General features: G+C 68.3%; 54 protein-coding genes, 3 tRNA genes and 1 other RNA gene (2 of these 58 only partly in view). 21 read left to right on the top strand and 37 right to left on the bottom strand.

What is annotated here, in order from left to right; all coding sequences use genetic code 11:
• The 14 genes from fabZ to H4O13_03155 form a co-directional block, all read right to left on the bottom strand.
• On the bottom strand, positions 1-48 hold the beginning of the coding sequence (gene fabZ, locus H4O13_03090) for a 3-hydroxyacyl-ACP dehydratase FabZ (protein MBE5314369.1). It extends 420 nt beyond the left edge of the window; 48 of the gene's 468 nt are visible here — the first part of the coding sequence; it begins with the start codon at positions 46-48; its stop codon lies beyond the left edge, outside the window.
• Positions 45-1,094 (bottom strand): UDP-3-O-(3-hydroxymyristoyl)glucosamine N-acyltransferase, encoded by a 1,050-nt coding sequence (gene lpxD, locus H4O13_03095; protein ID MBE5314370.1) that lies wholly within the window; start codon positions 1,092-1,094, stop codon positions 45-47. The genes fabZ and lpxD overlap by 4 nt, the downstream gene beginning before the upstream one ends.
• The gene (locus tag H4O13_03100; protein MBE5314371.1) at positions 1,091-1,663 is read right to left on the bottom strand and encodes an OmpH family outer membrane protein; all 573 of its coding nucleotides are present in this window, start codon (positions 1,661-1,663) and stop codon (positions 1,091-1,093) included. Before H4O13_03100 ends, lpxD begins: the two co-directional genes overlap by 4 nt.
• Before the next feature lie 33 nt (positions 1,664-1,696).
• Complete coding sequence (gene bamA, locus H4O13_03105) at positions 1,697-4,072, bottom strand: outer membrane protein assembly factor BamA (GenBank protein ID MBE5314372.1); 2,376 nt, start codon at positions 4,070-4,072, stop codon at positions 1,697-1,699.
• Positions 4,073-4,229: 157 nt separating this feature from the next.
• Positions 4,230-5,588: an RIP metalloprotease RseP gene (rseP, locus tag H4O13_03110; GenBank protein MBE5314373.1), complete on the bottom strand. Its 1,359-nt coding sequence runs from the start codon at positions 5,586-5,588 to the stop codon at positions 4,230-4,232.
• 30 nt (positions 5,589-5,618) lie between these two features.
• On the bottom strand, positions 5,619-6,800 hold the full coding sequence (locus H4O13_03115; protein MBE5314374.1) for a 1-deoxy-D-xylulose-5-phosphate reductoisomerase: 1,182 nt from the start codon (positions 6,798-6,800) through the stop codon (positions 5,619-5,621).
• Complete coding sequence (locus H4O13_03120; GenBank protein MBE5314375.1) at positions 6,785-7,606, bottom strand: CDP-archaeol synthase; 822 nt, start codon at positions 7,604-7,606, stop codon at positions 6,785-6,787. Before H4O13_03120 ends, H4O13_03115 begins: the two co-directional genes overlap by 16 nt.
• On the bottom strand, positions 7,603-8,361 hold the full coding sequence (uppS, locus tag H4O13_03125; protein ID MBE5314376.1) for a di-trans,poly-cis-decaprenylcistransferase: 759 nt from the start codon (positions 8,359-8,361) through the stop codon (positions 7,603-7,605). The genes H4O13_03120 and uppS overlap by 4 nt, the downstream gene beginning before the upstream one ends.
• Positions 8,362-8,386: 25 nt before the next feature.
• Positions 8,387-8,944, bottom strand: coding sequence for a ribosome recycling factor (frr, locus tag H4O13_03130; protein ID MBE5314377.1), 558 nt, complete (start codon positions 8,942-8,944; stop codon positions 8,387-8,389).
• 106 nt (positions 8,945-9,050) lie between these two features.
• Positions 9,051-9,779, bottom strand: a complete 729-nt coding sequence (locus H4O13_03135) for a UMP kinase (GenBank protein ID MBE5314378.1) — start codon at positions 9,777-9,779, stop codon at positions 9,051-9,053.
• Between the two features lie 355 nt (positions 9,780-10,134).
• Positions 10,135-10,539: an RNA-binding S4 domain-containing protein gene (locus H4O13_03140; protein MBE5314379.1), complete on the bottom strand. Its 405-nt coding sequence runs from the start codon at positions 10,537-10,539 to the stop codon at positions 10,135-10,137.
• Between the two features lie 11 nt (positions 10,540-10,550).
• Positions 10,551-12,440 carry a molecular chaperone HtpG gene (gene htpG / locus H4O13_03145; protein MBE5314380.1) on the bottom strand — a complete coding sequence of 630 codons (1,890 nt, stop codon included), beginning with the start codon at positions 12,438-12,440 and terminating at the stop codon, positions 10,551-10,553.
• Between the two features lie 298 nt (positions 12,441-12,738).
• Entirely contained in the window at positions 12,739-13,884 is a 1,146-nt protein-coding gene (locus tag H4O13_03150) for a methyltransferase domain-containing protein (protein MBE5314381.1), read from the bottom strand.
• 69 nt (positions 13,885-13,953) lie between these two features.
• Positions 13,954-14,538, bottom strand: a complete 585-nt coding sequence (locus tag H4O13_03155; GenBank protein MBE5314382.1) for a DUF615 domain-containing protein — start codon at positions 14,536-14,538, stop codon at positions 13,954-13,956.
• 73 nt (positions 14,539-14,611) lie between these two features.
• Here H4O13_03155 and pmbA point away from each other — a divergent pair, with 73 nt between their 5' ends.
• The 6 genes from pmbA (at position 14,612) to H4O13_03185 (ending at position 17,913) form a co-directional block, all read left to right on the top strand.
• A complete protein-coding gene (pmbA, locus tag H4O13_03160) occupies positions 14,612-15,940 on the top strand; it encodes a metalloprotease PmbA (protein MBE5314383.1) in 1,329 nt (442 codons plus the stop codon).
• 93 nt (positions 15,941-16,033) lie between these two features.
• Positions 16,034-16,459: a DUF4870 domain-containing protein gene (locus H4O13_03165; protein MBE5314384.1), complete on the top strand. Its 426-nt coding sequence runs from the start codon at positions 16,034-16,036 to the stop codon at positions 16,457-16,459.
• Positions 16,460-16,570: 111 nt separating this feature from the next.
• A complete protein-coding gene (locus H4O13_03170; GenBank protein ID MBE5314385.1) occupies positions 16,571-17,059 on the top strand; it encodes an 8-oxo-dGTP diphosphatase in 489 nt (162 codons plus the stop codon).
• 210 nt (positions 17,060-17,269) lie between these two features.
• Entirely contained in the window at positions 17,270-17,479 is a 210-nt protein-coding gene (csrA, locus tag H4O13_03175) for a carbon storage regulator CsrA (protein MBE5314386.1), read from the top strand.
• Between the two features lie 81 nt (positions 17,480-17,560).
• Positions 17,561-17,653: transfer RNA gene (locus H4O13_03180), tRNA-Ser, on the top strand.
• Between the two features lie 183 nt (positions 17,654-17,836).
• Positions 17,837-17,913: transfer RNA gene (locus H4O13_03185), tRNA-Arg, on the top strand.
• A 103-nt stretch (positions 17,914-18,016) separates the two neighbouring features.
• On the opposite strand, the gene H4O13_03190 is transcribed toward H4O13_03185, so the two are convergent.
• The 8 genes from H4O13_03190 to purB all read right to left on the bottom strand — a co-directional run bounded on the left by H4O13_03190 (position 18,017) and on the right by purB (position 26,918).
• Positions 18,017-18,694, bottom strand: coding sequence for a response regulator transcription factor (locus H4O13_03190; GenBank protein MBE5314387.1), 678 nt, complete (start codon positions 18,692-18,694; stop codon positions 18,017-18,019).
• Positions 18,695-18,696: 2 nt separating this feature from the next.
• Entirely contained in the window at positions 18,697-19,422 is a 726-nt protein-coding gene (locus tag H4O13_03195) for an ATP-binding protein (protein ID MBE5314388.1), read from the bottom strand.
• A gap of 237 nt (positions 19,423-19,659) precedes the next feature.
• Positions 19,660-20,559 (bottom strand): hydroxymethylglutaryl-CoA lyase, encoded by a 900-nt coding sequence (locus H4O13_03200; protein ID MBE5314389.1) that lies wholly within the window; start codon positions 20,557-20,559, stop codon positions 19,660-19,662.
• Positions 20,560-20,573: 14 nt separating this feature from the next.
• Positions 20,574-21,197, bottom strand: a complete 624-nt coding sequence (locus tag H4O13_03205) for a hypothetical protein (protein ID MBE5314390.1) — start codon at positions 21,195-21,197, stop codon at positions 20,574-20,576.
• A complete protein-coding gene (locus H4O13_03210) occupies positions 21,197-23,203 on the bottom strand; it encodes an ATP-grasp domain-containing protein (protein ID MBE5314391.1) in 2,007 nt (668 codons plus the stop codon). The genes H4O13_03205 and H4O13_03210 overlap by 1 nt, the downstream gene beginning before the upstream one ends.
• 115 nt (positions 23,204-23,318) lie before the next feature.
• A complete protein-coding gene (locus H4O13_03215) occupies positions 23,319-24,269 on the bottom strand; it encodes a GNAT family N-acetyltransferase (protein ID MBE5314392.1) in 951 nt (316 codons plus the stop codon).
• Between the two features lie 47 nt (positions 24,270-24,316).
• The gene (locus H4O13_03220) at positions 24,317-25,543 is read right to left on the bottom strand and encodes a cupin domain-containing protein (GenBank protein ID MBE5314393.1); all 1,227 of its coding nucleotides are present in this window, start codon (positions 25,541-25,543) and stop codon (positions 24,317-24,319) included.
• A gap of 1 nt (position 25,544) precedes the next feature.
• Entirely contained in the window at positions 25,545-26,918 is a 1,374-nt protein-coding gene (gene purB / locus H4O13_03225) for an adenylosuccinate lyase (GenBank protein ID MBE5314394.1), read from the bottom strand.
• Between the two features lie 117 nt (positions 26,919-27,035).
• On the opposite strand from purB, the gene H4O13_03230 reads away from it, so the two are divergent.
• Complete coding sequence (locus H4O13_03230; GenBank protein ID MBE5314395.1) at positions 27,036-28,433, top strand: class II fumarate hydratase; 1,398 nt, start codon at positions 27,036-27,038, stop codon at positions 28,431-28,433.
• Positions 28,434-28,493: 60 nt separating this feature from the next.
• Here H4O13_03230 and H4O13_03235 read toward each other — a convergent pair whose 3' ends face one another.
• Both H4O13_03235 and H4O13_03240 read right to left on the bottom strand, forming a co-directional pair.
• A complete protein-coding gene (locus tag H4O13_03235) occupies positions 28,494-29,453 on the bottom strand; it encodes a diguanylate cyclase (GenBank protein ID MBE5314396.1) in 960 nt (319 codons plus the stop codon).
• Between the two features lie 156 nt (positions 29,454-29,609).
• Entirely contained in the window at positions 29,610-30,350 is a 741-nt protein-coding gene (locus H4O13_03240) for a glycosyltransferase (GenBank protein MBE5314397.1), read from the bottom strand.
• Here H4O13_03240 and H4O13_03245 point away from each other — a divergent pair.
• From H4O13_03245 to H4O13_03285, 9 genes are all read left to right on the top strand, one after another.
• The gene (locus H4O13_03245; GenBank protein ID MBE5314398.1) at positions 30,325-31,251 is read left to right on the top strand and encodes a 3-deoxy-D-manno-octulosonic acid kinase; all 927 of its coding nucleotides are present in this window, start codon (positions 30,325-30,327) and stop codon (positions 31,249-31,251) included. The genes H4O13_03240 and H4O13_03245 overlap by 26 nt on opposite strands.
• A complete protein-coding gene (locus tag H4O13_03250) occupies positions 31,248-32,015 on the top strand; it encodes an MBL fold metallo-hydrolase (protein ID MBE5314399.1) in 768 nt (255 codons plus the stop codon). Before H4O13_03245 ends, H4O13_03250 begins: the two co-directional genes overlap by 4 nt.
• Before the next feature lie 77 nt (positions 32,016-32,092).
• Positions 32,093-32,185, top strand: a tRNA-Ser gene (locus tag H4O13_03255).
• An 85-nt stretch (positions 32,186-32,270) separates the two neighbouring features.
• Positions 32,271-32,367: signal recognition particle sRNA small type (gene ffs, locus H4O13_03260), an RNA gene on the top strand.
• A 283-nt stretch (positions 32,368-32,650) separates the two neighbouring features.
• The gene (dnaX, locus tag H4O13_03265; protein MBE5314400.1) at positions 32,651-34,699 is read left to right on the top strand and encodes a DNA polymerase III subunit gamma/tau; all 2,049 of its coding nucleotides are present in this window, start codon (positions 32,651-32,653) and stop codon (positions 34,697-34,699) included.
• Positions 34,700-35,067: 368 nt separating this feature from the next.
• Positions 35,068-38,034: a TonB-dependent receptor gene (locus H4O13_03270; GenBank protein MBE5314401.1), complete on the top strand. Its 2,967-nt coding sequence runs from the start codon at positions 35,068-35,070 to the stop codon at positions 38,032-38,034.
• 221 nt (positions 38,035-38,255) lie between these two features.
• Complete coding sequence (locus H4O13_03275; GenBank protein MBE5314402.1) at positions 38,256-38,579, top strand: YbaB/EbfC family nucleoid-associated protein; 324 nt, start codon at positions 38,256-38,258, stop codon at positions 38,577-38,579.
• A 25-nt stretch (positions 38,580-38,604) separates the two neighbouring features.
• Positions 38,605-39,222, top strand: a complete 618-nt coding sequence (gene recR, locus H4O13_03280) for a recombination protein RecR (protein MBE5314403.1) — start codon at positions 38,605-38,607, stop codon at positions 39,220-39,222.
• Positions 39,219-39,563, top strand: a complete 345-nt coding sequence (locus H4O13_03285) for a histidine triad nucleotide-binding protein (GenBank protein MBE5314404.1) — start codon at positions 39,219-39,221, stop codon at positions 39,561-39,563. Before recR ends, H4O13_03285 begins: the two co-directional genes overlap by 4 nt.
• A gap of 81 nt (positions 39,564-39,644) precedes the next feature.
• Here H4O13_03285 and H4O13_03290 read toward each other — a convergent pair whose 3' ends face one another.
• The 4 genes from H4O13_03290 to H4O13_03305 form a co-directional block, all read right to left on the bottom strand.
• Complete coding sequence (locus H4O13_03290; GenBank protein MBE5314405.1) at positions 39,645-40,058, bottom strand: phosphate ABC transporter substrate-binding protein; 414 nt, start codon at positions 40,056-40,058, stop codon at positions 39,645-39,647.
• Between the two features lie 12 nt (positions 40,059-40,070).
• Positions 40,071-41,204, bottom strand: coding sequence for a porin (locus H4O13_03295; protein ID MBE5314406.1), 1,134 nt, complete (start codon positions 41,202-41,204; stop codon positions 40,071-40,073).
• A 265-nt stretch (positions 41,205-41,469) separates the two neighbouring features.
• Positions 41,470-42,429 carry an acetyl-CoA carboxylase carboxyltransferase subunit alpha gene (locus tag H4O13_03300; GenBank protein MBE5314407.1) on the bottom strand — a complete coding sequence of 320 codons (960 nt, stop codon included), beginning with the start codon at positions 42,427-42,429 and terminating at the stop codon, positions 41,470-41,472.
• A 101-nt stretch (positions 42,430-42,530) separates the two neighbouring features.
• Positions 42,531-43,916, bottom strand: coding sequence for an adenosylmethionine--8-amino-7-oxononanoate transaminase (locus tag H4O13_03305; protein ID MBE5314408.1), 1,386 nt, complete (start codon positions 43,914-43,916; stop codon positions 42,531-42,533).
• Between the two features lie 66 nt (positions 43,917-43,982).
• On the opposite strand from H4O13_03305, the gene gspG reads away from it, so the two are divergent.
• The 5 genes from gspG (at position 43,983) to gspK (ending at position 47,416) form a co-directional block, all read left to right on the top strand.
• Entirely contained in the window at positions 43,983-44,453 is a 471-nt protein-coding gene (gspG, locus tag H4O13_03310; GenBank protein MBE5314409.1) for a type II secretion system major pseudopilin GspG, read from the top strand.
• Positions 44,454-44,459: 6 nt separating this feature from the next.
• Positions 44,460-44,996, top strand: coding sequence for a type II secretion system minor pseudopilin GspH (gene gspH, locus H4O13_03315; GenBank protein MBE5314410.1), 537 nt, complete (start codon positions 44,460-44,462; stop codon positions 44,994-44,996).
• A 319-nt stretch (positions 44,997-45,315) separates the two neighbouring features.
• Positions 45,316-45,645, top strand: coding sequence for a type II secretion system minor pseudopilin GspI (gene gspI / locus H4O13_03320; protein ID MBE5314411.1), 330 nt, complete (start codon positions 45,316-45,318; stop codon positions 45,643-45,645).
• Between the two features lie 185 nt (positions 45,646-45,830).
• Positions 45,831-46,466, top strand: coding sequence for a type II secretion system minor pseudopilin GspJ (gspJ, locus tag H4O13_03325; protein MBE5314412.1), 636 nt, complete (start codon positions 45,831-45,833; stop codon positions 46,464-46,466).
• On the top strand, positions 46,463-47,416 hold the full coding sequence (gspK, locus tag H4O13_03330; protein ID MBE5314413.1) for a type II secretion system minor pseudopilin GspK: 954 nt from the start codon (positions 46,463-46,465) through the stop codon (positions 47,414-47,416). The genes gspJ and gspK overlap by 4 nt, the downstream gene beginning before the upstream one ends.
• A 268-nt stretch (positions 47,417-47,684) precedes the next feature.
• Here the strand turns inward: gspK and H4O13_03335 are convergent, their stop codons facing one another.
• The 9 genes from H4O13_03335 to H4O13_03375 form a co-directional block, all read right to left on the bottom strand.
• Complete coding sequence (locus H4O13_03335; GenBank protein MBE5314414.1) at positions 47,685-48,380, bottom strand: hypothetical protein; 696 nt, start codon at positions 48,378-48,380, stop codon at positions 47,685-47,687.
• A 78-nt stretch (positions 48,381-48,458) separates the two neighbouring features.
• Entirely contained in the window at positions 48,459-50,903 is a 2,445-nt protein-coding gene (locus tag H4O13_03340) for a serine/threonine protein kinase (protein ID MBE5314415.1), read from the bottom strand.
• 4 nt (positions 50,904-50,907) lie between these two features.
• Positions 50,908-51,480: a sigma-70 family RNA polymerase sigma factor gene (locus tag H4O13_03345; protein MBE5314416.1), complete on the bottom strand. Its 573-nt coding sequence runs from the start codon at positions 51,478-51,480 to the stop codon at positions 50,908-50,910.
• 93 nt (positions 51,481-51,573) lie between these two features.
• Positions 51,574-52,785, bottom strand: coding sequence for an ABC transporter permease (locus tag H4O13_03350; protein ID MBE5314417.1), 1,212 nt, complete (start codon positions 52,783-52,785; stop codon positions 51,574-51,576).
• Positions 52,782-53,504, bottom strand: a complete 723-nt coding sequence (locus tag H4O13_03355) for an ABC transporter ATP-binding protein (protein MBE5314418.1) — start codon at positions 53,502-53,504, stop codon at positions 52,782-52,784. The genes H4O13_03350 and H4O13_03355 overlap by 4 nt, the downstream gene beginning before the upstream one ends.
• Positions 53,501-54,718 (bottom strand): efflux RND transporter periplasmic adaptor subunit, encoded by a 1,218-nt coding sequence (locus tag H4O13_03360; protein MBE5314419.1) that lies wholly within the window; start codon positions 54,716-54,718, stop codon positions 53,501-53,503. The genes H4O13_03355 and H4O13_03360 overlap by 4 nt, the downstream gene beginning before the upstream one ends.
• Positions 54,715-55,398, bottom strand: a complete 684-nt coding sequence (locus H4O13_03365) for a YIP1 family protein (GenBank protein MBE5314420.1) — start codon at positions 55,396-55,398, stop codon at positions 54,715-54,717. Before H4O13_03365 ends, H4O13_03360 begins: the two co-directional genes overlap by 4 nt.
• A gap of 4 nt (positions 55,399-55,402) precedes the next feature.
• A complete protein-coding gene (locus H4O13_03370) occupies positions 55,403-55,639 on the bottom strand; it encodes a hypothetical protein (protein MBE5314421.1) in 237 nt (78 codons plus the stop codon).
• A protein-coding gene (locus H4O13_03375) for a hypothetical protein (GenBank protein MBE5314422.1) crosses the window boundary here: on the bottom strand, positions 55,636-55,843 show its 3' end. Its footprint extends 374 nt past the window's final position; only the last 208 of its 582 coding nucleotides appear in the window; its start codon lies beyond the right edge, outside the window — the gene reads right to left on this strand; its stop codon occupies positions 55,636-55,638. The genes H4O13_03370 and H4O13_03375 overlap by 4 nt, the downstream gene beginning before the upstream one ends.

Here is a 55,843-nt window from a genome sequence, read left to right on the forward strand (position 1 = left end):
GATGCGGGTCACGTCGACCGGCAGTTCGGGCAGGTAGGGCTCGCTCATGAGCTCGATGGGTCCTTGTCGTTGTTGTTTTCGCGGCCTTCGCGCAATACGCGGCGCGCAAGCTGGTCGAGCTGGCGGAAGCGGGCCGCGTTGCGGCGCCACTGCCGGCTTTCCTGCAGCGGCACGCCGGAGGAGTACTGGCCCGGCTGTTCAATGGCGCTGGTTACCAGCGAGCGTGCGGTCAGTGTCACCTTGTCGCAGATGCTCAAGTGGCCAACGATGCCGACGCCGCCACCGATCAGGCAGTAGCGGCCGATTTTCGCCGATCCGGCGATCGCCGCGCACCCTGCCACGGCCGTATGGTCGCCAATCACCACGTTGTGGCCGATCTGCACCAGATTGTCGACGCGCACGTCGACGCCCAGCCGCGTGTCTTCGATCGCACCGCGGTCGATGCAGGTGTTGGCGCCGATCTCGCAGTCGCAGCCGATCTCTACGCCGCCCAGCTGCGGCACCTTGATCCACTGTCCGGCCTTCATCGCCAGGCCGAAACCATCGGCACCCAGCACCGCGCCGGGGTGGATGCGCACCCGGCGGCCGAGGCGCACGCGGGTGACCAGGGTGACCCGCGCCACCAGCACGCTGTCGGCGCCGATCACGCAGTCCTCGCCGACCACACAGCCGGGCCCAAGCACCGCGCCGGCCTCGATGCGCGTGCGGGCGCCCACGCTGCAGTGTGGGCCGATGCTGGCCTCAGCGGAGACCTGTGCTGTGGCATCGATGACCGCGCTCGGATGGATCCCCGCGGCGTAGTCGGGCCGCGACTCGAACAGCGCCGCGATCTCGGCGAAGGCGACGTACGGATCGGTGGCGATCAGCGCCGCGCAGGGCGCGGACTCGGCGTCATCCGCGCGCAGCACGACCGCCGCGGCCCGGGTGCTGGCGAGGTCTTTCCGATAGCTCGGATTGGCGAGAAAGCTCAGCTGTCCGGGGCCGGCGGTGGCGAGCGTGCCCACGCCGCTGATGTGCAAATCGCCGGCGCCGCGCAGTTCAAGGCTGAAGCGCTGCGCCAGCTCCGCCAGGGAGAGCCCGCGGTGGACGCTCACGGCGGCGGGTCCTCACTGCGTTCGCGCTCCAGCAGGTCGAGCACGCGATCGGTGATATCGACGCGACCCGATACGTAGAGGGCGCCGCTGGACACCACGAGGTCCAGGCCGTTGTCGCGGGCGTAGTTGGTGATCGCTTCATTGAGCACCGGCCAGGCGCGCTGCACTTCCTGCTCGCTGCGGGTCTCCAGCTCGTTGCGCAAACGCTCGCGCGTGCGCTCCACCGAACGGCGCAGCGGGTCGATCTCGGCGCGTAGTGGGCCGGCATCCGCCTCGCCGGCAGACGCAAGCCGCTGTTCGAGGCTCGCGAGTCTGCGCTCGTCCTCGCGCAGCAAAGCCACACTGGCATCGAATTCGCGCTGCAGCCGGGCGCGCGCTTCGCGCACCTGCGGCGAGTCGTCGATCAGGCGCTTCATGTCGACGTAGGCGATCCGGGTCGGTGCCTGCTCCTGCGCCACGGTGCCGCCAGCCCCGCCGAGGAGCAGCGCGAGGCAGGCCAGTGCACGCACCCACGCGCCACGCGCGCCCGTGGCGACCGGCGGCCGTGTGGCGCGCTGTGGGCGGGGCATCGGCGGCGGTCCGTCAGTCCGTTCCGGGCGTCCTCAGAACAAGGTGCCGAAGGTGAACTGCAGCTTCTCGACGCGGTCGACCTCGCGGTCGTACTTGAGCGGCTGCGCCCAGCTGATGGTGATCGGGCCGATCGGCGCCTGCCACTGCAGGGCGAGGCCCGCGCTGGCGCGCAGCTCGCTGGTGCTGAAGTTCTCGGTGCCGGCGAACACGTTGCCGTAGTCGACGAAGGCCGAGACGCGGGCGCTGTTCGAGTCGAGCAGGGTCGGGAAGATGAACTCCAGGCTGCCCACGGTCTTCAGCGAGCCGCCCAGCGGCTGGCGCGTGGTCGGCGAGAGCAGGCCGAAACCGACCGGCCCCAGGGTGTTCGTCTCGAAGCCGCGGATCGAACGCTCGCCGCCGGCGTAGAAGTTCTCGAAGAACGGCAGGCCGTCGGCGACCAGGGTGCGTTGGGTGGTCTGGCCGTTGGCGCCGATCACGTCGATCGTGCGCTCCGCGCGGTCGCCGTAGCTGTCGCCGTAGCCGAGGTCCGCGCGGGTGAGCAGCACCAGGTGGCGACCGAGCGGCCAGTAGCGGTTGAACTCGTAGCTGAGCTTGTAGTACTCGACAGTGGAGCCCGGCAACGTGGCTTCCGCGGCGACGCGCTGGAAGGTGCCGCGGGTCGGATTGAAGAAGGCGTTGGTGGTGTTGCGCGACCAGGACAGCTCTGTCCGCCAGGAGTTGAAGGTGCGGCGGTTGAGCGCGTTGATGTAGTCGACGATGACCTGCGGCGTGACGCCCTCGAACGGCGTGATGCTGTTGCTGTCGATGCCGAAGGAGAGGCCCACCGTGTCGGTTTCGGTGATGGGCAGGCCAAAGATCGCGCGGAAGCTGCCGGAGTCGGAGCTGAAGTTGGCGAGGTTGGCGTCGCCCTGGTCGAGCTCGCGGTAGCTCATGTTGTAGCCCACCGAAACGCCGTCTTCAGTGAAGTACGGGTCGAAGTAGGAGAAGTCCATGCGCTTGACGAAGCTGTTGTTCTGCACCGTCACGCCGATCTGGTTGCCGGTGCCGAAGAAGTTGTTCTGCTGCACGGCGACGGTGGTGATCAGGCCGCTGAACTGCGAGTAGCCGAGACCAAACTGGAAGCTGCCCGAGGTGCGCTCGGTGACGCTGACTTCCACGTCGACCTGGTCGTCGGCGCCCGCCACCTGTGGGGTGTCGATGGTGACGTCGTCAAAGAAGCCGAGGCGCTGCAGGCGGATCTTGCTGCGGTCAATCGCCGCCTGCGAGAACCACATGCCCTCGAACTGGCGCATCTCGCGGCGCAGCACCTCATCGGAGGTGCGCGTGTTGCCCTTGAACACGATGCGGCGAACGTTGACGCGCTTGCCGGGGTCGACCACGAAGTTGATCGAGACTTTGCGGTTCTCGCGGTCGATGGTCGGCACCGGGTTCACGCTGGCGAAGGCGTAGCCGATGTTCGACAGGGTATTGGTCATCGCGTCGGAGGTGAATTCCAGCAGGCGCCGCGAGAAGGTCTGGCCTTCAGCGATGAACACCAGCTTCTCCATCTCCTCCACGGGGATGACGGTGTCGCCGGAGACCTTGATGTCCTCGACGGTGTAGACCTCGCCTTCGCTGACGCTGGCGGTGATGTACATATCGCGACGATCAGGGCTGATCGAGACCTGGCTGGACTCGATGTTGAAATCCACGTAGCCGCGATCGAGGTAGAACGAGGTCAGCTTCTCCAGGTCGCCCGAGAGCTTCTCGCGCGAGTACTGGTCATCCTGGCGGTACCAGGACAGCCAGTTGGTGGTGCCGGACTCCCACTCTTCGAGGATTTCCTCGGTGCTGAAGGTGCTGTTGCCGACCAGGTTCAGGTGCTTGATCTTGGCCGCGCGGCCTTCCTTGACGTCAATCTTGATATCGACGCGGTTGCGGTCGAGCTGGCTGACGGTAGGGCTGATCGAGACGTTGTACTTGCCGCGGTTGTTGTACTGCCGGGTCAGCTCCTGGGTGACCTTGTCCAGCTGCAGCTGATTGAAGGTCTCGCCCTCAGACAGTCCGATCCCGGAGAGCCCTTTCATGAGCTCCTCGGTCTTGATGTCCTTGTTGCCCGCGAGCGTGATGGTGTTGATCGCCGGGCGCTCGGTGACGGTCACCACCAGGATGCCGTTGCCCTGGCGATCCAGGCGCACATCGCTGAAGAAGCCGGTGCGGAACAGGGCGCGGATGGCGTCCGCCGCCTCGCCGCGTCCGACGCGGTCGCCCAGCTCCAGCGGCAGGTAGGTGAACACGGTGCCGGCCGAGATCCGCTGCAGTCCGTCGATGCGGATGTCGGTGATGACGAAGGGCTCGAAGCTCTGGGCCTGCGCGGGCGCGGCGATCATGAAAGCCAGCAGGGGGAGCGCGGTATATCGGTTGCTCATCGGGTCCGTTTCCGTTCAAGGCCGCCCGTCCGCGATTGCAGCGCAGCAGCAGGCATACATGCCCCGTAGGAGAGTCCCGTTGGACGGGCTCCCCGGCAGGGGGCGGTGGGGTGCCGGGCGGGTAGGGCGGCCCGTTCGGCGGAGGCGTCTTTCCGGCTCAAGAACTGAACAGGCGCAGGATGTCGTTGTAGAACGCGAGGGCCATCAGGCCGCCCAGCATTGCCAAGCCGACGTACTGGCCCAGGATCAGGGACTTCTCGCTGACCGGCGCGCCTTTAATCGCTTCGATAAGGTAATACAGCAGATGACCCCCGTCCAAGATCGGGATGGGCAGGAGGTTCATGATGCACAGGCTCAGCGAGAGGATGCCGAGGAAGAAAAGGAATCCGGCGACGCCGCGCTGTGCGGATTCATTCGCGATCTGGGCGATCGAGATCGGCCCATTGAGATTCTCGCGAAATGAAGCGACGCCGGTGATCATCCGCTGCATCATGCCAAGGGTGGTTGTTGTCAGCCGCCAGGTTTCACGAACCGAAGCCCCGATCGCGTCTAGAGGCCCGAACCGCAGCAAGGCGTCGTGCTGCGCGGTGGCTTCGGCTGGGCTGACTCCGAGAATCCACGTCGCGGAAGCGCCTTCGCCTTCGGGCATCGGTTTGACATTAACGACGGAGACTTCGCCGTCGCGCGAGATCGTTGCAGCGAGAACGCGCCCTTCAGAGCCTGCCGCGCGCACCCTTGGGCCGATCTGGTCGAACGAGTCGAGCTCGTGCCCATCAATGCTCAGGATGCGGTCACCTGGCCGCAGCCCAGCACGCTCCGCCGGGCTGCCGCCCGATACCTTGCCGATCACCGCCGGCAGCATCAGCTGCTGCGCCACAAGGCCGATCTCCCGCAGAAGGGTTGATTCGCGAGTTCCTTCTGGGAGCCGAGATAGTTCGAGGCGTCGCTCCTGAGAGTTACCTTCGGCATCGACCACTTGCACGTCTACGTTGCGGCGGTCGAGACCGGGGGCGATAAGGCCCATGTAAACGTGGGTCCAGGTTTCCATCGTCTGACCGTCCATGCTGACGATCCGATCACCCGGTTCGAACCCGGCCTCGGCGGCGATCTTGTCGGCGCGACCGACCAGCGGCTGGTAGTCGCCCTTGCCGACCAGGAACATCACCCACAGCAGCAGCAGGCAGAGCAGCAGGTTGAAGGCGGGGCCGGCCGCGACGATGGCGATGCGCTGGGACACCGTCTTGCGGTTGAAGGCTTCGTGGAGCTGGTCCGCGGGTACGTCGGCGTCGCGCTCGTCGAGCATCTTGACGTAGCCGCCCAGGGGCAGGGCGGCGATCACGTACTCGGTGCCGTCACGGCCGACGCGCTTCCACAGCGGCTTTCCGAAGCCCACCGAAAAACGCAGCACGCGTACGCCGCAGCGACGGGCGACCCAGTAGTGGCCGTACTCGTGGAAGGTCACCAGGATGCCGAGGCTGACGATCAGCCACCAGATGGAACCGACGATGTCCTGCATGTGCGGTCTTCGCGTCCTACGGTGAGGGCTTCAGGTGAGCTTGCTGCGCGCATGTTGGCGCACTCGGGTATCCAGTTCGAGCAGGGCGGGCAGGGTGCCGGCACGCTCACCCCCGAATCGCTCAAGGCTGGTTTCGATCAGCGCGGGGATGCCTAGAAAGCCCAAGCGGCCCTGAAGAAAGCCTGAAACCGCCTCTTCGTTGGCTGCATTCAGGCAGGTAGTGGCCGCCGGCCCCGCGCGCAGCGCCTCGAAGGCCAGGCGCAGGCAGGGGAAGGCCTCGGTGTCGGGTGCCTCGAAGTCGAGCCGGCCCATCTTGATCAGATCGAGCGCGGAGACACCGGCTTCGACGCGCTCCGGCCAGGCCAGCGCGCAGGCGATCGCGGTGCGCATGTCGGGTGGGCCGAGCTGGGCCAGCAGGGAACCGTCGAGGTACTCGACGAGGGAGTGGATGATGCTTTGCGGGTGCACGACCACCTCGATGCGTTCGGCCGGCGCGCCGAACAGCCAGTGCGCCTCAATGACCTCCAGGCCCTTGTTCATCAGGCTGGCGGAGTCGACCGAGATCTTGCGGCCCATGCTCCAGTTCGGGTGCGCGCAGGCCTGTTCGGGGGTGATCTGCGTCAGCTCCGCGCGCGAGCGGCCGCGGAACGGGCCGCCTGAAGCGGTCAGCACCAGCCGCCGGAGCCGAGCATCGAAGCCGTGCCCAACCGCAGGCTGCGGCAGGCACTGGAACAGCGCGCTGTGCTCGGAGTCGACCGGGATCAGCTCGGCGCCGCTGCGGCGGACCGCGTCCATCAGCAGCGCGCCAGCGACGACGATGCTCTCTTTATTGGCCAGCAGCAGGCGCTTGCCGGCTTCGGCGGCGGCCAGCGTGGAGGGCAGCCCGGCGGCACCGACGATCGCGGCCAGCACGGTGTCGCAGAGCTCGGAGCGGGCCGCAGCTTCCAGAGCGTCCGGGCCGGCGGCGGCCTCGATGTTGAGGCCTCGGGCCCGCAGCCCGGCCGTCAGCGCGGGCAAGCCTCCCGGGTCGGCGATGATCGCGAGCTCAGGTCGGTGGCGCTCGCAGAGGGCCAGTAGCGCATCGACCTGGCTGTGCGCGCTGAGCACGGTCGCCCGAAAGCGTTCGGGATGCCGACCGATGACGTCGAGCGCGCTGCCGCCGATCGACCCGGTCGCGCCGAAAACCGCGACCCGCCTCATAGGCCCAGCCAGACTTTGCCGACCGCGAACACCGGCAGGGCGGCGACTACGCTGTCGACGCGGTCGAACACGCCGCCGTGGCCGGGAATCAGACGACCCGAGTCCTTGGCCCCGCCCTGGCGCTTGATGACACTCTCGAACAGGTCGCCCAGCACCGAGGCCAGCGCGGTCACCAGGGTCAGCAGGAGCAGCGCCGGCAGCTGAGCGACGCTGAGTCCGAGCAGTGCGAAGCACACGGTTGACAGCAGCAGGGCTGCAGCCAGCCCACCCCAGAAGCCCGCCCAGGTTTTGCCCGGGCTGATCGAGGGGCAGAGCTTGCGTCCGCCGATTCGGGTGCCGGCATAGAACGCGCCGGTGTCGGCGGCCCAGACCAGGGCCATGGCGAACAGGGCCCAGCGCGGCCCAACGGGTTCGTCGGCATGCAGCAGGGCAAGGCCGGTCCATGCGGGCACGATCAGCAGCACCAGGATCAGCAGCTTGACCCCGCGCTTTGCCGGTGCATCGCCGGCCAGCAGCCGCGGACGCAGCAGCCACAGCGTCGCCAGCAGCCACCAGGCGCAGCCGATCAGGGCGACCAGCGGATAGAGGTTGTGCAAATGGCTGCTCTGGTGCGATAGCCAGGCCATGAGTGCGGCCGGCGGCAGCAGCACCGCCGCGCGCCCAGCCGCGCCTTCGATGCCGATCAGGGCGGCCCACTCCCAGGCAGCGAGCAGGAAGACCACAGCCACCAGCGGCATGAGGAACGAGGTGGGCAGCCAGAGCACAGCGCTGATCGCCAGCGGTGCCAGCAGCAGCGCGGTCATCACGCGCTGGTTCATGGGAGGGTCTCCTTCAGCTGTTCGCTGGTGCGGCCGAAGCGGCGCTCACGGCTGGCGTAGGCGGCCAGCGACTCGTCAAGCACCTCGCGACTGAGGTCGGGCCACAGGGTGTCGGTGAAGTACAGCTCGGTGTAGGCGAGCTGCCAAAGCAGGAAGTTGCTGATGCGCTGGTCGCCGCCGGTGCGCAGGAACAGATCCGGCGGCGGCAGGTCGGCCAGAGACGTCTCGGTGTGCAGCAAGGTCTCGTCGATCTGCGCGGGGTCGAGCTCACCGCGCGCCACCCGCTCGGCCAAGCGTCGCGCCGCGCGGCTCAGGTCCCAGCGGCCGCCGTAGCTGGCGGCGATGCTGAGCTGCAGACCGGCGTTGGCGACCGTCAGCGCTTCCGCCCGGTCCATCCGCGCCTGCAGATCGGGCCTGAAGTGGCTGCGCTCGCCGATGAAGCGCAGGCGCACGCCCCGCCTGTGCAGCTCCTCGACCTCGCGGTCCAGCGCGCGCAGGAACAGGCCCATCAGGGCCGAGACTTCCTCGGCCGGGCGCTGCCAGTTCTCGCTGGAGAAGGCGAACAGGGTGAGCGCGCCGATGCCGCGCTCGATGCACCAGTCGATGCACAGATTGACGGCGCGCGCGCCCGCGCGATGGCCAAGCGTGCGCGGGCGGCCGCGCTGCTTCGCCCAGCGGCCGTTGCCGTCCATGATGACGGCCAGATGGTGAGGCACCGTCGCGACGGCAGCCTCGGTCGGTGGAGCGGCGAACATGCCGGCGGGAGCCTGGGGCGCCCGCTCAGACCGCCATCAGCTCGTCTTCCTTGGCCTTGACCACGCCGTCGACGTCCTTGACGAAGCGGTCGGTGAGCGTCTGGATGTCGGTCTCGGCGCGACGCTCTTCGTCTTCGCTGATGGTCTTGGCCTTGAGCAGCTCCTTGACCTGCTGGATCGCGTCGCGGCGGATGTTGCGGATCGCCACCTTGGTGTTCTCGCCTTCCCCGGCCACATGCTTGGAGAGCTCCTTGCGGCGCTCTTCGGTGAGCGGCGGCAGGTTGATGCGGATCACCGTGCCGGCGGTGTTGGGGGTCAGCCCCAGGTCGGATGCATGGATGGCCTTCTCGATCGGGCCGACCATGGCTTTTTCCCAGGGCGTGATGGTGATCGAGCGCGCGTCGGCGATGGCTACCGATGCCACCTGGGTCAGCGGCATGTCGGAGCCGTAGTAGTTGACCTTGAGGTGGTCAACCAGCGCGGTCGTGGCGCGACCCGTGCGCAGCTTGGTCAGCTCGAAACGCAGGGCTTCGACGCTCTTCTGCATGCGGTCCTGGGCGTTTTTCTTGATGTCGTTCAGCATGGCGGTGACCTCGGTCGGCGGGCGGCAGGGCGCTCGCCTGTTCAGAAGGGGTGATGGTTTATAGGCGCAGGCAAGCGCACAGGCAATCCGCAGTGCAACCAGCGCCTCAGGCGCCGCGATCCACCAGGGTGCCGATCGGTTCGCCGCGCAGAATGCGCATCAGATTGCCGGGCACGCCCATGTCGTAGACCCGCATCGGCATGCCGTAGTCGCGGCACAGGGCAATCGCGGCGGTGTCCATCACCTGCAGGTTGCGGGTGATGACGTCCTCGTAGCTCAGGCGCTCATAGCGCTTTGCATCGGGGTTCTTCTTCGGGTCGGAGTCGTAGACACCGTCGACCTTGGTCGCCTTCAGCATCAGGTTGGCGCCGATTTCGACCGCACGCAGGGCGGCGGCGGAGTCGGTGGTGAAGAACGGGTTGCCTGTGCCGGCCGCAAAGATCGCGATGCGGCCTTTCTCGATATGGCGTACGGCGCGGCGGCGGATGTAGTCCTCGGCGACCGCGTTGATCTTGATGGCGCTCATGACCCGGGCATAGCCGCCGATCTTCTCGATCGCGTCCTGCATCGCCAGCGCATTCATGATCGTCGCCAGCATGCCCATGTGATCGCCGGTAACGCGATCCATACCGGCGGCGGCGAGGCCCGCGCCGCGGAAGATGTTGCCGCCGCCGATGACCAGGCCGATCTCGGCGCCAGCGCGGCTGGCGTCCAGCACCTCCTGGGCCAGCCCGCGGATGACCTCAGGGTCGATGCCGTAGTCGAAGCGCCCCATCAGGGCTTCACCGGAGAGCTTGAGCAGGACGCGTCGATACTTCAGGGGGGCGCTGTTCACTGGGGCTCTCCGGCGGCACAAAACCGCCGCATTCTAGCGGTTCACGACGATCTCTGCTGCACAGCGGTGCAGGGAATGCGAAGAAGATGGGGCCGGGTTGGACCTTTCGGGGGCTTCGTGAGCGGTATGCCGGCAGGCGTCGGCAAGTGACGGCCCTGCATCGAGCCATAGGGTGGGCCCTGGCCCACCACGGACTCGACCACGCTTCGTGAATGGGCGCGGGGACGGTTGGCCTCCACGCCGTCACGGCTCTGGATGAGGGATGCGCGGCGCAAGGGTTTCACGCGCCATACGCGCGAAGCGTGATGCGTCAAGGGTGCGGTGGTGTCCGGCTCAGGGTGGGGCAGCGCCCACCCTAGAGCATCTCGATGTCGCCGAGCGCGCGGATCAGGCGGCGCGCCTTCTTGTTGGGGCGCTTTTCCGGCGGCTGGTAGCCGGCGCGCTCGGCGGCGCGCTGCGCGGCCAGTTCGAGGCGACGCGCTTTCGAGGCTTCGGATTCGAGGTAGAGAGCCTGCGCGATCGGAGCCGGGCCGCGGGTGTCCGAGAGCCCGAGCACTTCGACTTCGTAGCGCTCTCCCGCGCGTTCGATCAGCAGCTTCGTGCCGATGCGCACGCTGCGCGAGGCCTTGGCGGGTTGGCCGTCAACCTCGATCCGGTGCGCCTCGATCTGTGCCTTGGCCAGCGCGCGAGTCTTGAACCAGCGCGCGGCCCACAGCCAGACGTCGAGGCGGACGCTGTCCGCTCCGACGTCGGGTGTCATGCTCGCCCCGCTCACGCCGCCAGCAGCAGACGGTTGACGCGGCGGATGAAGCCGGCCGGGTCCTCCAGCGGCGCGCCTTCGGCCAGCTGGGCCTGCTCGAACAGCACCATCGCCAGCTCGGTTCGGCGCTCGCCCTCGGCTTCGGCCTCGAAGCGCTTGAGCAGCGCGTGCTGCGGATTGATCTCGAGGATCGGCTTGGCCACGGGCACCTCGTGACCGGCCGCGCGCATCATCCGCTGCAGGTGCAGGGCCATGTCGTACTCCTCCAGCACCAGGCAGGAGGGCGACTCGGTCAAGCGCTGCGACACCCGCACCTCGCGCACGCGCTCGCCGAGTGCGGCTTTCAGCGCGTCGACCAGCGGAGCGGCGGCCTTGCTGGCTTCCTCGTGCTGCTTCTTCGCCTCTTCCGCGTCGGGCAGGTCGCCGAGGTCAAGCTCGCCCTTGGCGATGTTCTTCATCGGCTTGCCGTCGAACTCGCGCAGATAGCCGCTCATCCACTCGTCGATGCGTTCGTGCAGCAGCAGCACTTCAACTCCGCGCGCCTTCAGCGCCTCCAGCTGCGGGCTGTTCGAGGCTGCAGCCCAGCCGTCAGCGGTGAGGAAGTAGATCGCTTTCTGCCCCGCGGGCATGCGCGCGACGTAGTCTTCGAGCGAATGCAGCTCATCGGCCTTGGCGCTCTTGGTGCTGGCAAAGCGCAGCAGCCTGGCGATGCGCTCTGCATTGGTCGTGTCTTCGCTCACGCCCTCTTTCAGCACGCTGCCGAAAGCGTTCCAGAAGCTCAGATACTTCTCGCCCTCCTCGCGGGCCAGGCGGTCCAGGAGGTCGAGCGTGCGGCGGGTCACCGCCGACTTGAGCTTCTCGATCTGGCGGTTGTTCTGCAGCAGTTCGCGCGAGACGTTGAGCGGCAGGTCGTCGGAGTCGACCACGCCGCGCACGAAGCGCAGGTAGCTCGGCAGCATCTGCTCTGACGCGTCCATGATGAAGACGCGCTTGACATAGAGCTTCAGCCCCTTGCGCTGATCGCGGTCGAACTGGAAGTCGAAGGGGGCGCGCTCGGGTACGAACAGCAGGCTGGTGAAGTTCTGGTTGCCCTCGACGCGATTGTGGGTCCAGGCCAGTGCGTCGGCGAAGTCGTGGCTGATGTGCTTGTAGAAGGCCTGGTACTCAGCGTCCTGGATTTCCGCCTTGGGCAGAGTCCAGAGGGCCTTGGCCTCGTTGAGGGTTTCAAGCTCGGGTGCGGTCGCTTCCTCGCCGTCCTTGGCCTCGACCGGCTTGGCCATGCGGATCGGAAAGGCGATGTGATCGCTGTAGCGGCGCACCAGGGACTTCAGCGTCCAGGCCTGCAGGAATTCGTCTTCTTCGGGCTTCAGGTGCAGGATCACCGAGCTGCCGCGCTGCGCCCGTTCGGCGGGTTCTACGGTGAATTCGCCGCTGCCGTCCGAGCTCCAGCGCCAGGCGTGGTCGCTGCCGGCTCGACGACTGATCATGTCGACGCGATCGGCAACAATAAAGGCCGAGTAGAAGCCGACGCCGAACTGGCCGATCAGCTGGGCGTCGCCCTTCTGCGCCTCGGACAGCTGCGCCATGAAGGCGCGCGTACCCGAGCGGGCGATGGTGCCCAAGTGCTCGATCAGCTCTTCCCGGCTCATGCCGATGCCGGTGTCGCGGATCTCCAGCGTGCGGGCCTCGGCATCCACCACCAACTCGATCGCCGGGTCGCCGTCGCCGCCCAGCAGGCTGGCGTCGGTGACCGCTTCGAAGCGCAGCTTGTCGCAGGCGTCCGAGGCGTTGGAGATCAGCTCGCGCAGGAAGATCTCCTTGTGCGAGTACAGCGAATGGATGACGAGCTTCAGGACCTCGCGGGTCTCGGCCTGGAAGGCGTGGGTCTCGACCTGGCTCATGGGGCCTCCGGGTTCAGGTGGGGATCATGGGCGCGTTCGCGCCAGCCGGAGCGGGATGGGGCGGGATTGGGGGGAATTCAAGGGGCAAGAGTGAGGGGGGCAGCGAGGAGTGACAAGTGAGAGGGATGCGATGTGGCGCGGCGCAAGACTGTGCGATGGAGAGGTTCGTTATCTCCATCGCGGAGAACCCGTCGGCAAAGCGCAGCAACTGGACGGCTGCGGCATGGCGTAGTCAGCCTCTGGGGGCGGCGGCGATTGGAGATGCAGCGTATCGGTGACCGACTGCGTCTCTCACTCCTCAATTGTCGCTCCGCCACTCACTCCTGCTCAAAAGCACCAGCGTCTCGAAATGCGCCGTATGCGGAAACAGGTCCAGCACCTGCGCTTCGACGGCCTCGAACGAGGGCAGGCGGGCCAGGTCCGCTGCGAGACTGTCGACGTTACAGCTGGAATAGATCAGTGTGCTTGCGGGGCTGGCCTCGATGGCAGCGCACAGCTCGGCGCCGATCCCGCGCCGCGGGGGATTGACGAGGATGGCATCGACCGTACCGGCCACGGCCGCCGCCGCGCTGGCGTCGGCGATCTCGAAGCGTATGTTGGCAAGGCCCAGCTCGGCGGCCGAGCGCTGGGCGCTGGCGATGGCCGCGGCGCTGATCTCGCGGCCGATGACTTCGCCCGCATGCGCTGCACAGTGCAGGGCGAAGCCACCGACCCCGCAGTACAGGTCCAGCAGGCGCAGGGGCTTGAGTTCGGCGATCCAGCGCGCCGCCCGCGCGTACAGCGCCGCGGCCAGCTCCGTGTGGGTCTGGAAGAAGCTGCGTGGCTGCAGATGCAGCGGAATGCCGTTTAGGACCATGCGCAGGCTGTCGGGCCCTGGCAGCAGGATCTCGGTGTCTCCCTCCAGCACGGCCTTGTGCTCGGGCTGCAGGTTCACCGAGACTGGGCCGAGCATGGGCAGCACCTCGCGCAGCGCCGGCAGATGCTTCTCGATGCGCGACAGCGGCTCGCGCGAGCGCAGCACGAAGCGCAGCCCCAGCTTGCCCGAAGGTGCGATCGTCAGCAGCAGATACTTGAGTTCGCCGCGGCGCGCGGACAGCGAGTAGGGCGTGATTCGCGCCGAACGGATGAAGTCGCGCAAAGGCGCGAACGCTGCTTGCAGACCCGCTGGATAGAGCAGGCAGTCGGCCAAGTCGACCGCATGGTCCTTGAGATCCACCAAACCAAGCACTGGCGCATCGATCGTCCCGCCCACCGCCATCTTGGCCTTGTTGCGGAAGCCGCCTGCGGCACTGGCCATCGGCGCCAGCCAGCGCAGGCGCGGGCCCTGGATGCGCGACTCCGCCAGCGCTTGCTTGTCGGCCAGCTGCTCCGCATAGCTGCGCTCGATCCAGGCGCAGGAGCGACAGCGCGCAGCAGCGAACTGCGGGCAGTGGGTGCGGAGCATGGGCATTGGCGATTGGGGATTCACAGCCGACATGTGCGAGCGCGAGGTGGGGCCAGCTTGGGGCTGGGCTCAGTCGCGCGCGTCCTCGCCGTCCTCGGCCTCGTCATCCGCGTTGTCCTGCTGGGCCTTGAGCTGGGCGTCATCGAGGCCGCGCAGCAGCTTGAACAGCTCGCGGTAGGCCGCGGGTGGCCGCTGGGCGGCGCGCTCGTCGCGCGCCTTGCGGATCAGCTGGCGCAGCTGCTGGCGATCGGCCTCGGGATAGGTCTCGATCACCTCGGTCAGTGCCGACTCGTCGTCGATCAGACGGTCGCGCAGGGCTTCGAGGCGATGGAAGCGGGCGTTCTCGCGGCGCTGGGTGTCGCGGTCGATCTCCAGGTGGGCGCGGATGGCGTCAACGGCGTCCTCGTCGCGGCGCAGCAGCTTGGCCAGGTACTGGGTCTCCCGCTTGCGGGCGATGTGCTGGGTGATGCGTCGCGTATGCTGCACGGCCGCGCGCAGGGCATCGTCGAGCGGCACCTTCTTGAGCTGGGTGTCGGACAATGTGACCAGCCGCTCGGCCAGTTCGAATACGGCCAGGGCGTCGCGGCGCTGCTGGCTGCGGCTGGGGCCGCGGTCTTCCAGATCAAATTCTTCGCTGTCGTCGTGACGGTTCATGGCGGGCGCCGGCGGGGTCCAAACCAGCAAGGATACGTGAGTGGGCGCACAAGCTCTTTCAATCGATGCATCGATGGCGCGGCTGGCCGAGCTGGCCGAGGACGCGCTGAAGCGCTGCAGGGCGCTCGGCGCGGATCAGGCCGAAGTCGGAGTCAGTGAAGACTCGGGGCTCTCCGTCAACGTGCGCATGGGCGAGGTCGAGACCGTCGAGCACACGCGTGATCGCGGGCTGTCAATCACGGTCTACTTCAGCGGCCGGAAGGGCAGCGCGAGCACGGCCGATCTGGATCTCGCGTCGATCGAGACCAGCGTGCAGCAGGCCTGTGCCATTGCTCGCCACACCGAGTCCGACCCCTGTGCGGGCCTGGCCGATGCCGACCGCATGGCGCGAGAGTTCCCCAATCTCGATCTCTGGCACCCCTGGGGCCTGAGTGCGGATGCCGCGGTTGAGCTCGCGCTGGCCTGCGAGGCCGCAGGCCGTTCGCTGGATCCGCGGGTGTCGAACTCGGATGGCGCCTCGGTGAGCACCGGTACCAGCCTCGGCATTTACGCCAACTCCCATGGGTTCCTCGGCGCTGAGCGCAGCACCAGCCACTCGATCAGCTGCTCGCTGATTGCCGGCGAGAGTGATGGCATGCAGCGCGACTACTGGTACAGCAGCGCCTGCGCGGCAGCGGACCTTGAGGACGCCGCCAGCATCGGCCGTCGCGCGGCCGAACGCGCGCTACGCAGGCTCGATCCGCGCGAGGCGCCGACCGGCGAGTTTCCGGTGCTGTTCGCACCCGAAGTAGCGCGCAGCCTGATCGGTCACCTGCTGTCGGCGGCCTCGGGAGGCGCCCTGTACCGCCGCGCCTCCTTTCTGCTTGATGCCTGCGGTGAGCAGATCCTGCCGGCCTGGCTGCAGCTGCGCGAACGCCCGCGCATCGCGCGCGGACTGCGCTCGGCCAACTTCGACGCCGAAGGCGTCACCACGGTCGATTCCGACCTTGTGCGCGATGGCGTGCTGACGCGCTACATCCTCGGTAGCTACAGCGCGCGCAAGCTGGGCTTGTCCAGCACCGGCAACGCCGGCGGCGTGCACAACCTCATCGTCGAAGGTCGCGGCGAGCGCTTCGAAGCACTGCTGGGCGGTATCCGCCGCGGGCTCCTGGTCACCGAGCTGATGGGGCAGGGTGCCAGTACCATCACCGGCGACTACTCCCGCGGTGCCGCGGGCTTCTGGATCGAGAATGGTGAAATCGCATGGCCTGTCGACGAGTTCACTATCGCCGGCAACTTGAAGTCGATGTATCGCGATATCGAGGCAGTCGGTTCCGATGTCGACCCGCGGTCACATATCCGCACTGGCTCCATCCTGATCGGGCGCATGACGGTCGCCGGCGGCGGGGAATCCTCTTCTTGAGCTTTCCTTGACATCCGTGGCCGCGAGCGCGACAACGTACGGGCTGTAGGGATACCGCCCCGGTTGAAACCACCCCCTTGCAAGGAGCTGACGATGAGCGACGCGCCCGAATCCTCGAACATTCCCTTCGCTCAGCCGCCGGAGCCGCCGGTTGGCCTGAGCCCCGACAACAGCGAGAAGCAGTTCGCGCTGTTTGTGCATCTGTCGGCGCTGCTGGGCTTCTTCATTCCCCTGGCGAACATCCTGGCGCCGCTGGTGCTTTGGCAGATCAAGAAGAACGAGTCCGCCTTCATCGACGACCAGGGCAAAGAAGCCGTGAACTTCAATCTCACGCTGTTCCTGGTGGGGCTGGCTCTGGTGGTGCTGACGGTGATCAGTTTCGGCCTCGGTATCTTCATTACGGCGCCTCTGGGCTTGGCGCTGTGCGTGGCCTGGCTGATCCTGGCGATCCTCGGCGGCATCAAGGCCAACGAGGGCGTCGCCTATCGCTATCCGTACATCCTGCGGCTGATCAAGTAAGCCAGGCTCCGCAACGCGTCCGAACGCCCCGCCTTGCGCGGGGCGTTCGCATTCGCGGGGTCTGCACGGGCCGCTATGCTTGGCGGCCGCCCTTCTCGCATGGATCTGTGCATGCCCTACACCCCCATCGTCGCCACGCTCGGCTATGTGCTTTCGCCCGACGGTCACCGCGTGCTGATGGTCCACCGCAACGCGCGTGCCGACGATCAGCACCTGGGCAAGTACAACGGTCTCGGCGGCAAGCTTGAGCCGATGGAAGACATCGCTGCCGGCATGCGCCGCGAGATCCGCGAGGAAGCCGGCATCGAATGCGTGTCGATGCAGCTGCGCGGCACCCTCAACTGGCCGGGTTTCGGAAAGCGGGGAGAGGATTGGTTGGGCTTCATCTTTCTCATCGACCGTTTCCAGGGTGAAGTGCCACCACGCAACGATGAGGGCGATCTCGTATGGATCGAGCGTGAGCGCCTGATGGAGCTGCCGATGTGGGAGGGCGACCGCCACTTTCTTCCGCTGGTCTTCGACGCCGATCTGCGCCCCTTTCACGGCGTCATGCCCTACAGCGAAGGGCGCATGCAGAGCTGGAGCTACAGCCGTCTCTAGCCCGCTTCACGGCGCATTGTTCAGGAATTGCTAAGCCTGAACCGCTTGGCTATAGTCCCCCGGACATGTCACACGCGCTGCGTGTGCACTAGGGAAGGCCGGCATGGCCGTAGGGCGACGCAAGACACCGCGACAGGTTCGAGCGCAGAGAGTGTCGCGTCGGGGGTGATGCGCCCAAGGCCCTGCGAAACAGGCGCAAGGAGAGGTGGCATGCTGATTCTGACTCGCCGCGTAGGCGAAACCTTGATGATCGGTGATTCGATCACCGTGACGGTGCTGGGCGTGAAGGGCAACCAGGTCCGTATCGGAATCGGTGCGCCCAAAGATGTCGCCGTGCATCGAGAAGAGATCTATCAGCGCATCCGCTCGGAGGGCGCTGACGCGCAGAAGACACCAGCCGATGGCGAACAGTCCGCTTGATCAGGCTTTACCAGTGCGCGCGGCTCGTCTATAGTTGCGCGCTCTGCGGTGCCGGGCTCATTGCGCGGCACCTGCAAATTCGGAGAGATGCCCGAGAGGCCGAAGGGGCTCCCCTGCTAAGGGAGTATAGGGTCAAAAGCTCTATCGAGGGTTCGAATCCCTCTCTCTCCGCCAGATGCACATCGAGGGGGCCGAAAGGCCCCCTTCGATTTCAGCATCGGCGAACCTGCCCAACAGGTTTGTTCGTTTGCTGAAGCATCGAGGAGTGATGCTGCGCCGCCCAGCTCAACGCGATTCAGAATGTGCATCGCAAGGGCTTGACGAGACGAAGGCTACTCCGCATAATTTCGCTTCTAGGCGCCCGTAGCTCAGTTGGATAGAGCACCAGGCTACGAACTTGGGGGTCGGAGGTTCGAATCCTTCCGGGCGCGCCACACAAGAGAAAGCCGGTCGAGCAATCGACCGGCTTTTTTTTGCCCGGCCGTGATGCATTTGGCCCGGGCTCGAAGACGCCCTGCGCGCTCCGTTCGCCAAGTCTCAAGTGCGCGACGCCAGCCCCAGCTTCGCCCCCTCCGGCACCGCCTCGGCGCGCGAATTCAGGCTGAGCTTGCGATAGACGTCCCTTACGTGCCCGGATGCCATCGGCGGGGACAGGCCCAGCGCCGCCGCGGTCTGCTCCACGGTGTAGCCCTTCGCGATCAACTGCAGGACTTCCGTTTCGCGTGCGCTCAGGGCTTGCGACCGCACGGCGGGAACAGCCACTGCGGTCTGCATGAACTGCCTGAGCAGCCTTCTCGCGATGCTTGGCGAAAGCGGTGGCCGTCCGTCGAGAATGCCACGCAGTGTCCGCGCCAGTTCGACGATCGGCAGATCCTTAAGCAGATAGCCCTGGGCGCCAGCGCGCAGCGCCGGAAACACATGCGCATCGTCGTCGAATACGGTGCTGACAATGCAGACCGTCGAGGCCCAGTCGCGCTGCAGCGTCTCGATGAGGCGCAGGCCACCGCCGTCGAGCAGGCCGAGATCGACTATGGCGAGATCCGGCGCCTGCGTTGCGCCCGCGAGCGCAGCCCGCGCTTCCGCGAGGCTTCCGGCTTCCACGATCGACAGCTGTGGATAGGCCGCCCGCAGCGACGCACCCAGCCAGGCGCGGGCCGGCGCCAGGTGATCGATCAGCAGGGCGGTGTTTGGCGCGACAGAGGTGAGGGTCTGCATGCTCAGGCGTCACTCTCCGGCAGCGGAAACCGCAGGACGATCCGGGTGCCCCCGCGGGTACCGGTCTTCGAATCGGTGCGGCTCTTCGCATCGGCGCTGCGGCCGCGCAGGGTGTCCATGCGGCGATCCTCGCGCGAAGTGTCAGGGCCACCGGAGCCGTCGTCGATGACCTCAAGCAGCAGCTGGGCACCGTCAGGCCTCACCCGCAGGCGCAGTCGTCGGACGCGGCCCGGGCGGATCGCGTTGCCGATGCCCTCGCGCACGATGCGATTGAGGTGCAGGGCTTGACCCGAATCAAGCTGCGGGTCGGGCAGGTCATCCGCCTGTTCCCACAGCAATTCGGCCTCGATGGCCCACAGCCGCTGCCGCGCTTCCGCTTCGATCTCAGCCAGCACGTCGGACAACCGGCCCGGCTCGCCGCGTGAGCGACTGACCACGTCTCTCAGGTTCTGCAGCACGGCCCGCGCGCGGCCAGCATCCCCGGGTGTCGGTGCAGCGTAGATCATCTGCAGCAGCTGCGAGCCGAGCTCGTCGTGCAGATCGCGATAGATGCGCTCGCGCTCTTCCAGCGCAATCTGCTGACGAACGCGGGCGCGTTCGGTTCTGGCCTGTTCGGTGAACAGCGTTCGCTGGGCTTCGTGGTGCCTGCGGAGCTGCTGCCGGCTGCGCCACAGCCACGCGCTGCATGCAGCGCAGAGAAACAGCAGCGGCCACGCGATCCAGTTCACTCAGCGCTTCCTTGCGATCGCGCGGTGCGTCGTCGGCGTTCGCCGCTCGCCATCATGGGCGCGCCTTGAGCGGACGCGAGGACTCTGGTCCTGCTTGCATGGCCGCCTGCGGTGGCGATCGAACCCGATGCCATCGGGCGCGTCGGTGGGGACACAGGGGCGGGGCATTGCATCGAGCGCGCGTGTCGCCGGATTTTCCGCTTCTGCCGCCATGGCCTCCCCCGCCTCCGTGATCGATCAGCTGGCGCGACTGGCGATCCGCGCCCGTCCCGCTTTGCTGCCGTTGGGTCGCCCCAAGACCCCGGCCAGCCAGTCGCCGGTCGAGGCCAGGGCATCAGCGTCGACGCCATGCGTGAAGCCCAACCCTTCCAGCAGGTAGAGCACATCCTCGCTGGCGACGTTGCCCGATGCGCCCTTGGCGTAGGGGCAGCCGCCGGCGCCGCTGACGGCCGAATCGACCACGCGCACGCCGGCCTCAAGACAGGCGGCGATGTTGGCGATGGCCTGGCCATAGGTGTCGTGGAAATGCACGGCCAGCGCGCTCATCGGCAGCTCGGCTGCGACGGCTTCGAGCACGGCGCGTGCGCGCCGCGGCGTGCCGACGCCGATGGTGTCGCCCAACGAGATCTCGTAGCAGCCCAGTGCATGCAGACGCTGGGCGACGCGCACGACATCGGCCACCGGCACCTCGCCCTGGTAGGGGCAGCCGAGTACGGTGGAGACGTAGCCGCGCACGGCGATGCCGTCGGCGCGCGCGGCCTCGATCACCGGCGCGAAGCGCTGCAGGCTTTCCTCGATGCTGGCGTTGATGTTCTTCCGCGAGAAGGCTTCGGACGCCGCGGCGAAGACCGCGATCTCCTCGACGCCGACCGCCTTGGCGCGCTCGTAGCCCTGCAGGTTCGGCACCAGCACCGGGTAGCGCACGCCGGGGCGTCGCGCGATCGCGCTGAACACCTCGGCGGCATCGGCCAGCTGAGGCACCCACTTCGGGCTGACGAAGCTGGTGGCCTCGACCGTCTCCAGGCCGCTGCCGGCCAGGCGCTCGATCAGCTCGATCTTGAGTGCGGCGGGCAGCAGGGTCTTCTCATTCTGCAGTCCGTCGCGCGGGCCGACTTCGACGATGCGTACGTGGTCCATTCGAGTTCCTTGCTTCAGCGCCGTGCCCGCATCAACTCAGCCTCGATCTCGGCCAAGCTGCGTCGACTGCGCTCCAGCACGATCGAGGCCTTGCGCTCGAACAGGCCGGGGGTTTCGACGATGCGCAGGGTGTCTTCGCGGGTGCCGCGCACGTAGACGTGCAGCTCGTTGAGCGTGGATGAGACGGTGCCTTCGAGCACGCCGTCGATGATCATGCGTGCGGCGGCGCGGTCGTCGACCTTGTGGATCTCGAGCTTCGCGCCGCGCAGGCGGTAGCGGGCGATGAAGAAGTTTCGCGTCGGCACCGGGTCGACGCCGTGCACGGGCGGCAGTGTGACCAGATCTTCCAGCGCGGCATCGGCCACCACCACGTAGCGCTGGCCGCGGTGCTCGACGTAGTTCAGCGGCACCGGCGCCTGCCGCAGCGGGCCGCCGTCTTCCAGCTGCGACAGCAGGAAGCTGCGGCACTGCTCGTCGACCAGCAGGCCGGCGACCTGGCTGTCCTCGGAGCGGTCCAGCCACACACCTTTCCAGCCTTCGTCGCAGCGCTGGATGCGCTCGCCGGGTGGCGACTCGAAGCGGGTCTCGACGCAGCCCGCGAGCATCAGCGCACAGAGCGCGAGTAGCAGGGGGCGCATCACTCGGCCGTCTCCAGCCGCAGCAGCACGGCATCGGCCTCGACGAAGTCACCGGCCGCGACTTGGACGGCTTCGACCACGCCGGCGCGCGGGGCACGCAGGCTGAGCTCCATCTTCATCGCCTCCATCACCAGCAGGACCTGATCGGCTTCGACCGCATCACCGGCGGCCACGTTGACCAGCACGATGCGGCCCGGCATCGGCGCGCGCAGACGGTCTGCATCGCCGCTGCTCGCCTCGCCCTCGAACTCGAAGGACGGACGCTGCTGGAAGCTCCAGCGCTCGACGCCGTCGTGCAGCAGCGCGCGCGAGCCGTCGAGCTGGCAGAGGAAGCGGTGCAGCTGGCCGTTGATGCGCAGGCTGAGGCTGTCGGCGCTCAAGTGGGCATCGCGGATTTCGACGCGGCTGTCGCCGATGCGGATCTCGTAGTTGCCCGCGCTGCCGGCGACGCGCAGCTCGACGCGGCCGCCGGGCGCGTCCAGTACCAGCAGGCGGTCACCGGTATGGCCGCCGCGCCAGCTGTCGGCGAGCGCCCAGGGCGAATCCGGCTCGTTGCTGCGCGCGGCCTGCGCATGCACCTGCGCGTGTTCGCCGAGCAGCAATGCGCTGGCGGCGGCAGCCAGCAGTGCGGGGCCTGCCGTGCGCGGCCCCGGCAGCACCTGGTCGAGATGGCGATCCAAATAGCCGGTGTCGATGGTGGCATCCACCACGGCCGGGTGCCGGATCAGCCGCTCCAGGAATTCGACGTTCGACTTCGGGCCCTCGATGCGCGAGCGCGCCAGCGCATCGGCCAGTCGCGCCAGCGCCTGCGGGCGGTCGGGCGCATGCACGATGAGCTTGGCGATCATCGGGTCGTAGAACACGCTGACGGTATCGCCCTCGATCACGCCGCCGTCGATGCGAACGCCGGGCAGGCCCTGCGGCAGCTGCAGGCGCTCGATGCGGCCGGAGCCTGGCAGGAAGCCGGCTTCGGGGTCTTCGGCATACAGGCGCACTTCGATGGCGTGGCCGCGGCTTTCGATCTGCTCCTGCGACTTCGGCAGGCGCTCGCCGGCGGCGATGCGCAGCTGCCATTCGACCAGATCCAGGCCGGTCACTTCCTCGGTGACCGGATGCTCGACCTGCAGGCGGGTGTTGATCTCCATGAAGTAGAAATCACCGGCCGGGCCGACGATGAACTCCACGGTGCCGGCGTTGACGTAGTCGATGGCGCGCGCGGCCAGCACGGCGGCCGCGCCCATTTCGGCTCGGCGTTCGGCAGTGAGGAAAGGCGAGGGCGATTCCTCGATCACCTTCTGGTAGCGGCGCTGCGCCGAGCACTCGCGTTCGTTCAGATGGATCACGTCGCCGCGGCTGTCGCCGAACACCTGGATCTCGATGTGGCGCGGGGTTTCGACATAGCGCTCCAGCAGCACGCGATCGCGGCCGAAGGCGTTGGCCGCCTCGCGCTGGCAGCTCTCCAGATTGGGCAGGAACTCGGCGGTGGAGCGCACGATGCGCATGCCCTTGCCGCCGCCGCCGTGGGCGGCCTTGATCATCAGCGGATAGCCGATGCGCTCGGCCTCGGCGGCGAGGCGCTCGCGCGACTGGTCCTCGCCGGTGTAGCCCGGCACCACCGGCACGCCGGCGGCGGTCATCAGATCCTTGGCGCCAGCCTTGGAGCCCATCTTGCGCATCGAGCTGCCGGAGGGGCCGATGAAGACGAGACCTGCGGCGGCGACGGCATCCGCGAAGTCGGCGTTCTCGGAGAGAAACCCGTAGCCCGGATGGATGGCCTCGGCGCCTGTCGCTCGCGCGGCTTCCAGAATCGCCTCGGGCCGCAGATAGCTCTCGCGCGGCGCGGAGCCGCCGATGTGCACGGCCACATCGGCCAGCCGCGCATGCTGGGCGCCGGCGTCGGCATCCGAGTAGACCGCCACGGTGCGAATACCCAGGCGGCGGCAGGTGCGGATGATGCGGCAGGCGATCTCGCCGCGGTTGGCGATCAGGACGGAAGCGAAGGGCATGCGGGCGCGTCTCGCACGGCCCGCGGGGCTGGGGGCCGCTTCAAGGGGCGCTAGTTTCGGGGATTCGCCCGCGCTTGGCTATGTGCCGCAGGGCGGTGGCGCAGGCCCTCGGAGACTACAGCCCGCTCAGCGCACGCAGCTCGGTGCAGGGCTGGCCGCGCTCCCAGAGCTCGTCGAATGCGTTCTGCAGCTGGCGACGGCGCCCTTCCGCCTGCAGGCTGGCGCTGCCCTCGAAGCGGCTGGCCAGCGGGCGCAGGAAGAAGCCGCCGGCATCGTTCAGCAGCAGGGCCATCGGGTTCTGCTGATCGATCGGCTCGCTGACCTGGCGTACGTGGATCAGGCTGGTGAGACGCTGCATCAGCGGCAGCCAGGGGTGCTGGACGCGCTGCAGGCTGGCGGGCTCCTGCAGCAGCACGCGCACCTCGACGCCGCGACCGCGGGCCAGCAGCTGGCGCATGGCTTCCACCGCGTCCGCCGTGCCGAGCAGCGCCGGGTCGAGGTCGCGCGCAAACACGCACATGCGATGTCGCGCGCGCTGGACGAGCTGCAGGCTGATTTCGCGGGCCTCGTGCTCACTGTCGATATTGAGCTGCTCAAGGCCGGCACTGCGCGGAATCACGGCTTCGTTCAGGGCGCGACGCATGTGCACGTGCTCGATGCCGGCCTCAAGGAAGTGGTCGCCGTAGGCCTCGAAGCCATGGCGCGCGTAAAAGGCGCGCGCATGGATCTGCGAATGCAGCTCGACCCGCTGCAGGCCGCGCGCGCGGGCGATCTCGACCAGCCGCTCCAGGATCAACCCGCCAACGCCGCGTCCGCGCCAGGCGTCCAGCACTGCCACGCGGCCGATTCGGCCGTCGGGCATCAGCCGGCCGGTGCCGATCGCCACGCCGTCAGCGCTGCGCGCGATCACGTGCTGGCACAGCGGATCGAGTGCGTCGAGCTCGATCTCCAAAGGCACCTTCTGGCCGCGCACGAAGACCTCGCCGCGGATGGCGCGCAGGCTGTCGAAGTCGCGGCGGTAGTCAGCGGGTTCGACGCTGAAGCCTTCGGGGATGCTTGCGCTCATGCGGGTCTCGCGGGTGGGATCAGCTCGATGGTGTCGGCGCGACAGGATCAGCGCGCGCGCGACTTGCGCGCCGGCTGCAGGATCAGATGCCCGGCCTGCACCAGCGCCCAGGCGCTCTCGCGGTCCTGTGCCTTGAATGCAGCCCAGTCGGCGATGCTCACTGCATCGCCGCGTGCCAGCCGCTTGGCGCCGGCCAGACTGCAGGAGTAGGACTCGCCGTGCACGAACATCAGGGCGCCGCGACCCTGGCGCGCCCAGGCGCTGCGGCTGAAGGGATGCCAGCCGAGCTGGCCGCCGGCCGCGAGCGTGTCTTCGAGCTTGGCCCGGCTGGGCAGGCGCGGGCCCGGCTGCGGCGTGCCGGCGTTGCGGTAGGCGGTGATGAAGCGCCCGAACCAGCGCCCCAAGGCGGCGTCGTCCATCGCCAGCAGCGGGGCCAGCGCGCCGCGCACGCGGGCGAGTGCGGCGGCATCGATCTCGGCGACATCGCGGACCGGCGCGAGGTCGGGATCGACATAGCGCAGCTCTTCCGACAGCTGCGTGCCCAGCTCATCGGCGAGGTCGGTGACCAGCTCGTTGATGGACGGTGCGCGCATGCCCAGCGACAGGGTGAGGCAGGGCGTTTCCGCGACACCGTGGTGGGGCACGCCGGGCGGCAAGTAGAGCACATCCCCGGGGCAGAGCACCCAGTCGTGGCTGGGCGTGAACTGCTGCAGCAGACGCAGCTGGGCGCCCTCGCGGAACGTCTTGGGCGCAGCCGGATCGAGGTCGATCTGCCAGCGCCGTTCGCCCAGTCCCTGCATCAGGAAGACGTCGTACTGGTCGACGTGCGGGCCGACAGAGCCGCCGGGCACCGCGTAACTGATCATGATGTCGTCGATGCGCCAGCGCGGCAGAAAACCGTAGTGCTGCTTGAGTGCCGCGACATCGGCGTCCCACTTGTCGACGTCCTGAACCAGCAGGGTCCAATCGCGCTCACCGAGACCTGCGAAGCGCTCCTCGGGGAAGGGGCCGGTCTCCAACGCGTAGTGGTCCTTGCGGCGATCGTGCAGCACCAGGCGCGACAGCGCGCCGTCCTCGCAGGCGAGACCCGCGAGATCCTCGGGCGTGATCGGACAAGCCACGTCGGCGAAGGCGCCGCGGATCAGCAGGGGACGCTTCTGCCAGTAGTCGCGCAGGAAGGCCGCTGGCGCCATGCCAAGGCGCTGCTTTGCGCTGGCCTGCACTTCGATCGGCGGCGCGGACGAGGCAGCGCGCTTGCGGGGAGCGATCGCCATCTCAGATCGCCTTCGCCAGTTGGGCGGCAAGGCCGGTGTATTCGCCCGGCGTCAGCATCAACAGCCGCGACTTGTCGTGTTCCGGCAGGTCCAGCGAGGCGATGAAGGCGCGCATCGACTCCTGGGTGATGCCGTGGCCGCGGGTCAGGGCCTTCAGCTGCTCGTAGGGGTTGGGCAGGCCGTGGCGGCGCATCACCGTCTGCACCGGCTCGGCCAGCACCTCCCAGGCGGCGTCGAGGTCGGCGGCCAGGCGTTCCGGATCGGTCGACAGTTTGTTCAGGCCGCGCATCAGGGCATCGATGGCGATCAGGCTGTGGGCGAAGGCCACGCCCAGCGCACGCAGCACGGTGGAGTCGGTCAAATCGCGCTGCCAGCGGCTGATCGGCAGCTTGGACGCGAAGTGCTCCAGCAGGCCGTTGGCGATGCCGAAGTTGCCTTCGGCGTTTTCGAAGTCGATCGGGTTGACCTTGTGCGGCATGGTCGAGCTGCCGACTTCGCCGGCCTTCACCGCCTGCTTGAAGTAGCCCAGCGAGATGTAGCCCCAGACGTCGCGGCAGAAGTCGATGCCGATGGTGTTGATACGCCGCTGTACGTCGCAGAGTTCGGCGATGCAGTCGTGCGGCTCGATCTGGGTGGTGTAGGGGTTGAAGTTCAGGCCGAGGCTTTCCACCAGCGTCTTCGCGAGCCCCGCCCAGTCGACCTCGGGATAGGCCGCCACATGCGCGTTGTAGTTGCCGACCGCGCCATTGATCTTGCCCTGCAGTTCGACCGCATCGAATTGCTTCAGCTGCCGACGCAGGCGTGCCAGCACGTTGGCGATTTCCTTGCCCACGGTGGTCGGCGAGGCGGTCTGGCCGTGCGTGCGCGAGAGCATGGGCAGCTCGGCATGGGCGTGCGCCAGCTCGCGCAGCTTGACATCGAGCTTCAGCAGCGCTGGCTGCAGCACCTCGCGGCGGGCTTCGGCCAGCATCAGCGAGTAGCTCAGGTTGTTGATGTCTTCCGAGGTGCAGGCGAAGTGCACGAATTCCAGCGCGGGGCCCAGTTCGGCGTCTCCACGCAGGCGCTCCTTGATGAAGTACTCGACCGCCTTGACGTCGTGGTTGGTGGTGCGCTCGATTTCCTTGACGCGTTCGGCGTCGTCCACCGAGAAGCCATTGGCGAGGGCGCGCAGGCGCGTGCATGCCTCCGCCGAGAAAGGCGCGAGCTCGGGGATGCCCGGGTGCGCGGCCAGGGCCAGCAGCCACTCGACCTCGACCCGCACGCGGGCGCGGATCAGGCCGTACTCGGAGAACACCGGCCGCAGGGCGTCGACCTTGGCGCCGTAGCGGCCGTCGACGGGAGACAGGGCGGTCAGCGGGGAGAGGGCAGTGGACATGGGGCTCGCGCGGGCGGGGAGGGAAGGCCGCGGATTTTACGCTGCATGGCCGCTGGCGTCGGACTTGGGGTTTCGCGCGGGCGTAGCATCGGGGCTTTCCCGCCAGGAAGAACTCCCATGGCCAAGCCCCGGATCGAACGCGACAGCCTCGGAGGGCTCGAAGTCCCCGCCGAGGCCCTGTGGGGCGCGCAGACCCAGCGCGCGGTGCAGAATTTCCCGATCTCGGGCCAGCGCATGCCGGCGGGCTTCCTCCGCGCGCTGGCGCTGATCAAGTCGGCGGCGGCGCGCGCCAACCGCGAGCTGGGCCTGCTCGACGCCAAGCTTGCCGAGGCCATCGAGGCAGCGGCAGCGGAAGTCGTGGAGGGTCGGCATGCGCAGCAGTTTCCGGTCGACGTGTTCCAGACCGGCTCGGGCACCAGCAGCAACATGAACATGAACGAGGTGCTGGCCGCACTGGCGAAGAAGCGATTCCGCCGCGCCGTCTCGCCGAACGACCACGTCAACATGGCGCAAAGCTCGAACGATGCGGTGCCGAGCGCGATCCAGGTGGCCGCGGCGCTGGCCTTGCGCGAGCAGCTGCTGCCGGCGCTGAAGTCGCTGAAGAAGACGATCGCGCGGCGCGCCGACGAACTCGCCGACGTGCCCAAGACCGGCCGCACCCACTTGATGGACGCGATGCCGCTGAGCTTCGGCCAGGAGCTGGGCGCCTGGGCGGCGCAGCTCGCCGGCGCGCGCGAGCGCATCGAGCAGGAGGCCGAGCGGCTGCGCCTCTTGCCGCTGTCGGGCACCGCCATCGGCACGGGTATCAACGCGCATCCGCAGTTCGGCAAGCGCGCCTGTCGTGCCCTGCAGGCGCTGACGGGTATCAAGTTCCGCCCGGCCGACAACCTGTTCGCCGGCATCGCTGGGCAGGACGCGGCGCTGGGCCTGTCGGCGCAGCTGAACGGGCTGGCGACGATCCTCATGAAGATCGCCAACGATCTGCGCTGGATGAATTCAGGCCCGCTCGCTGGGCTGGGCGAGATCGAGCTGCCGACCCTGCAGCCGGGCAGCTCGATCATGCCGGGCAAGGTCAATCCGGTGATTCCCGAAGCGGTGGCGATGGTCTGCGCGCAGGTGATGGGCGCGCATGTCACGGTGACGATTGCCGCGCAGAGCGGCAGCTTCCAGCTGAACGTGATGCTCCCGCTGATCGCCCACAGCCTGCTGCAGTCGATTGAACTGCTTTCGAACGCGATGCGCGTGCTCGGCGAACGCGCGATCGCAGGCTTCCGCGTGCGCGCTGACCGCATTGATGAGGCGCTGGCGCGCAACCCGATCCTGGTGACCGCGCTGAACCCGGTGATCGGCTATGCCAAGGGCGCGGAGATCGCCAAGCGCGCGTACGCGGAAGGGCGTTCAGTGATCGAGGTGGCGGCAGAGCTGACCGACGTGCCGCGCGAGCGCCTGCAGGAACTGCTGGATCCGCTCGCCTTGACCCGCGGCGGCAGCCAGGGCGGTGGCGCGGGCGGGTGATCGCGCGAGCGCTTGTTCGGTGGATTTCAGCCGGGGCGAGGGATGCGCGCGCTGCGGCCCTCAGCCTGCCAGCGCCTCGCTGCCGCCGACGGCCTGGGCGGCGCGGTCGCGGCCACTCTTCTTCGCCAGATAGAGCGCCTTGTCGGCGAGTGCGATCAGGCGCTCAGGCGACAGCTGGCCGCTGGGTACGCGGGTGGCCACGCCAATGCTGATGCTGACCAGGCCTTTCGGTGAATGCCCATGCTGTATGGCCAGTCGTTCGACGTTGGAGCGCACCGACTCGGCGATCTCCAGGGCATGCGCTGCGGTGGTTTCAGGCAGCAGCACGGCGAACTCCTCGCCGCCGTAGCGCGCCGCCAGCTCGCAGGGGCGGCGGATGGCGAACTGCAGCGCGCTGCTGATGCGGCGCAGGCACTCGTCGCCCTGCAGGTGCCCGTAGTTGTCGTTGTACAGCTTGAAGTAGTCGACGTCGCACATCAGCAGCGACAGCGGATGGCGCTGGCGCTCGCCGCGGTCCCATTCGCTGCGCAGCACGGTGTCGAAGTGGCGGCGGTTGGCGAGGCCGGTGAGGCCGTCCATCGCCGACAGCCGCATCAGCTCGCGGTTGACCTGGTCGAGCTGGTGGGTGGTTTCGAGCAGCTTGTCGCGCATCTGGGCGATGCGCGACATCGCCCGCACCTTGGCCGCGAACACAATCGGGTTGATCGGCTTGACCAGATAGTCATCGCCACCCGCTTCGATGCCGGCTTCCAGATCGGCATCGCTGGCGCGACCGGTGAGGAAAACGATGGGTGTCCAATCGCCGGGCCCTTCGTGGGCACGAATGCGGCGGGCCACGTCCATGCCGTCGATGTCGGGCAGCACGACATCCAGCAGAATCAGGTCGGGCCTTCGCTGGCTGTAGAGGGCAAGCCCCGCTTCGCCGGTCTCGGCCTGGATGGGTTCGATGCCGATCTCACGCAGCAGGTGGGCGATCATCGCCTGGCTGGTGCGCGAATCCTCGATGACGAGAGCCTTCACGCGTGCGAGCCCCGGGATTGGCGGGCTGCAGAGGGCTGGCTGGCGGTGCTGAACATGGTCGCCCCCGTGGCGGCCGTCGAAACTGGCTTCCACGGATGCAAGTCCCGCGCCGCGTCCGCCGTCGAGCGCTCGGCGGACGGCGGTGAACTTCAAGGCTCAGCGCCAGTGCTCGGCCACCCAGGCGGTGGGATGCACCTTGCGGTACCACTTGCCGCTCTCCCCCGCGATCGCGTCAGGCGGGTTCGGCTTGCCGTGGAAGGCGATGATCTTTGCCCCTTCGGGAAGGCGCGGCGGCTGGAACCAGCACAGGATTCCCGGCCGCACGCAGTGGCGCTTGAAGCTGCGGCACCAGCTGTCGGGCCAGTAGCTGACCTTGCCCTGGCGACCCAGATAGCCGGTGATGAACTCCTGCTCGTTGCGCACCTCCGACAGCGCCTTGTCCTTGTTGGCGGCGAGGTACTCCAGGGCGTCCGCATGCGCGCCGATGGTGTAGCGATAGACCGAGGTGTTGCCGGTGCCGTCGCGCTTGTCCCATTCCTTGATGACCACGAACTCGCCCGGCGGCTCGAAGAAGGCGTCGATGCTGTCGACGATCACGACATCGAGGTCGATGAAGAGAGTCGTGCCCTTCAGGTCATAGAGCTCGCGCTTGAAACTCGTGAGCTTCAGCCAGCCGTGGGCGAAGGTCCAGGGCAGGCGCTGGTCGAAATCGGCGAAGCCGACCTGCGGGATATCGAAAACTTCGATGTCCGGCTCGATGCCGCTGCGGTCGTCGGTCAGGCAGACGAAGCGGTGCGGTCGCTTGAGATGCCTGCGCACCATCGAGCGCAGCCGGTTGACGTACTCCGGGCCGTACTTGCGGCCCCATTTGATGCACAGGACGTTGACCGGTTCCATCGCTGTTTGCGCTCGCCATCGGTGTGGTTGCAAGGCTCTGCATTCTACATGCGGTGCTGCATGGGCCCTTCGAAGGCGCTTGCTACACTGCCGCGCCCTCCCGTGCAGAACGACTATCGTGACCCGCAGCGAGACCGACACTCCGGCCAGCGAACGCGTAGAGGAGTCGCGCGTCACCGACGCCCGCGGCGCCCTGCTGTTCGATCGCCGACGCATCGCCCAGGCCGATCGCCTGCTGCTCGATCCCCAGCATTGGGCCGGTCGCGGCCGCATGGAGGCTGCGCGTGGCGGCCGCGGCGCCGTCTGCTTCGTGCGCGGCGAGTTCGGCGAGGCGGTGATCCGCCACTACCGCCGCGGCGGCCTGGTCGGGCGGGTGATCCGCGACCGCTATCTCTGGACCGGCGAGGACGCCAACCGCGCTTTCCGCGAATTCCGTCTGCTGGCCAGGCTGCGCGAGCTTGGGCTGCCGGTGCCCGCGCCGCTGGCCGCCGGCTATGCCCGTGCCGGGCTCTTCTACCGGGCGGACCTGATGACTATGGCGATTCCCGACAGCCGCACCCTGGCGCAGTGGCTGGCGGCAGGGCAGGGCGCGGATTTCGACTGGACCGGCCTGGGCCGTCTGCTGGCGCGCTTCCACGCGGCCGGCGCTTTCCATGCCGACCTGAATGCGCACAACGTCATGCGCGATGGCGACGGTGCACTGTGGCTGATCGATTTTGATCGCGGCGAGCTGCGCGCGCCCGCGCTCGACTGGCAGCGCGCCAATCTGCAGCGGCTTGCGCGCTCGCTGCGCAAGCTTGGCCTTGAGGGCGCAGCACTGGCGCAGGCGTGGTCAGCGGTCGGCGCGGGCTATGTCGAAGCGGGCGGTCGCGCGGCCGCCTGCGAGCTCACGTCCGGATGAGCGTGGACAGCGTCTGGGCCCTGCATTTTCTGGGCGTGGGCAGCAGTGCGGCGGTCGAGCTGGGTTCGGCCTCGGCGGTGCTGGAGCAGGACGATCGGCCACTGCTGATGATCGACTGCGGTGGCGAGGCGCTGACCGCGTATCTGAAGCGCTACGCCGAGCCGCCGCTGGCCCTGTTCATCACCCACGCCCACCTCGATCACATCGGCGGCATGGAGCGGCTGTTCTTCCGCCTGTACTTCGACGAGGCTCGCCGAGGTCGCTGCCGGCTCTACGTGCCGGCACCCGTGGTGCCCCTGCTGCAGGCGCGGTTGGCCGACTACCCCGGCGTGCTCGCCGAAGGTGGGGCCAACTGGTGGGATGCCTTCCAGCTGATCCCGGTCTCGCGCGGTTTCTGGCATGCCGGCCGGCAGTTCGAGGTGTTCCCCTGCCGCCACCACGCTCCCGATTCGGCCTTCGGCCTGGCCCTGCGCGGCAGCTTCGTCTACAGCGGCGATACCCGGCCGATTCCCGAACAGCTGGCGCGCTATCCCCAAGAGACTCTGGCCCACGACTGCGGACTGCTTGGCAATCCTTCGCATACCGGGCTTGACGACATCGAGCGCGAGTACCCGCGGGCCTGGCGCGAACGTCTCGCCCTGTACCACTACGGCTCGGCCGCGGACGGCGGCGCGATGCGCGCACGCGGCTACCGTGTGCTCGCCCCGGGCGAGCGCTTGGCGCTCGCGCCACCCTCCCCCTCGACTCTGCCCGGAGTCGAGTGAGCGGGCCTGCAAGGCTTGTGCAAATTCTGCCGAGCCGCTACTCTGCCGCGCTTCGCAGCGTTCGTGCGTGAGACTCCGGAGAGATGTCCGAGTGGTTGAAGGAGCACGCCTGGAAAGTGTGTATACGGCTAAACCCCGTATCGAGGGTTCGAATCCCTCTCTCTCCGCCAGTTTCCGACACTGAACGTTCTGCCCAGCCGTAGCGCCTGAACCGAGGCCACGGCCGCTGCCCGGCAGCCCCGCTATGGTGGCTCCCGTCGGTGCCTTCGCGACGATAGGCTGCAAACCCCGCCAGGCCCGGAAGGGAGCAACGGTAGTAGCTGACTCGGGTGCCGGAGTAACGCTGGCGGGAGTCGCCACCCTTTCGCATACAACAAGGCCCGCTTTTGCGGGCCTTGTTGTATGCGTGGGATTCGGGATTCGGGATTGGGGATTCGACCGACGGCTGTGAACTGGCGGCAGACCTGCTGACTCGACTTCGCTCACCGTCCGGCCGCATAGGCAAGCGAAGCCGCGCGCAGCGACTCGACCATGCACGGCGCCCTTCGGTCGAATCCCCAATCCCCAATCCCGGGCCGGCCCAAAGGGCCGGCCATGGCACAATCCCAGCCCGCTCCACGCAGCAGGCTCCGCCCATGTCCTACCTTGTCCTCGCCCGCAAATGGCGACCGCGCCGCTTCGCCGAACTGGTGGGGCAGGAGCATGTCGTTCGGGCGCTGACGCATGCGCTGGAAAGCGGGCGCGTGCACCACGCATTTCTGTTCACCGGCACCCGCGGCGTCGGCAAGACCACCATTGCGCGCATCTTTGCCAAGAGCCTCAACTGCGAGAGCGGGCAGGGCGCCGAGCCCTGCGGCGAGTGTTCGGTCTGCCGCGACGTTGATGCCGGTCGCTTCGTCGATCTGCTGGAGATCGACGCGGCCAGCAATACCGGCGTCGACGATGTCCGCGAGCTGATCGACAACGCCCAGTACATGCCGGCGCGCGGCCGCACCAAGGTCTATCTGATCGACGAAGTGCACATGCTGTCCAAGCCGGCCTTCAACGCCCTGCTGAAGACGCTGGAAGAGCCGCCGGGCCATGTGAAGTTTCTGCTCGCCACCACCGACCCGGACAAAGTGCTGCCGACGGTGCTGTCGCGCTGCCTGCAGTTCAACCTGAAGCGGCTCACCGTCGAACAGATCCAGACCCAGATGACCGCCATTCTCGGTGCTGAGGGTATCGAGGCCGAGCCTGCCGCTTTGGCCCAGCTGGCGCGCGCCGCTGACGGCAGCCTGCGCGATGGCTTGTCCCTGCTGGATCAGGCCATTGCCTACGGCGGCGGCGCCCTGCGCGAACCCGAGGTGCGGGCCATGCTCGGCACGGTCGACCGGGCCCAGGTGGGTGCGCTGATCGAATCGCTGGTCGCCGCCGATGGCGAGCGCCTGCTGGCCACGGTCGACAGCATCGCCTCCTTCGCGCCGGACTTCGGCGCTGCGCTCGATGCCCTGGCCGAGGCGCTGCATCGCCTGCAGCTGACCCAGCTGGTGCCGTCGGCGGCGATCGAGGACGAGCGCGTCGATCTGAAATCGCTGGCCCAGCGCGTGCCGGCCGAGCGCGTGCAGCTGTGGTACCAGATGGCCCTGCAGGGCCGCCGGGAACTGCCGATGGCGCCCAGCGAGCGCATCGGCTTCGAGATGTCCCTGCTGCGCATGCTGGCGTTCGCGGGTTTCGATCCGGATGCCGTGCCGGCGCGGCCGGGCGGCCTGGCTGCACGCAGCGAGCCTGCGCGCACCGCCCCTGCGCGTGTCGATCCGGCGGTGCGCGCGGCCGATCCTGTCGCTCCGCGCTCGCTGGCCGGTGCTTCGGATGCGATCGCGCGGCTCAGCGCAGTGTTCGACGATTCATCCGCGCGCGCGCGCGGTCCTACCGCCGAAGCGGTGGCGCCCGCCCGCGCGCAGCTCGCTTCGCCGGTGATGACCGCGCTCGCCGCGCGCTCGGGTGCGGCCGCGCTACGTGTCGCGCCTGAGCCCGAACCGGCGCCGCCTGCCTCAGCTCCCGCGCGCGCCGAGGTGAGGCGGGAATCCGTGGATGTGGCGGTAGCGGCTGCGGCGGCGTCGATGAAATCTGCGACAGCCGCGCATGCGGATGAGCGGCCGCCGTGGCACACAGCGGCCGGCGCGCCGGACGCTTCCAAGGCAGATGCCTCGCCGCGTGCGATGCCAGGCCCGCACGCGGGCTCGGGTGCCCCCGCGCCTGAGCCGGATGCCGAGCCCGCGCGAGTCGTGCTGAAGGCCGTCGAGGCTCCGCTCGCGCGCCTACTCGACCACGAGGACTGGCTCGATTTGCAGGCCCGCTGCGGTCTAGGCGGCCCGGTCCGTGAACTGGCAGCGCACTCGGTGTTTGCCGGCTACGACGGCATCCGCCTGAAGCTCAGCCTGCCCGCGCGCCTTGAGCATCTGCGTCTCGATGGCACCGTCACCGCGCTCTCGGCCAAGCTCGGCGAGGCGCTGGGCGAAGCGCCACGCATTGAGTTCGTCAGCGAGGAGCTGCAGCGCGAAAGCCTGCATGCCCGCACCCATCGCCAGCGCGGCGAGCGCCAGGCTGCGGCCGAAGAGTCTTTCCAGAACCACCCCGCCGTGCGTCGCTTGATCGAGCAGCACGGCCTGCGCCTTGTGCCGGATTCCATTCGTCCGCTCGATTGACAGCCTGCAGTTCGGCTCGCTGATTGCGGGCGCCGCGGCAGGCCAGCGGCCGGGCCGCGCGGTGCATGGGGCGATGTGTTCAGAACAACCGCCCGGGTGGGTGTGTGGCGCCTCGCGAGTAGCGCGGTCGCGACGCCCGGACGCAGGCGTAGGCGTAGGCGTCGTTCAATCTCTTGAGACACGGGCGCGGCGCGGGGCGCTCGTGCGCCGAGGTCGCTGATGTTCAGCAAGGTTGAGAAAAGTCAAGGACGAAAGTCCCAGTCCACCGGTAGACATTAAGACCGAGTTAACGCCTGGGCTTTAAGACTGCGCGCCCCCCAGCGTCCCATGGCGTTGGGAGTTCGTCCCTCCCCAGGTACAAAGCCCCCATGCAGAACACTCTGAAGTACGTCGCTGAGCTGCGCGCCAGCCAGCTCGGTCTTGCCCTCTCCTTCGCCATTCTTAGCCTCGGTACCACGGCCGCGCGCGCGCAAGACGCCGCGGACGAAGCCGAACTGGTGCTGGATCAGATTCAGGTCACCGGCTCGCGCATCACCCGCGAGGGCTTCATCACCCCGTCGCCGGTCACGGCGATCAGCTCGGAAGAGATTCGCGCCACCGGCGCCGAAACTGCGTCCGACCTGCTGGCCTCGCTGCCGGCGCTGCAGAACACCTTCACCAGCGCCAACTCCGGTCGCTTCATCGGCACCGTCGGCCTGGGCCAGCTGGACCTTCGCGGCATGGGCCAGGCACGCACCCTGGTGCTGGTCAATGGCCGTCGTCACGTGGGCTCCAGCCCGGGCTCCAGCGCGGTGGACGTCAACACCATTCCGGTGGAGCTGATCGAGCGCATCGAGATCATCACCGGCGGCGCTTCGGCGGTGTACGGTGCCGACGCCGTCGCGGGCGTGGTCAACTTCATCATGAAGCGCGACTTCCAGGGCTTTGAAGCGCGTGCTCAGCACGGCGCGGCCGACGAAGGCAGCTTCGAGCGCAGCTTCGCCAGCTTCACCGGCGGCAACACGTTCTCTGATGGCCGCGGTTCGGCGGCTTTCTCGGCCGAGTTCAGCACGCAGTCGAGCCTTGGCCTGACCGAGCGCAGCGTCGGTCGCCAAAGCCTCGTGCTGGTGCCCAACCCGGCGTTCGATCCCTCGCGGCCGGTGAGTGAGTCCAACCCGCAGCGCGTGCTGCAGGGCCCCGGTGGCCTGTTCACCCAGACCAATGGCGGCCGCTTCGTGGTCGGCGGCACGTCCTACGTGTTCGATGCGGACGGCAGCTTCCGTCGCCAGCGCTTCGACGGTCCCCGCGACACCGGCCAGTGCGTCAACTGCGACTACCTCGATCTCGCTTCGACCACCGAGCTGCAGCCTGCGCTGGATCGCTTCAGCCTGAACAGCTTCTTCAACTTCCAGATCAACGAGAACCACCGCGCCTTCTTCGAGGGCAAGTACTCGCGCAGCAACTCCGAGTCGCAGCGCCAGCCCTCGTTCGATCAGATCAGCGCCGACGGCAGCACCGGCGGCCTGGTTGTCCGTCTCGACAACGCCTACGTCAGCAACGAGCTGCGCCAGCTGCACGAGCAGGCGGGCCGCCAGCTGATCCGCGTTGCGCGCTTCAACGAAGACGCCGGTCGTCGCGGTGAAGAAGCCGAGCGCCAGACCTTCCGCGTGGTCGCCGGTGTGGACGGCTACTTCGGCGAGAGCTGGGGTTACGAAGTGGCGGCGGTCCACGGCCGCACCACGGTCGATCGCATCAACTCGGCGAATCGCATCAACGAGCGCTTCCAGGCTGGTCTGGACGCGGTTCGCGACAGCAGCGGCAACCTCGTCTGCCGCACCACGGTCGATCCGAACGCGATCAACCCGCACACCGGTTCGGTGTACTCCGCGTTCGCGCGCACCGGCTGCGTGCCGTTCAGCATCTTCGGCAATGGCGCCGTCAGCGCCGAAGCCGCGCAGTGGTTCAACGCGCGCTCGCTGAACGAGGCCAGCCTGAGCCAGACGGTGCTCGGCGGCTCGGTCAACAACCCCTTCCTGTTCGACACCTGGGCGGGCAGTGCGGGTTTCGCGGGCGGTGTTGAGTACCGTCGCGAGGCGAGCTCGGAGAACACCGATCCGCTGTCGGCGCTGGGCCTGACCTTCCTCAACGCCATTCCCAGCCGCGGCGGCAGCTACGACGTCAAGGAAGCCTTCGCCGAGCTGAGCCTGCCCGTGCTCGCGGACCTGCCGGCGGTCGAGTCGCTGACCTTCGACTTTGCCGGTCGCTTCTCCCACTACGACACCATCGGCTCCACCGGCACCTGGCGCCTCGGTCTCGACTGGAGCGTGATCCCCGGCCTGCGCGTTCGCGGTACGCGCGCCCGCTCGGTGCGTGCCCCCGGCATCAACGAGCTGTTCAATCCGCAGTCGGCGAACTTTGCCGTCGTTGCGGATCCCTGCAGCGCGCGCAACATCCCCAACGCTGCCAACCCGACCCAGCGCGCTGCCAACTGCCGCGCCCTGGGCGTGCCGGCGGGCTTCGAGGACGCGGTCAGCTCCGGCCGTCCCGGCTTCTCGGGCGGTAACCCGGACCTCAACGAGGAAGTCGGCACCACCACCTCGCTCGGCGTGGTGTGGCAGCCGGAGTTCGTCGAAGGGCTGGGCCTCAGCCTCGACTGGTGGGAAATCGACCTGACCGACGCCATCGGCGCGGTGACGGCCCAGATCAACGCCAATCGCTGCGTGGATGCCCCGGGCGGAATCAACAATCCGTTCTGTGCGGCGATCCAGCGCGCGGGCGCCAACGGCTTCGTGGATTCGGCCGGCCGCGCCTGGGCGCCGTACGCCATCTACAGCTGGACCGCGTTCAGCGAGAACCTCGCGCGTTCGCTGCGCGAAGGCGTGGACATCGAGGCCGACTACCGCTTCGAAGCGTTTGGCGGCGATGCCAACGTGCGCTTCCTCGGCACGCGTCTGCTGAAGGTGCGCAGCTACGCCTTCCAGGACTTCCCGCAGGAGTTCGTCGAGGCGCTGACCACCGAAGGCAACCCGCGCTGGCGCGCCAACCTCTCGGCCAGCTATCGCCACGGCCCGTGGCGGGCGAGCTGGGAAACCCGTCATGTCGACGGCGTGCTGCGCGTTGCCCTGGAGAGCTTCCAGAGCAACCCCGGCCAGGTCGCGCCGATCCGCAACGGCTCGGCGGCCTACCACGATCTGCAGGTGGGCTACCGCTTCGAGAAGGGCGTCGAGGTCTACGCGGGCATCGACAACGCCTTCGACAAGCAGCTGCCGCCGGCGCGTTTCGGCACCGGCGCCAACGATGGTCTGTACGACAACGTCGGCCGCTTCTTCCGCGTCGGCGCGATCGTGACGTTCTGATCGTCGCTCCCGGAACACGCGTGCAGGCGGTCCGCTGCCTGCGCGCGAGTGACGCGGCAACACCCACAAGGCCGGCGCTTGCGCCGGCCTTGTGTCGTTTGGCGACCGCAGGGCTCGGACCGCCCTTCACGCTTCGGCACGCCCATGCGGGCCGCTACACTAGGCCACTCTTCAGCCTGCGACCTGCGGCTGACATTCACGTACCCCCTCGGAGACCCTCCATGCGCGGACCTCTCGCCGGCCTGATGCAGCAGGCCCAGAAGATGCAGGACAACATCAAGAAGGCCCAGGAAGAGCTGGGCGCGATCGAAGTCAGCGGCCAGGCCGGCGGCGGCATGGTCAAGGTGCAGATGACCGCGCGGATGGACGTGCGTCGCGTGCAGATTGATCCCTCGGCGATCGGCGACGACATCGAGATGCTGGAGGATCTGATCGCCGCCGCCTTCAACGACGCTGTCAATCGCGCCAACGAGGCCTCGCAGGCGCATATGGCCAAGGCCACGGCAGGCATGCCGCTGCCGCCCGGCATGAAGCTGCCGTTCTGAGTCTGCACTTTGAACAGGACGGCCGATGGCCTTGCTTGAACAGCTGATCGACGCGCTTCGCGTGCTTCCGGGCGTCGGCGCGAAGAGCGCGCAGCGCATGGCCTACCAGCTGCTGGAGCGCAATCGCGAGGGCGGGCGGCGCCTCGCCGCGGTGCTGGAGGCGGCCATGCGCGGTATCGGCCACTGCGAGCGCTGCCGCACTTTCAGCGAGGACAGCCTGTGCGCGGTGTGCGCGAGCGCCAGCCGCGAAGCCAGCCAGCTCTGCGTGGTCGAAACGCCGGCCGACCAGACCGCGATAGAAGCCGCCACCGGCTACCGTGGTCTGTACTTCGTGCTGCTGGGGCGACTGTCACCGCTCGACGGCCGCGGCCCGCGCGAGCTCGGCCTGCCGCAGCTCGATGCGCGTCTGGCGGAAGGGCAGGTGCAGGAGTTGATCATCGCCACCAGCGCCACCGTCGAAGGCGAAGCCACCGCCCACTACCTCAGCCAGCTCGCTGCCAAGCACGGCGTGCGCGCCAGCCGGCTTGCGCACGGCGTGCCGCTCGGCGGCGAACTCGAGTACATCGATCGCGGCACCCTGGCGCATGCCTTTGGCTCGCGTCAGGCGGTCGCCCAGACACCCCGCACAGGAGCATCGGAATGAGCGAGACCCTATTCGACCGGATCATCCGCCGCGAGATTCCCGCCGACGTTGTGTTCGAGGACGAGCACGTGCTCGCCTTTCGCGACATCAATCCGCAGGCGCCGGTGCACGTGCTGTTCATTCCGAAGAAGCCGATCGCCACGCTCAACGATCTCGACGAGGCCGACACCCTGCTGGCCGGCCGGCTGATGAAGGCCGCCGCCGACTACGCCAAGCGCGAGGGCTTTGCCGACAAGGGCTATAGGGTGGTGATGAACACCAACCGCGACGGTGGCCAATCGGTGTACCACATCCACCTGCATCTGCTGGCGGGCCGTCAGATGACGTGGCCGCCGGGCTGATCGCCGCGCCACAGGGCTGCAAACACGAAGGGCGACCGCACGGTCGCCCTTCGTGTCTTCAGGCCCCGGGGAGGGAGCGCATCAGAAGTCGAAGATCACCTTTACGTTGGCGCCGGCCGGCACGCTGTCGACGTAGCCGATGGCGCCCGGCGTGCTTGCGACCTTGGCGACGACATCGGCGTCGCTGTTGGCTTCTTCAGGCTTCTTGGCGCGGCCGGTGAAGATCAATCGCGACCAGTGCGAGGTGAGCTGCGCGCCGGGTTTGCCCAGGACATCGCCATCGAACTTGGTGCGGGCAGCGCCCGCCTTCTGGAAGACGACTACGACGGGTGCACCGCCGACGCGCTGTTCCTGACCGAGGAACACCGCCTGCACCGCGGACTTGTCCATGGCGGCCTGGCTGGAGTCGGCGCCGACGATGACGGCACCGGCGCTGACCAGGGGCGAAGCCGCAAGCAGCACGCCGCAGCTGAGCAGGGTAGAGAGGCTTTTCATGCTCATGACTCCTTAGAAGCTGAAGACTGCGCCGAGAACCAGCGCGTCGCCGTCGGTTTGGCCCGCGACATCCGGATTGAAGCGGCTGTAGTCGGCCTTCAACGCCACGTTGCTAGAAACGTCCCAGCGCACCCCCACCGAGGTGTAGGTGTAGTCCGAGGCTTGGCGCTGAAGTGCTCCCAGCGTCGCATTGAACAGCGGCGGGGCCACGCGCAACGGGTCAGCCAGGCTGAAGTCGGGTTCGGCTTTCGCCCAGCCATACACGACGTAGGGCTGCCAAGCGCCGAAGCGATAGCCGCCTGAGACGTAGGACTCCCGCGTATCGGGCGCAATCGAGCCGTCGATACCGCGACCGATCGTCTCGAATCCGACCACCCAGTTGCCGCGATCGATATCGGCGCCGACGCCCCAGAAGTAGCCGTCGTCCTTGACGACGTCGATGCTGGTGGCGACGCGCCCGAACCCGTTACTCGTGAGTGCCGTCAGCAGGGGATTCAGCAGGGGCGAGTTGATGTCCGTTTTCGCGACGATGTAGGCGGCGCGCATGTTCAGCCAGCCCGCGTAGCTGCCGTCCCAAGCGACACCGAACAGCCTGTTGAGCGACTGCTGGAAGGTCACCTGCGGCCGCACGACCGTGACGTCCGTGCCTCCGTAGATCACCTGGAAACTCGAAAACAGCTCGCCGTCGAAGCGGCTGTAGTTCAGGTTGATGCCGTCGAAGTTGTCGAAGCCCGTACCGCCGTACACCGTGCGCGGCGGGCGCAGCCAAGCGTAGGCGTAGCCGACCTCAAGGAAATCGGAATAGCGGTAGAACGGGATGCGCTGGCGACCGAGCTTGGCGGACCAGTTGCCGGACTTCCAGTTGAGGTAGGCCCAGGCGAACTCGGGTTCGAAGTCTTCGCGGCCGCGCGCCACTACCTGGGCGGTGGCCGACCACTGCTCGGCGAGATCGGCGCTGATCTGCACCGCGAACAGGGACTCGGGCTTGAAGTCGATTTCGTCGTCGTAACCGAGAAGGGGAATCGGGTTGTCGTCGAGCGTGGTGCCGGCCATCACTTGGCCGAATCCGCTCAAGCGGACCTGGGCGTCAGCGACGGCGGGGAACATCAGCGCCAGGGTGAGGGCGCAGCAGAGGGGTTTGATCACGTCGGGGCTCCGGCTGTTGAGTGCCGAGTGAGCGAGTGCAGGACGCATGCCACGTCGCTCGACAGCGGAGGGCTGACGCATTCTCGGCGCTCCGAGCAGCGCCCGAGAATTCTTCTATCTGATTGATTTAAAAGAATGTATTTGCGAAGACTGCGCGCGCTGCAAGCCGCGTTGCACAGTGGTGCAAGCAACCGATTGCAGGCGCCTCTGTCGCTTTGCGCGCCGTGGCTAACGAAAACTTGACGCGCCGTGCAGCGGCCTCCGCTCAGGCCGCCTGGTGCGAGCCGTAGCGGCGCAGGCGCGCGTAACGCTGCTCCAGCAGCGCGTTGAGATCGAGCCGCTCCAAAGCCTCGACCTCGCCGATGACTGCCGCCTTGATGCGCTTCGCCGCCTCGGCGGGATCGCGATGGGCGCCGCCGAGCGGCTCCTTGATGATCTTGTCGATCAGGCCGTGCTCGAGCAGACGCGGTGCGGTCATGCCCATCTGCTCGGCGGCATCGCGGGCCTTGTCGGCGGACTTCCACAGGATCGAGGCGCAGCCTTCGGGCGAGATCACCGAGTAGGTGCTGTATTCGAGCATCAGCGTGCGATCGCCCACACCGATGGCCAGCGCGCCGCCCGAGCCGCCTTCGCCAATGACGGTGCAGACCACGGGAATCTTCAGCTCGGCCATCTCGATCAGGTTGCGCGCGATCGCCTCGCTCTGGCCGCGCTCCTCGGCGCCGACGCCCGGATACGCGCCGGGGGTGTCGATGAAGGTCAGCAGCGGCATCCGGAAACGCTCGGCCAGCTTCATGATGCGCAGGGCCTTGCGGTAGCCCTCGGGGCGCGGCATGCCGAAGTTGCGCTTGATCTTGCTCTTGGTGTCGCGGCCTTTCTGGTGTCCGATGATCGTCACCGGCTTGCCGTCGATGCGGCCGATGCCGCAGACCAGTGCCGCGTCATCCGCATACGCGCGGTCGCCGGCGAGCTCTTCGAACTCCTCGCAGATGTGGCCGATGTAGTCGAGCGTGTAGGGCCGCAGCGGATGCCGCGCCAGCTGCGCCACCTGCCAGGGCGTGAGCTCGCGGAAGATCTCTTCCGTGCGCACTTTCAGCTTGTCGCGCAGCTTGACGATCTCTTCCTCGATGTTGAAAGCCGAGCCTTGGCTGGCGTGCCGAAGCTCGGCGATTTTCGCCTCCAGCTCGGCGATCGGCTGTTCGAAGTCGAGGAAGTTCTGATTCATGGGGCGCGGTCTTGGGCGTGCGTGAAGGGCGCGAGTATAGCCGGCGGCCTCCGACACGCTCGAACGCTGGGGTATGGACTCCCTGCCAGTGCATCCACGCGCTACAGGCCTTCAATGGCGGCGCCGAGCGCCGTGCGCGTCACCCGCGCCAGCAGATCCAGGCCTTCTTCGTCGATGCAGTAGGGCGGCATCCAGTACAGCACGTCGCCCAGCGGCCGCAGCAGCACGCCGTGTTCAATCGCATGGCGGTAGGCGCGCAGGCCCGCGCGTTGCGTCGATGGAATCGGTGTGCGCGTGGCCGTGTCGGCGACCAATTCGATGGCGAGGATCATCCCGGTCTGTCGCACCTCGGCGACGTTCGGGTGCTCGGCCAGCGGTGCGGCCAGCGCGGCCAGTCGCGCTGCGGTGGCGCGATTGCGCTCCAGCACCGGCTCGCTGTCGAAGATGCCAAGCGTGGCGCGCGCTGCGGCGCAGGCCAGCGGGTTGCCGGTGTAGCTGTGCGAATGCAGGAAGGCGCGCTCGCGGCTGTCGTCGAGAAACGCCTCGTAGAGGTGCTGCGGCGCCAGCACTGCGGCCAAGGGCAGGAAGCCGCCGGTGAGTCCCTTGGAGACGCACATCAGATCCGGCGCGATGCCGGCCTGCTCACAGGCGAACAGCGTGCCCGTGCGGCCGAAGCCCACCGCGATCTCGTCGGCGATGAAGTGCACGCCGTAGCGGGTGCAGAGTTCGCGAGCGCGCTGCAGGTAGTGCGGGTGGTGCATGCGCATGCCGCCGGCGCACTGCACCAGGGGCTCGACGATCATCGCGCTGAGGGTGTCGCCCTCGCGCTCGAGCAGCGATTCCAGCGCCTGCGCTGCACGCTCGGCGCAGTCGCGCGGGCTCTCGCCTGGCAGGGCCTCGTAGGCATCGGGCGAGGGCGTGAAGATCGGCGTGATCAGCAGTGGCGCGTACACCCGCCGGTACAGCGGAATGTCGGACACCGCCAAGGCGCCGAGCGTCTCGCCGTGGTAGCTGTTCGACAGCGCGACAAAGCGCGTGCGCTGGACGTCGCCGCGGTTGCGATGGCTATGGAAGCTCATCTTCAGCGCGACCTCGACGCCGGCCGAGCCGTTGTCGGCGTAGAACACCTTGGCAAAGGGCGGCGTGCCCTCGGCGCGCGGCGCGAGGCGCAGCAGAGCTTCCGCCAGCTCGATCGCCGGCGCATGGCTGAAGCCGGCTAGGATCACCTGCTCCAGCTGCTGCGCCTGCTGCGCGATGGCGGTGCCGATGCGCGGCTCGGCGTGGCCGAACAGGTTGGTCCACCACGAGCTGACCGCATCGAGATAGCGGCGGCCCTCGAAATCGATCAGCCAGGCGCCTTCGCCGCGCGCAATCGGCACCAGCGGCAGCAGGTCGTTGTGGTGCTCGCGCATCTGCGTGCAGGGGTGCCAGAGCACCTCGAGATCACGCTGGCGCCAGTGGGCTTGCAGGGAAGGGGCTGTCGACATCGCTTTGCTACACTCGCGCGGTTCGTTTTCACAGGCGGCCCGCAGGGGCCGGATCACCAGCCCGCCATGATCTTTCGCTGCTCCTCCCGCGTCCATGCTGCCGCCCCTGCGCGCCTGTCAGCCTCGCGCCCGGCGCGTGGTTTCACCCTGATCGAAATTCTGGTGGTGGTGACCATCCTCGGCATCCTCGCCGCCCTGGTCGTGCCGCAGCTGATGAGCTACCCCGACGAGGCGCGCGTGACCCGCGCCCAGCAGGACATCCAGTCGCTGCGCACGGCGCTCGATCTCTACCGCATGGACAACTTCAGCTACCCCAGCACCGAGCAGGGTCTAGGGGCGCTGGTTGCCAAGCCGGGCGGCCGGCCGGAAGCGCCGAACTGGCGCAGCGGCGGCTACATCAAGGAACTGCCGAAAGACCCGTGGGGCGGTGACTACGTCTACTTGAGCCCCGGTCAGACCGGCGATTTCGATCTGTACTCGCTGGGCGCCGATCGCGCGCCGGGCGGCGAGGGCGCGGCTGCTGATATCGGCCGCTGATCCGCGATGGAGCGGACAGCGCTGCCACGCTCCTTCGTCAGGAACGTTCGCACACGCGGCTTCAGCCTGATTGAAGTGCTGGTGGTGGTGGTGATCCTCGGCGTTGTGGTGGGCGCCGTGGCGCTGTCGGTCGGCGGTGGCGCCTCGCGTGAGCTCGAAGCCCAGGCCACGCGCCTGCAGGCCCTGCTGCGCCTGGGCTGCGAGCAGTCCGAACTGACCGGCCGCGACCTCGGCATGTTCCTCAGCCGTCGCCGCATCGAATTCGCCTGGCGCGGCCCCGACCGCTGGTACCCGCTCACCGATGCCCCGCGCGAACCCTTGCGCTCGCGCGAGCTCGATGCCGGCATCGAGTGGACGCTTGAGCGCGATGGCGAGCGGCTGGGCCTGCTCGACCATGCGCCCGCGGATCCGCAGCTGCTGTGTCTTTCCAGCGGCGAGCTGAGCCCCTTCCGCATCGAGCTTTCGCGCACCGACGTGCCGGAGCGCTGGCGGCTTGAAGGCCGCCCGGACGGGCAGGTGCTGCGGGAGCGCTGGGATGGGTGAGAAGCCGGGTTTGGGGATTGGGGATTGGGGATTCGGAGAAGCGGCGCTCCGATCCTTGCGGCTGCGTGCCCTTGGTCTTCCCGGCTGCGCATGGACTGCGCCCAGGGTCGCAAGCGCTGGAAGCCATGCCGTCGGGGTGGCGCATGCGTCGACCTGCGATGCCGAGCCTGCAAATCCCAAATCCTTGCCCCCGCGCGCAGCGCTCGAGCGCTCACAGGCGCGCGGACCGGTGGTCCGCAGGCGCGCCTCTTCGCTCCCGAATCCCAGCGCGCGCAGACGCGCGCGAGGCTTCACCCTGCTCGAGGTGCTGATCGCCCTCTTGATCCTGTCGCTGGTGCTGGTCGCCTTGATCCGCGCGGCCGGGCTGCAGGCGCAGGCGCTCACTCACCATCGCGACAGCACTCTGGCGCAGTGGGTGGCGGCGAATGTGGCGGCCGAGCTGCGCGCTCAGGGCGCGCCGCCGGTGGGCCGCCAGCAGGGCGAGATGCGGATGGGCCCGCAGCGCTGGCGCTGGCAGGCCGAAACCAGCGACACCGATGTCGAGCGCGTCCGGCGCATGGAGATCAGCGTGTTCGCCGCGGAGAGCGAGAGCCTCGCAGGGGGCGACGCCGATCCGGTCGCACGTCTGACCGCGTTCGCGACGCCATGATCCTCGACGGCACTCCGGAACCCAGCTCGGAGGCGAGTTCGGCCAGCACCGCGCCGAATTCGTCAGGCCAGGTCATCGCGCTGTCTCGCGTCCGCAGGTCTCGCCTGGCCTGCTGGCCGAGTCCCGATTCCTTGCATTCGGGCGCAGCGCTCAGGCCGCTTTCTGCGCGCGGGCCGGTGGTCCGCATGCGCGCCTGTTCACTCCCCGATCGCGGCGCGCGCAGGCGCGCGCGACAGCACGGCTTCACCCTGCTCGAAGTCGTGGTCGCGGTCGCCCTGTTCGCGGTCGTCGCGGCACTCGCCTACGGTGGTCTCGACAGCGTGCTGCGCGCGCGCGGGCAGCTTGAGGCCCAGGCCACTCAGCTGGCGCGCCTGCAGTTCGCGGTGGGGCAGATCGAGCGCGACCTGCGTGCAGCCGCCGCGCGGCCCGTGCGCGACGGCTTCGGCCAGCGCCAGCTGGCCCTGATCGGCAGCAGCACCGGCATTGAGCTGAGCCGCTATGGCTATGCCAATGCGCTGGATGCCAGCCGCGCGGAGATCGAGCGCGCGGCCTACCGGCGCGTGGAGGATCGGCTGCAGCGACTGCGCTGGCCGGTGCTGGACCGCGCGCCCGGCACGCTGCCGGAGCAGATCGAACTGCTGGAGGGTGTCAGTGACTTCCGGCTGCGCTACTTCGCGCGCAGCGGCCGCGAGTACGACCGCTGGCCGGCGCCGGGCAGCAACGAGCTGCTGCCGGTGCGCGTCGAGGTGGAGATCGAGCTCGCGGGCTTCGGCCGCATCCAGCGTCTGCTGGAGCTGCCCGATGCGGAGGCGCGGCTGTGAGCCTGCGCGCGCGCCTCGGCGCCTCGCCTCCGCAGCGCCAGCGCGGCGTGGCCCTGATTGTCGCCGTGCTGGTGCTGGCGATCGCAGCGGTGATCGTGGTGGGCCTGCTGGATGCCGGCGAGATCGCCCAGGCCCGCACCCGCAACAGCCTGCGCGCCGAGCAGACCTGGCAGCTGCAGCGCGGCCTGGAGGCCTGGGCGGCGCAGGCCCTGCGCGAGGACCAGCGTGCCGAGCCGAACGTCGACGCTTTTGACGACCTGTGGGCGCAGCCGCTGCCGCCCTTGGACATCCCCGGCGGTCGCATCGTCGGGCGTCTGCGCGAGCAGGGCGGCTGCTTCAACATCAACAGCCTGCTGCGCGGCGACGAGCCTGACGAACCCGCGCGCAAGCGCTTCGAGCGTCTGCTGCGCGCACTCAACTTGAACCCCTTGGTCGCAGCGCAGGCGCTGGACTACATCGACGCCGATATCGACACCCAGGGAGGCGGTGCCGAGGACGGCGCCCACCTCGCGCAGACGCCCTCGCGCCGTGCGGCCAACCGGCCGCTGCTGCACGTCTCGGAGCTGCGCCTGCTGCCGGCGCTCGACGGCGAGGGCTACCGCCGCCTGCGCCCGCAGGTGTGTGCCTTGCCACAGGGCGTGCCAATCAACCTCAACACCGCCTCGGTCGAGCTGTGGATGAGCCTGGACGACGCGATCACCCGCCGGCAGGCGGAGATCCTGTCGCGCGAAGGGCGCGCGCGCTACCGCGACCTCGGCGAAGTCAATCGCGAGCTGGAGCGTCTGGGCCTGCCGCCGCAGCCCGAGGACGCTGCGCTCGGCGTCTACACCAGCCACTTCGTGCTGGAGGCCGACATCCTGTTCGACGAGCTGCCCTTCCGCTACAGCAGCCACCTGTACCGCGATCGCGAGACGGTCAGCGTGCTGGCGCGGACGCGCGGCGCGCTGTAGGCCGAGGGGAGCTGACCTGACGCGCTGAAGCTCTGGCAAAGGCCGCCGGCTAGCCCTGCGGCCGATCCCCGGTGCTTGCGGCGGCGTGTTGACTGGAAGGTGCGGCGCCAGCGATGGGCCGATGCCGTCCGCCCGGCTGCGCACTCGCAGAAATTGAGGACGAGGCGAGCGCTCCTCGTGCGACGCAGGTCCCGCCCTGAACGGACCGAGCCCGGTGACCGCAGAGCGGCCACCGGGCTCGGGGCGCGACGCCTGTGTGTGGCGACCGTCAGTCGTGGATCCAGGCGCTGCCGAAGCTGTAGCTCGATGCGCTGATCCCGGCGGGCTGCAGGCTGTTCGGGCCGCGCAGCTGGATCCAGGGGATCAGGCTGCCGAAGGACGGGGCATCCAGGCTCACCTCCGCAGACGCGCTGGACACGACAAGGCGGGTGCTGTTGCCGACGCGGTCCACGCTCAGGCGGAGCGCACCGGCTTCGCCCTTCGGCAGCGCCTGCGAGCGTGCCTCTTCCTTGCGCACCACATCCGCGCCCTCGAAGACGTAGCGCCGCAGAACGAGGCTCGCAGTGCCCTGGGCATCGCGTTCGAGCACGACCAGCATCCACTGCCGGCTGTCCTCCACCGCTCGCAGCTGCACGTCGCCCGCCGGCTGGGTGGCGACGATCCGGGCGAGGACCGTGGAGCGCTCAAGCGGTTCGCCGCTGAAGCCGAGGTTCAGGCGCAGACCGCCGGCGTCGAACAGGCCGAAGCGGGTCTGCTTGAGGCCCACGGTGTTCCACTCGGTCGCCGGCAGGCCGTTGGTCGACTTGCCCGACACCAGCGCCGACTTCTCGTCGCAGAGGCTGCCCGAGGCGCTGCCGCCGGTGGGCAGCGGATCTTCGAAGATCTCGCACAGGCCGAGCGGCGTGGCCAGGGCCTGGCCGGAGAGGATCAGGCTGAGCAGGGCGGCGCGGGCGATACGGATCATCGGGGCATCCTCGTTGGGTGGATGCTTCCGGGAACGGAGAGTCCGCAAAAACCGTATCAGCGGACTTTCGTGTGGGGCTTACGGCGGTGCCTGCAGACGCTGCAGCAGGCGCGGGTCCACGGGGTCGACTGCCTTGGCCTGCGCATGCAGGTCTGCGCGTTCGTCAGCGGTCAGGGGCTCCATGCTGCGCAGCCACAGCGTGGCCAGAGTGCGCAGGCTCGACGAGGCGTCTTCGTCGCCCTGCAGCGCTGCGCGCAGTGCCTCCGCTTCTCGCCTCGAAGTGCCGCCTTCGGAAGCGTCTCGAAGACGCGCGAGCAGGCCCAGCAATCGCAGATTGCTGTTGGCGGGGAAGCTGAGCAGCACCGCTTCGGCATGTTCACTCAGGCGGCGACTGCGCTCACCCTGCGAGGTGCCGATGAGCAGTCGATTGGTGAGCAGACGCTGGCGCGTGGAGTCGGCGACGTCGGGCCAAGCCAACATTTCGTCGAGCAGCTCTGCCGCCTCTTCAAGCTTGTTGTTCGTGGCGAGCGCCATGACCTGGGAATTGGCGTAGGGCACAAGGCGGGCATTGCCATCGCCCAGCATCTCGCGAGCCTCGCGCAGCATGGTGGCGCCGGTGGCTTGCGCCGCCTCCGCGCGCGCGGTCGACAGGTAGAGATGCAGCAGCGCCTGGGCGATGGCGAGACGTTCGATGCCGGTCTGTTCCGTACCGCCGCGCGCGGTCAGCAGGAGTCGTTCGGCCTCCTCGTGCCGATTCAGGGCGATCAGTGCGCGGGCGCGCAGACGCACCCAGGCTGGAGGTACCGGGTTGCGCTCCGTGAGCGCCACGACCTGACCCGGGTCGGTGGCGATGAGCAGCTGCGCCAGGTGGCCGACGTACTGCACCTGCTGGGCCTCGGAGGCGCCAGGCATGATCAGAGCGAGCGCATCAATGGTTGCACGCACGGCGGCGGTGTCGTTCTCGATCGACTGCAGGCGCGCGGTCTGCAGCAGCAGCTCCCGGCGCACGTCAAGCGGCCAGTCCGCGCGCTGCGAAAGCGCGTCGATCATCTGCCGCGCCGCCTCGCGCTCACCCAGTCCAATCGCCGCCTCGATCAAGGCCAGCGAAACGCGGGGGTCGCTGAAGCCGCCGCTGGCAAGCTGCCGCTCCCAGGCTTGGCGCACGATCTTGCGCAGGTCCGGGCCCTGGCCCGCGAAGGGGTCGGCGGCGCGGAACATGTCCAGCAGAAACCGATTGACCCGTTCGGAGTTGTCGCGTTCCTCGATCGCAACCGCATGCGCGCGCGCCAGCTCGGCGTCGCGCAGCAGCAGCTGAACCAGCAGGCCGACGATCAACAGCAGAGCAACCGCGACTGCGCTGAGCGGCAGCGCGTGGCGGGCGATGAACTTGCGCATGCGGTAGGCACGGCCTTGACCTACCGCGCGTACCGGGCGCCCTTCGAGGAAGGCTTCGATGTCGAGGGCGAAATCGAGTGTCGATCGATAGCGCTCGTCGCCGCGCTTGCGCAGCGCATGCAGGACGATGCGATCGAGATCGCCGCGCAGGCGTCGCGCGAGCTGGCCAGCGTGGAGCAGGCCACATTGACGTGCCATGGCATCGCTGCTGCGCAGGCTGGGCAGCGCCGGTGACTCGTCGCGCACCTGGCGTTCGATCTCGGCCGGGCTCAGGCGGTCGAAACGGTAGGGGGAGACGCCGCAGAGCAGTTCGTACAGCAGCAGGCCCAGCTGATAGACATCGGTGGCGACGTTGCAGGGCTCACCGCTGAAATGCTCCGGTGCCGCGGATGACAGCGAAAAGTAGCGGTCGGCGGTTGCCGTCGCCTTCAGATTGGGCTGCAGCGCCTTGGCAATGCCGAAGTCGAGCAGGCGCGGCTGTCCGTTGGGATCGACGAAGACATTGCTGGGCTTCAGGTCACGGTGCACGACCAGATTGCCGTGTGCGTGCCCGACGGCCCCCAGAACCGCCAGGAACAGCTGCAGACGTGCCTCGATCGACAAGCGCTCGCGCGCGCAATAGTCGGTGATTGGCGCGCCTTCGACGTATTCCATGGCCAGCCAGGGCAGGCCCTCGGGCAGCATGCCCGCGTCGATCAGCCGCGCGACATGCGGATGATTCAGGCTGGCCAGGATCCGCTGCTCTTCGATGAAGTGGCGTCGCGCGGCATCGTCCACGCCGATTCGCAGCAGCTTCAGCGCGACCCGCTGCCGCCCCGAGCCGGCGGCGCGCTCGGCCAGCCACACTTCGCCCATGCCGCCGTGGCCGAGCGCGCGCAGCAGGCGAAAGCCGCCGACGTCGCCGAGCGCGCCGATCTCCCCGGCGATCCTGCCCAACACGGGCGGCACGGCAAGCTCGGCCTCCTCGACGATGCCGGCATCGGCATCGAGCAGACGCTGCAGTTGTGCTGCGCGCTCGGGATGGGTCTCCGCCAGCGAAGCCAACAGGGCTGCGCGCTCGCCCGGGGTCAGCTCGATGCAGCGCTCGAACAGCGCGCTCAGAGGCTCGGTGGCGGCTGCAGCGGTCACCGCTTCAGTTCAGCACGGGGTTGCAGCGCTCGGCGAGGTAGGCGCGTGCAAAGCGCCAAAGACGGTTGGCGGTGGGCACCGACACACCCAGCTGGACGGCGGCTTGCTCGATGCTCATTCCCAAGAAGTAGCGCAGTTCGACCAGGCGCGCATGTTTGGGCTCGTCGCGTTCGAGGTCCTGCAGCGCGGCATCCAGCGCCAGCCAGTCGATCTGCGAGTTGCGATCGAGCTGGCCGGGCAGCTGATGCAGCTCTTCGATATCCACCCGCTCGAACTCGCCGCCACGCTTCTGTGCCTGGTTCTCGCGGATGCGGTCGATGATCAGGTTGCGCACCACGCGCGCGGCGAGGCCGGTGAACTGATCGCGGCTCTCGACCTCGATGGCGTTCGCCTGGCGCAGCTTGATGAAGGCTTCGTTCGCGAGTTCGGTGGCCTGCAGGGTCAGCGGGCCCGACTGGTTGAGCTGGCGCTGCGCGACTCTGCGCAGCACCGGATACACATGCGCCATCAGCTCGGCTTCGACGCTGCGGTCGCCCGCAGTCCAGCGCGACAGAGACTCGGTGATAGAAACGTTCATGGCGATCTTCTGTCTCCCCCCAGAGCGGCTAGGGAGAATATCGACCGGCCCGTGAAAGACGCAAGGCGCGTGCGCGCACGCGCCGCGCATCCTCTAGCCGCGCACCTCGCGCAACGCCTCGATCGGATCCAGGCCGGCGCCGCGCGCGGCCGGCACGATGGCCGATGACACCGCGATCATCAGTGCGCCAACGCAGACCAGCAGGGCCAGAGCGGGCGGCATGCTGAGGGCGGGAAGGAAGGGCAGCGCCTGGCTCAGCAGGCCGCTCAGCAGCAGCGCTGCGGCGCCCCCCGCAGCGATGCCGGTACCGGACACCAAGGCTGTCTCGGCGAGGATCTGCTGCAGCAGGGCGCCGCGGCTTGCGCCCAGCGCCTTGTGCACGCCGATCTCGCGGATGCGCTCGGCAATCGCCGACAGCGTCAGGGCCGAAACGCCAAAGCCTGCAACACAAAAGAGGATGAGTCCGAACGCCAGCAGCAGCAGACGAATCGCATGGCTGACGCCATCGAGGCTGTCGCGCAGGGCGGCGGCGGAGTCGATTCGCAGACGCTGCGGATCCACCAGGGTCGGGCCGTGTCGCGCGACCAATGCGTCGCGAAGCTGATCGAGGCGCTGTCCGATCGACTGGCTCTCGCTGAGTCCCAGCAGCAGCATCAGCGCGGGATCGCTGCGTCGATGCTCCAGCGCCAACGTCAGTGGCAACCACACCAGGGTGTCCTGCGGCATGCCGAACAGTTCGCCGCGGGCCTCGGCAACGCCAACCACCTGGCACCAGTGGCCGGCCACGTGAAAATGACGGCCCAGAACCTCGATAGCCGGGTCGCCGCCGGCGAGATCGGCGCCGACCACGCACACCTGCCGGCGCTGGTGCTCGTCGCTCCAGTCGAGTGGGCGGCCGGCGGCGAGCTTGAGTCCGGTGATGGCAGCGAAGTCGGGCTCGGCCGCCAGGGCCCTCGCCTCCACGGACTCGCCGCGGGCGTCGCTGGCATCGCTTGCATCGAGTGCCAGCGCCGCGGCGCTGTGCGCCACGCCGGGCAGATCGGCCAGGACTCGCGAGTCTTGCGGTCCCAGCTGCTCGGCGCCGCTCTGCCGCTGTCCCGGCGGCAGCGCCAGACGCACGCTCACCGAGCGCGCGCCAAGCGCATCGAACTGCTGTTCGGTGTGGCGACGCAGGCTTGCGGCCAGCGTGATCAGGACGAGCAGACTGGCGACTGCCAGCGCCCAGGCGGCGGCGATCGCCGCAGCCCGTGCTGCCCGCCCGCGCAGCGAATAGCGCACCGCCCACAGCAGCGCCCCGGCGTTCACGCGGCCTCCGCCAAATGCGGCCGGATCTGTCTTTGGTCCTGCTCGATGCGACCGCGCTCGATACGCAGCCGGCGCGGCGCGCTCGCTGCGATCGCAGGATCGTGGGTGACCAGCACCAGTGTGCTGCCGTTGACATGCAGCTCGCGCAGCACGCTCATGACTTCGGCAGAGGCCTCGGGGTCGAGGCTGCCGGTGGGTTCGTCCGCCAGGATCAGCTCGGGCGAACAGACCAGCGCACGGGCGATCGCCACGCGCTGGCGCTGCCCGCCCGAGAGGCTGTCGGGGCGGTGCTGCAGACGCTCGCCGAGGCCCAGACGTTCGAGCAGCCGGCGGGCGCGCTGCAGGCGCTCCCGCTGCGGCAGCGCCTGGTAGAGCAGGGGCAGGGCGACGTTCTCCAGCGCGCTGAGCTGCGGCAGCAGCTGAAACCCCTGGAAGACGAAGCCGATCCGACGATTGCGCACCTCCGCCCGCGACCGCTCGTCGAGCCCGCCGACGCAGCGACCGCCGAGCAGGTAGCGCCCCGCACTGAGCGGCGCAAGGCAGCCCAGCAGATTGAGCAAGGTCGATTTGCCGCCGCCGCTCGGGCCGGTGACGGCAACGAACTCGCCGGCTTCAATCCGCAGGTCGGTCGGTGCGAGGGCCTCGACCGAAGGCTCGGCGCCCGCCAGCGAATAGCGCTTGCAGGCCTGCTCCAGCTGGATCAAAGGCTGGTCGCTCATGGTCGTACTCCTGTCAGCCCGGCGACCGCCGGGCTCGTTGGCAGCGCAGGTTCTTCGGCCTGCAGGCGCATGCCGTCTTCGAGTTTTCTCAGGAGCGCCGGCGGCCCGGCCACGAAGACCGCATCCAGCAGCGCGGGCTCGCGCACTTCAATGTAGTCGGCGTCGCTCTGCCCGAGCGTCAGTGCGCGTCGCCGCGCGCGACCGTCCTCGACGATCCAGGCATGGCCCAGGGCCGGATCTTCGCTGCTGGTCTGCACGGCGCTGAGCGGCAGGCTGAGCGCTGGCGCGCTGTCTTCGTGCCAGCTGCCGCGCAGGCTCATGCCGGGACGCAGCTCTTGCACGGGCCGGCTCAAGGCCACTCGCACGGGATAGCGCACGCCGCTGCGGCTGTTGCTGCCCATCATCATGGTCTGCAGGGGTTCGGCGCCCAGCTCGCGCACCCGACCCGGCAGATCCACGTCGAGCAGCGCGGGCAGCTGCAGATCGATGGCGTCACCCGGCTCAAGCCGCGCGATCTCCGCCTCGGGTACCTCCAGCTCGGCCTCCAGCGTGCTCATGTCCGCCAGGCGCACGAGATCGCCCTGCTCGTAGCCGCCGACCGGCGCCACGAACTCGCCCGGCTTGATGCTGACTTTCAGCACGCGGCCGTCGATGGGCGCGTAGCCCCGCGTCTGGGCCAGCGCGGCGTCGAGCTTGCCGATCGATTGCCGCAGCTGCTCCGACCGCGCCTGCGCGAGCTGAACCTCGGCATCCGCTTCCTTAGCCTGCACTTCCAGCCGGGTCAGGTCGGCGGCGCCCAGCCAGCCCTGCGCGGCGAGCCGTTGGCCGCGCTGCAGATGTGCCTGCGCCTGTGCCTGCTGGGCGCGAGCACGCTGCAACAGGGCGGCGCTGCCGTGCAGCTCCGAGCGCGTCGCCGCGAGGTCGGCCTGCACCTGGCTGTCGTCCAGCTCGAACAGCAGCTCGCCGCGGCGGACATCGTCTCCTTCGCGCACATGGACAGCCAGGACCCGACCGAACGCACCCGCGCCAAGGCCCGCGGTCTCGCGCGCAACCAGGCGCCCTTCGAACTCGCGGCCGGGCGTCAGCACGCGCGACTGCACCTGCACGGTCTGCGCGCGTTCGACGCGCTCGCTGCTGAACCAGGGCCGCAGCGCGGGAAGGCAGATCAGGCCGACCAGGGCGATGCCGATCAGAGTGGTGCGCTTGGCGTTCATGACAGGCTCGCCAATCCGATGAGGGCGGCGGTCGGCAACAGCGCCAACGCGATCGCGCCAGGCCAGGCAAGGCCCAACCATTGGCGCAGACCGCAGCTGCACACGGCCAGCTTCAGCAGCAGCGGCGCAGAGAACAAGCCTGCGATTGCGGCCACGTTGTCAGGAAGGCTGTCGATACCGAGCAGCGCCAGCAGTGACAGCGCGTTGAAGACATCCTCGAAACGCTGCTGATCGCCGCCGACGATCACCATCATCAGGCCGGCGAGCATGCCGAGCACACCGGGCAGGCCGCACCAGGCTGCGAAGGCAAACCAGTGCCCGAAGCTGCGCAGATCGTCGCGAAGCCGCGCGATCAGGAAGAACATCAGTGCTTCCAGTCCGATCATCAGCGGAAAGCTGAGCAGCAGGCTGACGATGGACGCGGTGATGAGGCTGCGACGATTGATCCAGTCGAAAGCTTCAGCGGGCGCTCCCGGATAGCGCTCGGCCATGTCCGAGCGCAGCCACTCGATATCGACCTGCAGGTAGTACAGCGCCGACAGCAGCACGGCGGAACCCAGCAGAATCAGCAGCGGAGCCAGCGGCCGCGGGCGTCGATCCAGCGCCTGCCAGGCGGCGGCGTTGTCGATCGCAAAGCGACTCAGCTGCTGCGGCAACGTGAGGGTGATCTGTGCGCTCATGGGCTTACCACTCCTCGGGCCGTGGCGCCGGTTCGGGGCGCAGGAGCTTGAACAGCACGACCGCGGTGCCGAGCAGGAACGCCGCGCTCATCAGGAGCAGGCCGGGTGGCAGATCGAGCAGGCTCTCGCCGCGATCGAGCGCCGGCTTGAGCAGGCCGACGTAGAAGCCGGCGGCGGTACCGACGAACGAGCAGAGGGCGCCCAGGATCACCCCGAGACGGGCTTGCGGATTGAGCTTCATGCAACACCTCCAAAACTGTGGGGCCAGAATTGACGGGCCAGGGCGAGGCTGGCGCCGGTGAGTGCGAGCAGCGCCAGCAGCGACACCGCGAGGTTCAGCAGCTGGCGATCCAGTGCATCGGATGAAACGTGCTGCAGTCGCTGCAGCTGTCCACCATCGGTGTCTCCCTGCGGCTGCGCATTGCTGGCGAACATCAGGGCAGCG

This window comes from Lysobacterales bacterium, assembly GCA_014946745.1.
In the GTDB taxonomy this organism is placed as follows: domain Bacteria; phylum Pseudomonadota; class Gammaproteobacteria; order Xanthomonadales; family Xanthomonadaceae; genus Aquimonas.

What these genes read in the sequence shown, in the direction of transcription:
- H4O13_03100 (MBE5314371.1), bottom strand. Translation starts at nt 1,663, where the DNA reads ATGCCCCGCCCACAGCGCGCCACACGGCCGCCGGTCGCCACGGGCGCG.
- bamA (MBE5314372.1), bottom strand. Translation starts at nt 4,072, where the DNA reads ATGAGCAACCGATATACCGCGCTCCCCCTGCTGGCTTTCATGATCGCC.
- rseP (MBE5314373.1), bottom strand. Translation starts at nt 5,588, where the DNA reads ATGCAGGACATCGTCGGTTCCATCTGGTGGCTGATCGTCAGCCTCGGC.
- H4O13_03120 (MBE5314375.1), bottom strand. Translation starts at nt 7,606, where the DNA reads ATGAACCAGCGCGTGATGACCGCGCTGCTGCTGGCACCGCTGGCGATC.
- uppS (MBE5314376.1), bottom strand. Translation starts at nt 8,361, where the DNA reads ATGTTCGCCGCTCCACCGACCGAGGCTGCCGTCGCGACGGTGCCTCAC.
- frr (MBE5314377.1), bottom strand. Translation starts at nt 8,944, where the DNA reads ATGCTGAACGACATCAAGAAAAACGCCCAGGACCGCATGCAGAAGAGC.
- H4O13_03140 (MBE5314379.1), bottom strand. Translation starts at nt 10,539, where the DNA reads ATGACACCCGACGTCGGAGCGGACAGCGTCCGCCTCGACGTCTGGCTG.
- htpG (MBE5314380.1), bottom strand. Translation starts at nt 12,440, where the DNA reads ATGAGCCAGGTCGAGACCCACGCCTTCCAGGCCGAGACCCGCGAGGTC.
- H4O13_03150 (MBE5314381.1), bottom strand. Translation starts at nt 13,884, where the DNA reads ATGCTCCGCACCCACTGCCCGCAGTTCGCTGCTGCGCGCTGTCGCTCC.
- H4O13_03155 (MBE5314382.1), bottom strand. Translation starts at nt 14,538, where the DNA reads ATGAACCGTCACGACGACAGCGAAGAATTTGATCTGGAAGACCGCGGC.
- pmbA (MBE5314383.1), top strand. Translation starts at nt 14,612, where the DNA reads ATGGCGCGGCTGGCCGAGCTGGCCGAGGACGCGCTGAAGCGCTGCAGG.
- H4O13_03165 (MBE5314384.1), top strand. Translation starts at nt 16,034, where the DNA reads ATGAGCGACGCGCCCGAATCCTCGAACATTCCCTTCGCTCAGCCGCCG.
- H4O13_03170 (MBE5314385.1), top strand. Translation starts at nt 16,571, where the DNA reads ATGCCCTACACCCCCATCGTCGCCACGCTCGGCTATGTGCTTTCGCCC.
- csrA (MBE5314386.1), top strand. Translation starts at nt 17,270, where the DNA reads ATGCTGATTCTGACTCGCCGCGTAGGCGAAACCTTGATGATCGGTGAT.
- H4O13_03190 (MBE5314387.1), bottom strand. Translation starts at nt 18,694, where the DNA reads ATGCAGACCCTCACCTCTGTCGCGCCAAACACCGCCCTGCTGATCGAT.
- H4O13_03200 (MBE5314389.1), bottom strand. Translation starts at nt 20,559, where the DNA reads ATGGACCACGTACGCATCGTCGAAGTCGGCCCGCGCGACGGACTGCAG.
- H4O13_03205 (MBE5314390.1), bottom strand. Translation starts at nt 21,197, where the DNA reads ATGCGCCCCCTGCTACTCGCGCTCTGTGCGCTGATGCTCGCGGGCTGC.
- H4O13_03210 (MBE5314391.1), bottom strand. Translation starts at nt 23,203, where the DNA reads ATGCCCTTCGCTTCCGTCCTGATCGCCAACCGCGGCGAGATCGCCTGC.
- H4O13_03215 (MBE5314392.1), bottom strand. Translation starts at nt 24,269, where the DNA reads ATGAGCGCAAGCATCCCCGAAGGCTTCAGCGTCGAACCCGCTGACTAC.
- H4O13_03220 (MBE5314393.1), bottom strand. Translation starts at nt 25,543, where the DNA reads ATGGCGATCGCTCCCCGCAAGCGCGCTGCCTCGTCCGCGCCGCCGATC.
- purB (MBE5314394.1), bottom strand. Translation starts at nt 26,918, where the DNA reads ATGTCCACTGCCCTCTCCCCGCTGACCGCCCTGTCTCCCGTCGACGGC.
- H4O13_03230 (MBE5314395.1), top strand. Translation starts at nt 27,036, where the DNA reads ATGGCCAAGCCCCGGATCGAACGCGACAGCCTCGGAGGGCTCGAAGTC.
- H4O13_03245 (MBE5314398.1), top strand. Translation starts at nt 30,325, where the DNA reads ATGCACAGGACGTTGACCGGTTCCATCGCTGTTTGCGCTCGCCATCGG.
- H4O13_03240 (MBE5314397.1), bottom strand. Translation starts at nt 30,350, where the DNA reads ATGGAACCGGTCAACGTCCTGTGCATCAAATGGGGCCGCAAGTACGGC.
- H4O13_03250 (MBE5314399.1), top strand. Translation starts at nt 31,248, where the DNA reads ATGAGCGTGGACAGCGTCTGGGCCCTGCATTTTCTGGGCGTGGGCAGC.
- dnaX (MBE5314400.1), top strand. Translation starts at nt 32,651, where the DNA reads ATGTCCTACCTTGTCCTCGCCCGCAAATGGCGACCGCGCCGCTTCGCC.
- H4O13_03270 (MBE5314401.1), top strand. Translation starts at nt 35,068, where the DNA reads ATGCAGAACACTCTGAAGTACGTCGCTGAGCTGCGCGCCAGCCAGCTC.
- H4O13_03275 (MBE5314402.1), top strand. Translation starts at nt 38,256, where the DNA reads ATGCGCGGACCTCTCGCCGGCCTGATGCAGCAGGCCCAGAAGATGCAG.
- recR (MBE5314403.1), top strand. Translation starts at nt 38,605, where the DNA reads ATGGCCTTGCTTGAACAGCTGATCGACGCGCTTCGCGTGCTTCCGGGC.
- H4O13_03285 (MBE5314404.1), top strand. Translation starts at nt 39,219, where the DNA reads ATGAGCGAGACCCTATTCGACCGGATCATCCGCCGCGAGATTCCCGCC.
- H4O13_03290 (MBE5314405.1), bottom strand. Translation starts at nt 40,058, where the DNA reads ATGAAAAGCCTCTCTACCCTGCTCAGCTGCGGCGTGCTGCTTGCGGCT.
- H4O13_03300 (MBE5314407.1), bottom strand. Translation starts at nt 42,429, where the DNA reads ATGAATCAGAACTTCCTCGACTTCGAACAGCCGATCGCCGAGCTGGAG.
- H4O13_03305 (MBE5314408.1), bottom strand. Translation starts at nt 43,916, where the DNA reads ATGTCGACAGCCCCTTCCCTGCAAGCCCACTGGCGCCAGCGTGATCTC.
- gspG (MBE5314409.1), top strand. Translation starts at nt 43,983, where the DNA reads ATGATCTTTCGCTGCTCCTCCCGCGTCCATGCTGCCGCCCCTGCGCGC.
- gspH (MBE5314410.1), top strand. Translation starts at nt 44,460, where the DNA reads ATGGAGCGGACAGCGCTGCCACGCTCCTTCGTCAGGAACGTTCGCACA.
- gspJ (MBE5314412.1), top strand. Translation starts at nt 45,831, where the DNA reads ATGCGCGCCTGTTCACTCCCCGATCGCGGCGCGCGCAGGCGCGCGCGA.
- H4O13_03335 (MBE5314414.1), bottom strand. Translation starts at nt 48,380, where the DNA reads ATGATCCGTATCGCCCGCGCCGCCCTGCTCAGCCTGATCCTCTCCGGC.
- H4O13_03345 (MBE5314416.1), bottom strand. Translation starts at nt 51,480, where the DNA reads ATGAACGTTTCTATCACCGAGTCTCTGTCGCGCTGGACTGCGGGCGAC.
- H4O13_03355 (MBE5314418.1), bottom strand. Translation starts at nt 53,504, where the DNA reads ATGAGCGACCAGCCTTTGATCCAGCTGGAGCAGGCCTGCAAGCGCTAT.
- H4O13_03360 (MBE5314419.1), bottom strand. Translation starts at nt 54,718, where the DNA reads ATGAACGCCAAGCGCACCACTCTGATCGGCATCGCCCTGGTCGGCCTG.
- H4O13_03365 (MBE5314420.1), bottom strand. Translation starts at nt 55,398, where the DNA reads ATGAGCGCACAGATCACCCTCACGTTGCCGCAGCAGCTGAGTCGCTTT.
- H4O13_03370 (MBE5314421.1), bottom strand. Translation starts at nt 55,639, where the DNA reads ATGAAGCTCAATCCGCAAGCCCGTCTCGGGGTGATCCTGGGCGCCCTC.